This is a genomic window from Streptomyces sp. NPDC029122 (assembly GCF_055569445.1).
The window spans coordinates 270,446-326,865 of record NZ_JBVHWK010000005.1 but is presented as its reverse complement, the minus strand read 5'-3'; the positions used below and the strand labels follow the sequence as shown (position 1 = coordinate 326,865).

Annotated in this window: 47 protein-coding genes and 3 pseudogenes (1 of these 50 cut by a window edge); 17 read left to right on the top strand and 33 right to left on the bottom strand. The window is 70.9% G+C overall.

Going from position 1 to position 56,420, the window contains the following annotated elements; all coding sequences use genetic code 11:
• Positions 1–92 precede the first annotated feature (92 nt).
• From ACZ4WZ_RS09605 to ACZ4WZ_RS09595, 3 genes are all read left to right on the top strand, one after another.
• Positions 93–1,667 carry a class I tRNA ligase family protein gene (locus ACZ4WZ_RS09605; RefSeq protein WP_467887360.1) on the top strand — a complete coding sequence of 525 codons (1,575 nt, stop codon included), beginning with the start codon at positions 93–95 and terminating at the stop codon, positions 1,665–1,667.
• A 216-nt stretch (positions 1,668–1,883) separates the two neighbouring features.
• Positions 1,884–3,200 (top strand): D-inositol-3-phosphate glycosyltransferase, encoded by a 1,317-nt coding sequence (mshA, locus tag ACZ4WZ_RS09600; RefSeq protein ID WP_467887409.1) that lies wholly within the window; start codon positions 1,884–1,886, stop codon positions 3,198–3,200.
• A gap of 170 nt (positions 3,201–3,370) precedes the next feature.
• Positions 3,371–3,496: a hypothetical protein gene (locus ACZ4WZ_RS09595; protein ID WP_467887357.1), complete on the top strand. Its 126-nt coding sequence runs from the start codon at positions 3,371–3,373 to the stop codon at positions 3,494–3,496.
• A 182-nt stretch (positions 3,497–3,678) separates the two neighbouring features.
• Here the strand turns inward: ACZ4WZ_RS09595 and ACZ4WZ_RS09590 are convergent, their stop codons facing one another.
• The 8 genes from ACZ4WZ_RS09590 to ACZ4WZ_RS09555 all read right to left on the bottom strand — a co-directional run bounded on the left by ACZ4WZ_RS09590 (position 3,679) and on the right by ACZ4WZ_RS09555 (position 11,351).
• Complete coding sequence (locus ACZ4WZ_RS09590) at positions 3,679–4,731, bottom strand: helix-turn-helix transcriptional regulator (protein WP_467887354.1); 1,053 nt, start codon at positions 4,729–4,731, stop codon at positions 3,679–3,681.
• A gap of 221 nt (positions 4,732–4,952) precedes the next feature.
• Positions 4,953–5,393 (bottom strand): Fur family transcriptional regulator, encoded by a 441-nt coding sequence (locus tag ACZ4WZ_RS09585; RefSeq protein WP_467887352.1) that lies wholly within the window; start codon positions 5,391–5,393, stop codon positions 4,953–4,955.
• A 132-nt stretch (positions 5,394–5,525) separates the two neighbouring features.
• The gene (locus ACZ4WZ_RS09580; protein WP_467887350.1) at positions 5,526–6,437 is read right to left on the bottom strand and encodes a class I SAM-dependent methyltransferase; all 912 of its coding nucleotides are present in this window, start codon (positions 6,435–6,437) and stop codon (positions 5,526–5,528) included.
• Positions 6,438–6,608: 171 nt separating this feature from the next.
• Entirely contained in the window at positions 6,609–7,088 is a 480-nt protein-coding gene (locus tag ACZ4WZ_RS09575) for a GNAT family N-acetyltransferase (RefSeq protein WP_467887347.1), read from the bottom strand.
• A 172-nt stretch (positions 7,089–7,260) separates the two neighbouring features.
• The gene (locus ACZ4WZ_RS09570) at positions 7,261–8,169 is read right to left on the bottom strand and encodes a M56 family metallopeptidase (protein WP_467887344.1); all 909 of its coding nucleotides are present in this window, start codon (positions 8,167–8,169) and stop codon (positions 7,261–7,263) included.
• A complete protein-coding gene (locus ACZ4WZ_RS09565) occupies positions 8,166–8,555 on the bottom strand; it encodes a BlaI/MecI/CopY family transcriptional regulator (RefSeq protein WP_467887341.1) in 390 nt (129 codons plus the stop codon). Before ACZ4WZ_RS09565 ends, ACZ4WZ_RS09570 begins: the two co-directional genes overlap by 4 nt.
• 159 nt (positions 8,556–8,714) lie before the next feature.
• Positions 8,715–10,973 carry a heavy metal translocating P-type ATPase gene (locus ACZ4WZ_RS09560; RefSeq protein ID WP_467887338.1) on the bottom strand — a complete coding sequence of 753 codons (2,259 nt, stop codon included), beginning with the start codon at positions 10,971–10,973 and terminating at the stop codon, positions 8,715–8,717.
• Between the two features lie 90 nt (positions 10,974–11,063).
• Positions 11,064–11,351: a cation transporter gene (locus ACZ4WZ_RS09555; protein WP_388945164.1), complete on the bottom strand. Its 288-nt coding sequence runs from the start codon at positions 11,349–11,351 to the stop codon at positions 11,064–11,066.
• A 192-nt stretch (positions 11,352–11,543) separates the two neighbouring features.
• Between ACZ4WZ_RS09555 and ACZ4WZ_RS09550 the strand changes: the two genes are divergently transcribed.
• Complete coding sequence (locus ACZ4WZ_RS09550; protein WP_467887334.1) at positions 11,544–12,512, top strand: hypothetical protein; 969 nt, start codon at positions 11,544–11,546, stop codon at positions 12,510–12,512.
• An 80-nt stretch (positions 12,513–12,592) separates the two neighbouring features.
• On the top strand, positions 12,593–12,922 hold the full coding sequence (locus ACZ4WZ_RS09545) for a metal-sensitive transcriptional regulator (protein ID WP_467887331.1): 330 nt from the start codon (positions 12,593–12,595) through the stop codon (positions 12,920–12,922).
• Between the two features lie 188 nt (positions 12,923–13,110).
• Here ACZ4WZ_RS09545 and ACZ4WZ_RS09540 read toward each other — a convergent pair whose 3' ends face one another.
• A complete protein-coding gene (locus tag ACZ4WZ_RS09540) occupies positions 13,111–14,103 on the bottom strand; it encodes an alpha/beta hydrolase (protein WP_467887406.1) in 993 nt (330 codons plus the stop codon).
• Positions 14,104–14,303: 200 nt separating this feature from the next.
• Between ACZ4WZ_RS09540 and ACZ4WZ_RS09535 the strand changes: the two genes are divergently transcribed.
• On the top strand, positions 14,304–15,593 hold the full coding sequence (locus tag ACZ4WZ_RS09535; protein WP_467887328.1) for an NAD(P)/FAD-dependent oxidoreductase: 1,290 nt from the start codon (positions 14,304–14,306) through the stop codon (positions 15,591–15,593).
• A gap of 39 nt (positions 15,594–15,632) precedes the next feature.
• Here ACZ4WZ_RS09535 and ACZ4WZ_RS09530 read toward each other — a convergent pair whose 3' ends face one another.
• Together ACZ4WZ_RS09530 and ACZ4WZ_RS09525 are read right to left on the bottom strand one after the other, a co-directional pair.
• Positions 15,633–17,165: an amino acid permease gene (locus ACZ4WZ_RS09530; protein WP_467887325.1), complete on the bottom strand. Its 1,533-nt coding sequence runs from the start codon at positions 17,163–17,165 to the stop codon at positions 15,633–15,635.
• A 116-nt stretch (positions 17,166–17,281) separates the two neighbouring features.
• Positions 17,282–18,268: a hypothetical protein gene (locus ACZ4WZ_RS09525; RefSeq protein ID WP_467887322.1), complete on the bottom strand. Its 987-nt coding sequence runs from the start codon at positions 18,266–18,268 to the stop codon at positions 17,282–17,284.
• 432 nt (positions 18,269–18,700) lie between these two features.
• Between ACZ4WZ_RS09525 and ACZ4WZ_RS09520 the strand changes: the two genes are divergently transcribed.
• From ACZ4WZ_RS09520 to ACZ4WZ_RS09510, 3 genes are read left to right on the top strand one after another with little or no spacing between them, the layout of a single operon-like run.
• Positions 18,701–20,137 carry an FGGY family carbohydrate kinase gene (locus tag ACZ4WZ_RS09520; RefSeq protein WP_467887403.1) on the top strand — a complete coding sequence of 479 codons (1,437 nt, stop codon included), beginning with the start codon at positions 18,701–18,703 and terminating at the stop codon, positions 20,135–20,137.
• On the top strand, positions 20,134–21,531 hold the full coding sequence (locus tag ACZ4WZ_RS09515; protein ID WP_467887319.1) for an FAD-dependent oxidoreductase: 1,398 nt from the start codon (positions 20,134–20,136) through the stop codon (positions 21,529–21,531). Before ACZ4WZ_RS09520 ends, ACZ4WZ_RS09515 begins: the two co-directional genes overlap by 4 nt.
• Positions 21,528–22,736, top strand: a complete 1,209-nt coding sequence (locus ACZ4WZ_RS09510; RefSeq protein WP_467887316.1) for an NAD(P)/FAD-dependent oxidoreductase — start codon at positions 21,528–21,530, stop codon at positions 22,734–22,736. The genes ACZ4WZ_RS09515 and ACZ4WZ_RS09510 overlap by 4 nt, the downstream gene beginning before the upstream one ends.
• 14 nt (positions 22,737–22,750) lie before the next feature.
• Here ACZ4WZ_RS09510 and ACZ4WZ_RS09505 read toward each other — a convergent pair whose 3' ends face one another.
• Positions 22,751–23,125 (bottom strand): ArsR/SmtB family transcription factor, encoded by a 375-nt coding sequence (locus ACZ4WZ_RS09505; RefSeq protein WP_467887314.1) that lies wholly within the window; start codon positions 23,123–23,125, stop codon positions 22,751–22,753.
• Between the two features lie 248 nt (positions 23,126–23,373).
• Positions 23,374–23,589 (bottom strand): DUF6243 family protein, encoded by a 216-nt coding sequence (locus ACZ4WZ_RS09500; protein WP_467887311.1) that lies wholly within the window; start codon positions 23,587–23,589, stop codon positions 23,374–23,376.
• 501 nt (positions 23,590–24,090) lie between these two features.
• Between ACZ4WZ_RS09500 and ACZ4WZ_RS09495 the strand changes: the two genes are divergently transcribed.
• Positions 24,091–24,426: a hypothetical protein gene (locus ACZ4WZ_RS09495; RefSeq protein WP_467887309.1), complete on the top strand. Its 336-nt coding sequence runs from the start codon at positions 24,091–24,093 to the stop codon at positions 24,424–24,426.
• A 248-nt stretch (positions 24,427–24,674) separates the two neighbouring features.
• On the opposite strand, the gene ACZ4WZ_RS09490 is transcribed toward ACZ4WZ_RS09495, so the two are convergent.
• Together ACZ4WZ_RS09490 and ACZ4WZ_RS09485 are read right to left on the bottom strand one after the other, a co-directional pair.
• Positions 24,675–26,117 (bottom strand): non-reducing end alpha-L-arabinofuranosidase family hydrolase, encoded by a 1,443-nt coding sequence (locus tag ACZ4WZ_RS09490; protein ID WP_467887306.1) that lies wholly within the window; start codon positions 26,115–26,117, stop codon positions 24,675–24,677.
• Between the two features lie 1,479 nt (positions 26,118–27,596).
• Positions 27,597–27,779, bottom strand: a pseudogene (locus ACZ4WZ_RS09485) (CorA family divalent cation transporter); the annotation flags it as partial.
• Between the two features lie 1,058 nt (positions 27,780–28,837).
• On the opposite strand from ACZ4WZ_RS09485, the gene ACZ4WZ_RS09480 reads away from it, so the two are divergent.
• Together ACZ4WZ_RS09480 and ACZ4WZ_RS09475 are read left to right on the top strand one after the other, a co-directional pair.
• Entirely contained in the window at positions 28,838–29,749 is a 912-nt protein-coding gene (locus ACZ4WZ_RS09480) for a nucleotidyltransferase domain-containing protein (protein WP_052874284.1), read from the top strand.
• A 2-nt stretch (positions 29,750–29,751) separates the two neighbouring features.
• Positions 29,752–30,390, top strand: a complete 639-nt coding sequence (locus ACZ4WZ_RS09475) for a Cap15 family cyclic dinucleotide receptor domain-containing protein (RefSeq protein ID WP_052874283.1) — start codon at positions 29,752–29,754, stop codon at positions 30,388–30,390.
• 55 nt (positions 30,391–30,445) lie between these two features.
• On the opposite strand, the gene ACZ4WZ_RS09470 is transcribed toward ACZ4WZ_RS09475, so the two are convergent.
• The 7 genes from ACZ4WZ_RS09470 to ACZ4WZ_RS09440 form a co-directional block, all read right to left on the bottom strand.
• Entirely contained in the window at positions 30,446–31,492 is a 1,047-nt protein-coding gene (locus ACZ4WZ_RS09470) for a hypothetical protein (protein WP_052874282.1), read from the bottom strand.
• A 423-nt stretch (positions 31,493–31,915) separates the two neighbouring features.
• Positions 31,916–32,674 carry a hypothetical protein gene (locus tag ACZ4WZ_RS09465; protein WP_392897896.1) on the bottom strand — a complete coding sequence of 253 codons (759 nt, stop codon included), beginning with the start codon at positions 32,672–32,674 and terminating at the stop codon, positions 31,916–31,918.
• 160 nt (positions 32,675–32,834) lie between these two features.
• A complete protein-coding gene (locus ACZ4WZ_RS09460) occupies positions 32,835–33,491 on the bottom strand; it encodes a hypothetical protein (protein ID WP_052874281.1) in 657 nt (218 codons plus the stop codon).
• Positions 33,492–34,097 carry a hypothetical protein gene (locus tag ACZ4WZ_RS09455; RefSeq protein WP_467887300.1) on the bottom strand — a complete coding sequence of 202 codons (606 nt, stop codon included), beginning with the start codon at positions 34,095–34,097 and terminating at the stop codon, positions 33,492–33,494.
• A gap of 69 nt (positions 34,098–34,166) precedes the next feature.
• Complete coding sequence (locus tag ACZ4WZ_RS09450; protein WP_467887298.1) at positions 34,167–35,078, bottom strand: hypothetical protein; 912 nt, start codon at positions 35,076–35,078, stop codon at positions 34,167–34,169.
• Positions 35,075–39,733 (bottom strand): AAA domain-containing protein, encoded by a 4,659-nt coding sequence (locus ACZ4WZ_RS09445; RefSeq protein ID WP_467887295.1) that lies wholly within the window; start codon positions 39,731–39,733, stop codon positions 35,075–35,077. The genes ACZ4WZ_RS09450 and ACZ4WZ_RS09445 overlap by 4 nt, the downstream gene beginning before the upstream one ends.
• A gap of 455 nt (positions 39,734–40,188) precedes the next feature.
• Positions 40,189–41,547 carry a hypothetical protein gene (locus ACZ4WZ_RS09440; RefSeq protein ID WP_467887292.1) on the bottom strand — a complete coding sequence of 453 codons (1,359 nt, stop codon included), beginning with the start codon at positions 41,545–41,547 and terminating at the stop codon, positions 40,189–40,191.
• A gap of 268 nt (positions 41,548–41,815) precedes the next feature.
• Here ACZ4WZ_RS09440 and ACZ4WZ_RS09435 point away from each other — a divergent pair, with 268 nt between their 5' ends.
• Positions 41,816–42,457, top strand: coding sequence for a restriction endonuclease (locus ACZ4WZ_RS09435; protein ID WP_467887289.1), 642 nt, complete (start codon positions 41,816–41,818; stop codon positions 42,455–42,457).
• 113 nt (positions 42,458–42,570) lie between these two features.
• On the opposite strand, the gene ACZ4WZ_RS09430 is transcribed toward ACZ4WZ_RS09435, so the two are convergent.
• From ACZ4WZ_RS09430 to ACZ4WZ_RS09395, 8 genes and pseudogenes are all read right to left on the bottom strand, one after another.
• On the bottom strand, positions 42,571–43,596 hold the full coding sequence (locus tag ACZ4WZ_RS09430; RefSeq protein ID WP_467887286.1) for a hypothetical protein: 1,026 nt from the start codon (positions 43,594–43,596) through the stop codon (positions 42,571–42,573).
• Positions 43,597–43,647: 51 nt separating this feature from the next.
• A pseudogene (locus tag ACZ4WZ_RS09425) lies at positions 43,648–44,678 on the bottom strand (serine hydrolase domain-containing protein).
• A gap of 87 nt (positions 44,679–44,765) precedes the next feature.
• Positions 44,766–45,863 carry a glycosyltransferase family 4 protein gene (locus tag ACZ4WZ_RS09420; protein ID WP_467887283.1) on the bottom strand — a complete coding sequence of 366 codons (1,098 nt, stop codon included), beginning with the start codon at positions 45,861–45,863 and terminating at the stop codon, positions 44,766–44,768.
• Positions 45,860–46,396, bottom strand: a pseudogene (locus tag ACZ4WZ_RS09415) (dCTP deaminase). The gene ACZ4WZ_RS09420 and the pseudogene ACZ4WZ_RS09415 overlap by 4 nt, the downstream one beginning before the upstream one ends.
• Positions 46,393–46,929: a dCTP deaminase gene (gene dcd / locus ACZ4WZ_RS09410; RefSeq protein ID WP_467887280.1), complete on the bottom strand. Its 537-nt coding sequence runs from the start codon at positions 46,927–46,929 to the stop codon at positions 46,393–46,395. The pseudogene ACZ4WZ_RS09415 and the gene dcd overlap by 4 nt, the downstream one beginning before the upstream one ends.
• Entirely contained in the window at positions 46,926–47,282 is a 357-nt protein-coding gene (locus ACZ4WZ_RS09405) for a hypothetical protein (protein ID WP_467887278.1), read from the bottom strand. Before ACZ4WZ_RS09405 ends, dcd begins: the two co-directional genes overlap by 4 nt.
• A gap of 204 nt (positions 47,283–47,486) precedes the next feature.
• The gene (locus tag ACZ4WZ_RS09400) at positions 47,487–47,696 is read right to left on the bottom strand and encodes a hypothetical protein (RefSeq protein WP_467887276.1); all 210 of its coding nucleotides are present in this window, start codon (positions 47,694–47,696) and stop codon (positions 47,487–47,489) included.
• 317 nt (positions 47,697–48,013) lie between these two features.
• A complete protein-coding gene (locus tag ACZ4WZ_RS09395) occupies positions 48,014–49,153 on the bottom strand; it encodes a magnesium and cobalt transport protein CorA (protein WP_467887273.1) in 1,140 nt (379 codons plus the stop codon).
• Positions 49,154–49,216: 63 nt separating this feature from the next.
• Here ACZ4WZ_RS09395 and ACZ4WZ_RS09390 point away from each other — a divergent pair, with 63 nt between their 5' ends.
• The gene (locus tag ACZ4WZ_RS09390; protein WP_467887270.1) at positions 49,217–50,323 is read left to right on the top strand and encodes a winged helix DNA-binding domain-containing protein; all 1,107 of its coding nucleotides are present in this window, start codon (positions 49,217–49,219) and stop codon (positions 50,321–50,323) included.
• Between the two features lie 45 nt (positions 50,324–50,368).
• A complete protein-coding gene (locus ACZ4WZ_RS09385) occupies positions 50,369–52,048 on the top strand; it encodes an AMP-binding protein (protein WP_467887267.1) in 1,680 nt (559 codons plus the stop codon).
• 16 nt (positions 52,049–52,064) lie between these two features.
• Here ACZ4WZ_RS09385 and ACZ4WZ_RS09380 read toward each other — a convergent pair whose 3' ends face one another.
• Together ACZ4WZ_RS09380 and ACZ4WZ_RS09375 are read right to left on the bottom strand one after the other, a co-directional pair.
• Positions 52,065–52,553: a glutathione peroxidase gene (locus ACZ4WZ_RS09380; RefSeq protein WP_467887264.1), complete on the bottom strand. Its 489-nt coding sequence runs from the start codon at positions 52,551–52,553 to the stop codon at positions 52,065–52,067.
• A gap of 78 nt (positions 52,554–52,631) precedes the next feature.
• Positions 52,632–53,492: a hypothetical protein gene (locus ACZ4WZ_RS09375; protein ID WP_467887261.1), complete on the bottom strand. Its 861-nt coding sequence runs from the start codon at positions 53,490–53,492 to the stop codon at positions 52,632–52,634.
• Positions 53,493–53,763: 271 nt separating this feature from the next.
• On the opposite strand from ACZ4WZ_RS09375, the gene gcl reads away from it, so the two are divergent.
• Positions 53,764–55,551 carry a glyoxylate carboligase gene (gcl, locus tag ACZ4WZ_RS09370; protein ID WP_467887259.1) on the top strand — a complete coding sequence of 596 codons (1,788 nt, stop codon included), beginning with the start codon at positions 53,764–53,766 and terminating at the stop codon, positions 55,549–55,551.
• A 144-nt stretch (positions 55,552–55,695) separates the two neighbouring features.
• Here gcl and ACZ4WZ_RS09365 read toward each other — a convergent pair whose 3' ends face one another.
• Positions 55,696–56,136, bottom strand: a complete 441-nt coding sequence (locus tag ACZ4WZ_RS09365) for a YybH family protein (protein ID WP_467887257.1) — start codon at positions 56,134–56,136, stop codon at positions 55,696–55,698.
• 147 nt (positions 56,137–56,283) lie between these two features.
• Here ACZ4WZ_RS09365 and sigJ point away from each other — a divergent pair, with 147 nt between their 5' ends.
• Positions 56,284–56,420: the 5' portion of an RNA polymerase sigma factor SigJ gene (gene sigJ, locus ACZ4WZ_RS09360; protein WP_467887254.1), read on the top strand. It continues 799 nt past the right edge of the window; only the first 137 of its 936 coding nucleotides appear in the window; the start codon lies at positions 56,284–56,286; the stop codon falls past the right edge of the window.

Below are 56,420 nucleotides of genomic sequence, written 5' to 3'. Positions count from 1 at the left end.
GTTCGTTTCTCTGTCAGTGTTGGCTGGGCACCCCGCTTTCTTCCGTTCCGAGCCTCGCTGCGTCCTTCGCACCACAGCGTCAAGGAGGTCCCATGAGCACCCCCGTCTGGATCACCGCGACCCCGCCGGCCACCCACGGCGAACTGCACGTCGGCCACCTCGCGGGACCGTACGTCGCCGCCGACGTGCTCGCCCGCTACCTGAGGGCCGAGGGCGAACCCGTCCGGTTCACCACGGGCACCGCCGACCACGCCAGCTCCGTCCACGTCCGCGCGCTCCGCGCGGGACGCAAGCCGGAGGAGGTCGCCGAGGGATACCGCGCCGCGATCACGTCGGACTGGCTGCGCTCGGGCGTCGAGTTCGACCACATCGTGCGCCCCCGCCAGGACAAGGGCTACGGGAGCTGGCTGACGGCCCTCTTCCGGCAGCTGTACGCGGACGGGGTCATCGCGGCCCGCACCCGCCTGGCCCCGTACTGCGAACCCTGCGGACGCTGGCTCCACGGAGCACACGTCACCGGCACCTGCCCGCACTGCGCGGCGGTCAGCGACGGCGGCATGTGCCACGAGTGCGCCCGCCCCAACGACGGCGGCGACCTGCTGGAGCCGCGCTGCGCCCAGTGCGCCTCCCCGGCCCTGCCCCGGCGCTGCCGGCGCCTGTACGTCCCGCTGGAGCCGCACCGGGAGGCCCTCGCCGAGTACTGGGCCGGCACCGGCATGCCGCCGAGGCTGGCCGCGCTGTGCGAGTCGCTCGTCGAGGACGGGCTGCCGGACATCGCCGTGTCCCACCCCGCCGAGTGGGGTCTGCCCGTCCCCGTCGACGGCTTCCCCGAGCACCGGATCGACGGCTGCTTCGAGGCGGCGGCCATGCACCTCTTCGGCCACGGAGAGCGGCCGCTGCCCGAACGGGCCGTCCACTTCTGCGGTTTCGGCCACGCCTTCTGCCACGCGGTGCTGCTGCCGGTCCTGCTGTTCGCCCGGGGCGTGAAGCTGCCGCAGCACTTCTGCGTCAACGAGGCGTACGTCATCGAGGACGAAGCCCTCGTCTGGGGCTCCGGCCAGAAGGCCTGGGCGCTGGACCTGATCACCGAGTACGGCTCGGACACCCTGCGCCGGCACGTCCTCCAGGCCCGCCCGCTGGGCCGCCGCACGGCCTTCCACGCCGACCGGCTCGCCGCGGCCCGCCGGGAGCTGGACGAGAGCTGGAACAACTGGCTCGCCCGGCTCTTCGCCGCCGTCCGCGAGGAGTGCGCCGGGCTGGCGCCTGCGGCGCTGCCCGGCGGTACCGGCTGGGAGGTACTGGAGCGGCGGCTGCTGCGGGGGGTGGAGGACCTGCGCGAGGCCTACTCGCCCGAGGCGTTCGACCCGCGCAGGGCGGTCGCCCTGCTCGACGAGATGGTGCGCTCGGTGGCCGACTTCGGCCATGTCAACGCCCACGAGACGCACCGCCCCGCCTCCGGCGGCCGCCACCTGCCGGTGCTGGCCGCGCAGTTGGCCGTGGCCCGCGCGCTCGCGGCGTGGGCGCGGCCGGTGATGCCGGAGGGGGCGGACCGGCTGGCCGCCGCGCTCAAGGCGGCACCCGGCGGCCCCGTCTCGGCCGCGGCCCTCGTCCCGCCCGTACCGGGGACCCGGCTGGCCCCGCCCTCGGGCCCGGTGTTCGGCTTCTAGGCCGCGCGCGGACCACCCGTACGGCCCGCACGACGCGTGCCACACGCCGCACCCCATGTGCGACTCGCACCACGCGCACCACCACCGGCACCACCCGCACGACAGCAAGACGACAGAATCCCTTCTCCGCCGCGTGACCGCGCGCCGGTCGCCCCGCGGCGCGGAGCCGGACGCGGCCCCTCCCCGTAGGAGCTCCACGTGTCCCTGCGCGTCGCCATGCTCAGTGTCCACACCTCGCCGCTGCACCAGCCCGGCACCGGGGACGCGGGCGGCATGAACGTCTACATGGTCCAGCTCTCCCGCGCCCTCGCCGAACAGGGCATCGAAGTCGACCTGTTCACCCGCTGCCGGGGCGAGGCCCGTCCCTCCCCGGACGCGCTCGGCCCCGGCGTGCGGGTGCGCCACCTGGAGGCCGGCCCGCGCGCGGCCCTCGCCAAGGAGGACATGCCCGCCCTGGTCGTGCCGTTCTCGCTGGCACTGCTCAAGGAGCGGCGGCGCTACGACCTGGTCCACTCGCACTACTGGCTCTCCGGGCAGGCCGGCCGGATCGCCGCCGCCGGCTGGCGGATCCCGCTGGTGCACACCGCGCACACGCTGGCCCGGGTGAAGAACGAGGCCCTCGCCGACGGTGACACCCCCGAACCGGAGCTGCGGATCCGCGGCGAGCACCAGGTCGTCGGCTCCGCCGACCGCCTCATCGCCAACACCGGTGACGAGGCACGGGCGTTGCGGGAGCTGTACGGAGCCGAGGAACGGCGCACGGAGATCGTCCGGCCGGGCGTCGACCTGCGGACCTTCGGGCCCGGCCGGGGGCGGGCCTCGGCGCGGGCCCGCCTCGGGCTGCCGGCCGATGCCTTCATCCCCCTGTACGCGGGCCGCATCCAGCCCCTCAAGGGCCCGGACGTGATGGTCCGGGCGATCGCCGAACTGCTGCGGGAGGCCCCCGAGCTGCGCCGGCGGACCGTCGTCCCGGTGGTGGGCGGGAACTCGGGGGCCGGACCGCGCGGCGAGGCCTGGGAACTGGCGCGGGAGCTGGGGGTGTCGGACGTACTGCGCCACTTCCCGCCGGTGCCTCAGGCCGAGTTGGCCCAGTGGTACCGGGCGGCGGACGTCCTGATGGTGCCCTCGCGCAGCGAGTCCTTCGGCCTGGTCGCGCTGGAGGCGCAGGCGTGCGGGACCCCCGTGCTGGCCTCGGCCGTCGGGGGACTGCCGACCGCGGTGCGGGACCGGGTGACGGGGTTGCTCGTACGCGGCAACGATCCCGTGGAGTACGCCCGGCGGCTGCGCTGGTTCGCGCGACATCCCGGGGAGGCCGCCGGGATGGGGCGCGCGGCGGTGCGTCACGCCCGGAGCATGAGCTGGGGGGCGGCGGCCGCGCGGACCCTGGAGGTCTACCGGGACGTGCTGCGCGAGGAGCGGTGGGGCCCGGAGGCGAGTGAGGCAGGAGCGGCGGCACGCTCCTGCCTCGCCGACGCCTCTCCCCTGGAGGGTCGAGAAGGCCGGACGGCCACCCTAACAGCTCTTTTGAGCTGACCAAAGATGTGCAGGTGTCACATCTGTATGAACTCCAGATCCGCCCTAAACGCGCTACAGCCGCGTGGCCCGGTCGTGGAATTCATACGAGAATGGAGATGTCTTCGACGGAATGCCGGCGGCACGGATCCGCGGAGACGGAATCGATATCCCATTCCCTGGAGGAAATCATGTCCGCTGCGCACGCCACCGGAATCCGCGGGAACGCCCGTCACGCCGCCCCCGCCCGCCCGTCCTGTACCGCGGCCGGTGCCGGCCGTTCGTCGTTCCACTCCGACGACAACGGCTGGGACTGAACGGCCCGCCCCGTCAGCGCCGGTGAAGCCCCACGACCGCCTTCGGCGGTCGCGGGGCTTTTTTACGCCTCCAGCGGCGCATTGCGTGGGAGCGGAGTATTTCGGCGGTATTTCGACTTACCGTCCGGGTGGATCGGAAAAGCCGTCAAGAACCGGTGGAACCGGGTCGATGGCCTGTGAAATCAGTCCAGCCAGCCGAGCCGCTGGGCGCGTACCCCGGCCTCGAAACGGCTCGACGCCCCCATTTCCTGCATCAGCTCTGACAGCATGCGGCTCACCGTCCGCAGGGACACGCCGAGAGTGCGGGCGACCTTCTCGTCCTTCATGCCCGAGGCGAGCATTTTCAGTGCGGCCCGCTGCTGCTCGGACAGTCCGTCGCCGCCCAGTTCCGGCGCGACGTCGTCGCCGTACGGGGTGGCCGCGTGCCAGCAGTGCTCGTACAGCGCGAGATAGGAACGGACCAGGGCGGGACCGCGGGCGAGGATCGCGCCGGCCGCCCGGTCGTCGGGGTGCACGGGCAGCACGGCGAACTGCTGGTCCGCGATGATCATGTTCATCGGGACCGCGGGGGACAGGCGGATCTCCACCCCGGCCTCGACCCGGCGGCGGAGCATCTCCACCGCCTCCGGCGAGGTGGTGATGCGCTGGTGGTAGATGGCGCGGATCCGCACCCCGTTGTCGATCTGGCGGCGGTCACGGCTCAGCACCCGGTCGGCGACCTCCCGGACCAGGGCCGTCACGTGCATGGACGTCAGGTCGTGCCGGATGACGTCCGTGATGTCCTCCAGCACCTGCTGGATCCGGCCGTAGTCGTCGAGGATCTCGACCTCCACGTCGGAACCGTTCAGCGAACCGGGCCGCAGGAACCTCCCGACCAGGGTCTCGAGCGCGCTGTACGCCCGGTCGGACTCGTCCAGGTGCTCGCGCAGCCGCTCGCGTTCACGCTGGAGCATCCGCAGCAGGGCGATCTCGGGGTCGACCACGGTGACCGCGTCCGGCCCGGGCTCCCAGGCGCCGGACTGGAGGTCGGCCCGGGTGGCGTGGGTGGTACCGGTCGGCACGACGAGGCCGAGGGAGGTCAGCTCGGCGCGCCACTTCTCGTACTCCTCGGGCGTCAGCCCGAGCTCCTGGAAGACCTCGTTCGGGTCGGACACCCCGCGCAGGCGCAGCTCCTGATAGAAGGCCAGCACCCTGTCGGCGGACTGGATGCCGTCCCTGCCGTCGCCCGTTGCCATCGCGAAGCGACCCCCTCATCTTACGAATCGACAGTCACACTTTGGCACATACCTATGGCGGGGCTCCTGTTCCCCCGAACGGGATGTGACGGGCGTCACATGGCCTCTCCGGGGTGTGTGACTGTGCTTCAGGCCGGCCCGGCCGGGGCTCCAGCGGGGTGGCGCCGGGCCGGCGGGCGCCCGCGTCGCCATGCGCGCGGGCGGACGGCGGGCGCCGGAGGTCAGTCCCGCGGAGCGTCCAGGCAGTCGGGGCACAGCCCCTTGAAGGTGACCTCGGCGCCGGCCATCCGCCATGCGCCGATCGCCTCGCCGGCCGGCTCGGGCACCTCGGCCCCGACGTTCTCCACCCGGCCGCAGCGCACGCACAGCGCGTGCTGGTGGGGCGGGCCGGAGATCTCGAAGACGGCGGGCAGGCCCGGGCGGTCGAACTTGGACGCCAGTCCGGTCTCCAGGAAGTGCCGCAGCATCTCGTAGACGGCCTGGCTGGTCAGGGTCCCGAGCCGCTCACGGGCGGCGGCCGTGATGGACTCGACGTCCATGTGGCCGCCCGACGACAGCACTTGCAGCACCTCGAGCCGCGGCCCGGTGACGCGCAGCCCCACGTCGCGGAGGCGCTGGATCACCGCCTCGCGGCTCGTCGGCCCCTCCACGACAGCCATCATCCCGCCCGTCACCCTCCGCGATCTGGTCCACTCAAACCTTTGGGGGCATCGTACCTCTTGCCCGGCCTCGCGGAACGGGGACGGGAGCCGCCGGCGCTGACGGCCCGACCGCCGCCGCCGGCCCGCGCCGCGTCAGCCGTCGGCGCGGCAGACCAGCAGGACGCTCTCCGTCCGCTCGTCGAGGCGGTGGGCGCTGCGGCGCTCCACGCGCAGGCCCGCCCCGTGCAGTTCGGCGGCCAGGCGCTCCGGATCGACGATCCACTTCCGGGTGGTCAGGACCAGCCGCTCGGTGCTCAGCCGGCCCGTGCGGACGCAGTGGTAGGAGATGTGCTCGCTCATCGCGTCCAGGTCGAACACCTGGCGGGCGACCGTCCACTCCTCGACCCCGTCGAACCGGGGGACCTGGAACGCCCAGCTGCGCCGGGGGTCCTGCGACAGCCCGCGCAGCCCGTGGGCCGTGTAGTCCAGGGCGAGCGCGCCGCCCGGCTCCAGGTGCGCGGCGATCTCGCGCAGCAGTCCCGGACGGGCGTGGGGCGGCACGGCCGAGATCATCGTCCCCGCCATCAGGGCCAGCCGGTACGTGCCCCGCAGCCGCAGCTCCGCCAGATCCGCCCGGGTGGTGACCAGCGCCCCCGACACCTGCGGCCCGATCCGCCGGCCCCAGGCCCGCAGCCGCTCCAGACTGGCGGCGTCCCGGTCCACGGCCTCCACCCGGAAACCCTGGCGGGCGAAGGGCACCGCCAGCCGCCCCGCACCGCAGCCCAGGTCCAGGACCGGGCCGCGGCCGCAGCTCCGCGCGAGGCTCAGGTAGCGGACGATGTCCGCGCTGTGCGGGCCCAGCAGCGCGTCGTGCAGCCAGAGCGCCTCCTCGTCGGCGGGCGCGGCCGACTCCAGGCCGGGCAGGAAGCCGGCGGGCCGCAGTACGGCGCTCGCCCCGTGCGCCGCCGGGGCACCGGCCGCCGTGCGCGCGGACGGCGGGAGCGGTGTGAACGGGGCGGGCACGACCGGCGGGACGGACAGGGAAATGCCGCTCGGGGTGTGCATCGCTCCTCCAGGGGTCGCTCGGTCCAGCCGTCCGGGCGGGGCTCCCGTGCCGCCGGGACCGCGCCGCTGGAGAAATCCTGTCCCGTGGAGGAGGTCCGGGGCCAGAGCGGAGGGCTGCGTGAACACGCGATGGCGTGGATCTGCCACACCCCGCCGGAGGGCGGGCGGCCGTCAGAGCGCGCGGCCGAGCCTGACCGGTGTCAGCGCGGCGAAGCCGTGGTGGGCGAAGAAGGGGAGGGCCGGGGCCTGTTCGACGGGCAGGGTGATCCGCTGGGACGTCGCCCCGTGCGCCCGCATCCGGCCGGTGGCGGCCTCCAGCAGCGCCGTCCCGACGCCCTGCCGCTGCCGGTCCGGGGTCACGCACAGGGCGTAGATCTCCCCCTCGGCGGCGACCGGCACACCGCCCGAGACCGCCCCCACGACGGTTCCGTCGGTGTCGGACGCGACCAGCCAGCCGAGCCAGGCGGGAGCTCCGCCTGGAATTTCAATTTCCGCTCTTATGCGGGGGAGAGCGCAATGATCCGACACCAGGCGGCCCACCCGGATTTCCCCGAGGACCTCGCCGTAGCCGTCGCGAATCGCTTCGGCGAGGAGCCGGGAAATCGCCGTCGCGTCACCGGGCGCTGCCGTCCGCACCTCAGCCAGCAGCATTCTTCCCGCACCTCTCGCCGTACCGGTCCTGCGCCCGCACGCGCTCAGAATAGCGGGCAATTCGAGTGGCGGGGCGCGGCGGGAAATCTACGAATTGGCTTAGTAAATAGCCGGGTTGGCGGAGTCGGGCGGCGAGACGGGAGCGAGAGGAGGGGAAGGGGACGATCCGCTATCAGGAGGTCCAACAGCACGCGATCATCAGCGGAACGACCGTCGACACCGCCGCGGCCACCGCCAGCACCCCGCGCAGCACCGGGCGACCCGCCCGGCGCGGCCCCAGGATGCGCCGCATCCGCACCGCCGCCGAGGGCCCGCCCGCCGCGAACGCCCTGCGGGGCGCCCGCCCCGAGGCCAGCGCGTACAGCGCCGTGGCCAGCGCGTCGCTGGAACAGCCGCGCAGCGCCCGGTCGTCGGCCGCCATCTCCAGCAGCAGCGGCACGGTCCGCCCGCCGATCCGGGCCAGCGGCAGCCGGCGGAAGACCGCGCTGTACGCGCCCGCCGCCGCGACCAGCAGGTGGTGGCGGCCGCCGATGTGGGCCCGCTCATGCGCGAGCGCGGCGGCCAGCTCCTGTTCCGTCAGGACCTCCAGGGCCCCCGAGGACACCACCACCCGCCGCGAGCGCCCGGGCAGGCAGTACACCGCCGGGCGCGCGTCCTCCAGTACGGTCGCCCCCAGCCCGGCGTCGTACCGGCCGACGAGGCGCAGCAGTTCGGCGTGCCGGCCGCGGGCCCGGCGCGCCCGCACGAGTTCCCGTACGAAACCGGTGACCGGTACCGTCAGCACCGCCAGCGACGCCGCCGCGGCGAGGGCCTCCCGCCCGGTCGCCGCCGCCAGCCGGGCGCCGGAGGGCGGGGCCAGGGTCATGACCGCGTCGATGAGCCGGTGGCTCGTCTCCGGCGGGAGCAGTAACTGCGCCGGCACGATGGCCGATGACAGGGCGAAGACGGCACCGCACACGATCCAGGCGGCCAGCCCCATCCGGGGCACCTGCTGCGCCCAGCGGGCGCGCACCAGCAGCCACGGGATCACCAGGCCGGTGATCAGGGCGAGTCCGAGGGGCGGCAGGACGTGGTGGTTCACCGGTCGCCCCCCTCGGCCGGACGGTCGGGGCGGGCGGCGCGCAGGGCCTCGTCCAGGGCCTCCACGTCCTCGTGGGACATGCGCTCCACGAACCGCAGCAGGGCGGCCCTGCGGTCCTGGCTGTCGCCGAGCGCGTCCTGCATCAGCGCCGCGGTGTACTCCTCGCGGCTGCGGACCGCCTCGTACATCCAGGCGCGGCCCGATTTCTCGCGGGTCAGCCAGCCCTTGCGGTACAGGATGTCGGCCACGGTCATCACCGTGGTGTAGGCGACCTTGCGCCGCCGGTTTATGTCGTCGACGATCTCGCGGACCGAGGCGGGGCGTTCCCACTGCCACACCCGGTCCATGATCTCGGCCTCCAGCTCTCCCAGCCGGCGTACGCGCATCCTCTCGGCCCTCCCCCTCGCGAGCGGCTCATCGTACGGCCCGTCACCTCGCCCGGGTCATACCCCGGCCCGGTACACGTGCGCCGGGCCGCCCGCCGCGACGCCCGCCGCCCCTCCACCGGACCGTACGGGTGGAGGGGCGGCGGGCGCGGGGGCCGCTCAGCCGGCGGAGGCCCGGAAGCCGCGCAGACGCAGGCTGTTGCCGACGACGAAGACCGAGGAGAAGGCCATGGCCGCACCGGCGATCATCGGGTTGAGCAGTCCGGCCGCGGCGAGCGGCAGGGCGGCCACGTTGTAGGCGAAGGCCCAGAACAGGTTCGAGCGGATGGTGCCGAGCGTCCTGCGGGCGAGCCGGATGGCGTCCGCCGCGGCCCGCAGGTCGCCGCGTACGAGGGTCAGGTCGCCGGCCTCGATGGCCGCGTCGGTGCCGGTGCCCATGGCCAGGCCCAGGTCGGCCTGGGCGAGGGCGGCCGCGTCGTTGACGCCGTCGCCGACCATCGCGACGCTGCGGCCCTCGGACTGCAGCCGCTTGACGACGTCGACCTTGTCCTGCGGCATGACCTCGGCGATGACCTCGTCGATGCCGACCTCGGCGGCGACGGACTCGGCGACGGCCTCGTTGTCGCCCGTCAGCAGGATCGGGGTGAGGCCGAGGGCGCGCAGCCGGCGGATGGCCTCGGCGCTGGTGTCCTTGACCGCGTCCGCGACCTCCAGGACCGCGCGGGCCTCACCGTCCCAGGCCACCGCGATCGCGGTACGGCCGGAGGCCTCCGCCTCGGACTTGGCGCGCTCCAGGTGCGGGGGCAGCTCCATCGCCCACTCGGCGAGCAGCTTGCCGCGGCCGACGAGCACGGCGTGGCCGTCGACGACGCCCTGCACGCCGAGGCCGGGGATGTTGGCGAAGTCCTCGGGGGCGGGGAGGGCGCCGACCCTCGCGGTGGCGCCGGCGGCGACCGCCTGCGCGATGGGGTGCTCGGAGGCGTGCTCCAGCGCTCCGGCGAGGCGCAGCACCTCGGTCTCGTCGGTGCCCTCGGCGGTGTGCACGTGGAGCAGGGTCATCCGGCCGGTGGTGACGGTGCCGGTCTTGTCCAGGACGATGGTGTCGACCTTGCGGGTGCTCTCCAGGACCTCCGGGCCCTTGATCAGGATGCCGAGCTGGGCGCCGCGGCCGGTGCCGACCATGAGGGCGGTGGGAGTGGCCAGGCCCAGGGCGCAGGGGCAGGCGATGATGAGGACGGCGACCGCCGCGGTGAAGGCGGACGCGAGGCCCGACCCGGTGCCGAGCCAGAACCCGAGGGTGGCCAGGGCCAGTCCGATGACGACGGGGACGAACACCGCGGAGATCTTGTCGGCGAGCCGCTGGGCGGCGGCCTTGCCGTTCTGGGCGTCCTCGACCAGCCTGGCCATCCGGGCGAGCTGGGTGTCGGAGCCGACCCGGGTGGCCTCGACGACGAGGCGGCCGCCCGCGTTGAGGGTGGCGCCGGTGACGGAGTCGCCGACGGAGACCTCGACGGGCACGGATTCGCCGGTGAGCATGGAGGCGTCGACGGCGGAGGAGCCCTCGACGACGGTGCCGTCGGTGGCGATCTTCTCGCCGGGGCGGACCAGGAAGCGGTCCCCGGGCTGGAGTTCGGCGGTCGGCACGGTGACCTCGCGGCCGCCGCGCACCACCGTGACCTCCTTGGCGCCCAGTTCCAGCAGCGCCTTGAGGGCGGCGCCGGCCTTGCGCTTGGACTTGGCCTCGAAGTACCGGCCGGCCAGGATGAAGGCGGTGACGCCGGCGGCCGCCTCCAGGTAGATGTTCCCCGCGCCGTCGGTGCGGGCGATGGTGAACTCGAAGGCGTGGGTCATGCCGGGGGTGCCGGCCGTGCCGAAGAACAGCGCCCACAGCGACCACAGGAACGCGGCGATCGTGCCGACCGAGATCAGGGTGTCCATGGTGGCCGCGCCGTGCTTGGCGTTCGTCCAGGCGGCGCGGTGGAAGGGCCAGGCCGCGTACGTGACGACGGGCGCGGTCAGGGTCAGCGAGAGCCACTGCCAGTAGTCGATCTGGAGGGCCGGGACCATGGCCATCGCGATCACGGGCACGGCGAGGGAGACGGCGGTGACGAGCCGCTGGCGCAGCGGACCGAGCCCGTCGTGCTCCTCCTGCTCCGTCCCGGCGCCCGGCGCGCCGCCCGTGCTCGGCGGCGCCGGCTCCTGCGCGGTGTAGCCGGTGGCCTCGACGGTGGCGATCAGGTCCGCGACGGAGATGTCGGCGTCGAAGGTGACCTTGGCCTTCTCGGTGGCGTAGTTGACGGTGGCCTCGACGCCGTCCATGCGGTTGAGCTTCTTCTCGATGCGTGCCGCGCACGAGGCGCAGGTCATGCCGCCGATGGCGAGCTCGACCTGGGCGGCGCCGGGAGTGATGGTGGTCATGAGTGCTGCTCCTCGTTCGAGCGCGGGGTGGGGGCCGGGGCCCGTGGACGGACGGGCCCCGGCGGCCGGGCGTGTGGGACGGGCCGGGTGTCAGGCGCGGCCGGTCAGCTCGTAGCCGGCGTCGTCCACCGCCGCGGTGATCGCGGCGTCGTCGGGCTCGCCGGTGGTGGTCACGGTCACCACGCCGCCGTCGACGTCCACGTCGACGGAGAGGACCCCGTCGAGCGCACCGACGGACGCGGTGATGGCGGTCCGGCAGTGTCCGCAGGACATGCCGGACACGCGGTACACGGTGGCGGTGGCTTCGGCCACGGCCACGGCGGTGGTACCGCCGGCGTTCGTACCGCAGCTGCCTTCGGGGGTGCAGCAGGAAGACATGTGTTTCTCCTTGATCGGACCTCAGTCGTGCCGGTACCCGCCGGGGGTACCCGCCTGACTCCAGATATACCCCCCGGAGGTATCCATCGCAAGTGTTGTCCCGGCTTGACTTGATACCCCTGGGGGGTATCGTGAAGTCTATGAAACCGCTGGATGCGGCAGTGGTACGTACGTCGTAGGGGAGATCGGCCAATGAACACCGGAGTGAAGATCACCGTTTTCGCCGCCGCGCTGGCGGCGACCTTCGGCACCGCCTACGGCGTCGGCGCGGGCGTGGGCCCCGTGGGCGCGCCGGCCAAGCCGGAACACGGCGGTCACGCGGCGCGGACCCCCGAGGGCCCGGAGGGGTCCACCGGACACGGGGCCCACGACGGGGCGGCGGCAGCGGGTCCCGCGGCCGGCGGGCTCCAGGTCTCCGAGGGCGGGTACTCGCTCAGCCTGGACACCCCCCGGATCGCGGCGGGCCAGGGCGAGCTGCGGTTCTCGGTCAAGGACAGGGAGGGCCGCAAGGTCACCTCGTACAAGACCGAGCACGGCAAGGAGCTGCACTTCATCGTGGCCTCGCGCGACCTCACGGTCTACCGCCACCTGCACCCCGTGCGCGCCGCGGACGGGACCTGGTCGGCGCCGGTCGACCTGCCCGCGGCCGGCGCGTACAAGGCGTTCGCCGACTTCGCGCCCGCCGCGCCCGGCGCGAAGAACGTCACCCTCGGCGCGGACCTCCTCGTCCCCGGGGCGTACGCGCCGGAACCGATGCCGCCGGCCGTGAACGCGGCGGAGGTGGACGGCTACCGGGTGGCCCTGGGCGGAACCCTCGACCCCGGCAAGCCGGGCGAACTCAGGCTCACCGTCAGCAAGGACGGCAAGCCCGTCACCGACCTCGAGCCCTACCTGGGCGCTTACGGCCACCTGGTCGCCCTGCGCGACGGAGACCTCGCCTACCTGCACGTCCACCCCAACGAGGGCGGCCCCGGCCCGGACGTCTCCTTCACCGCCACCGCCCCCAGCGCGGGCACGTACCGGCTCTTCCTGGACTTCCAGCACCAGGGCACGGTGCGCACGGCGGCCTTCACGGTCAACGCGGGCGGCGGCGCGGCCCCGGCGGCAGCCCCGGCCGCGCCCCCGGCGGCGCCGGAGGAGCCGGGTAGCCACTCCCACTGAGAGGCATACCGCATACCCCCCGGGGGGTCTGGCAAGGTCCGCGACGAGAGGGACGAACGAACGGGAAGGGATCGATCGCCGTGCCCGCTTACACCGCACATCCCGCACACCCCGGTGGCACCGCCACCGCCCCCGCCTACAGCGCGCACAAGGACGACGTCCTCAAGCGGCTGCGCCGCATCGAGGGCCAGGTGCGCGGCCTCCAGCGCATGGTGGAGGAGGGGACGTACTGCATCGACGTGCTCACCCAGGTCGGCGCCGCCACCAAGGCCCTGCAGTCCTTCGCCCTCACCATGCTGGAGGACCACCTGCACTCCTGCGTCGCCGACGCGGTCGCCGAGGGCGGTGACAAGGCGCGCGAGAAGGTCGAGGAAGCCTCCCGGGCCGTCGCCCGCATGGTCCGCGCCTAGGTCGTCTCTTTCGGATCTTGCCGGTTAAGCCCGCGTCGTCCGGTGCCGTGCATCGCAAGGCGGAGCGGCTCCCGATTACTGGACGTCCTCGGGTGCCGCGACAACGCGGCGAGGTGCGGTACCGGGCGGCGCGGGTGTGGGGGCACCTCCCAGCGGTAGCTGGGGGAGCAAGATCCGGAAGAGACGGCCTAAGTCCTCCTGGGGCCGGCGGGCCGTGCGAGCAGGCGGCGCAGCCAGCGGGTGCGGGCCTCGCGGGCGTCGAGGGTGAGGGCGGCGTGCGGGGCCAGGCCGTCGAAGCCGTGGCAGGCGCCGGGCCACACGTGCAGTTCCGCCCGTCCGCCCGCCCGCCAGAGCGCGTTCGCGTACGCCACGTCCTCGTCGCGGAAGATCTCGGCGGAACCGACCTCGACATAGGCCGCCGGGAGCCCCGAGAGGTCCGTGGCGCGCGCGGGGGCCGCGTACGGGGGCAGGTCCGCGGCGCCGTGCCGCTCGCCCAGCAGCGACTGCCAGGCGGTCGCGTTGGAGACCGGGTCCCATACCCCGGCCCCGCTCATCTGCCGGCCGGAGAAGGTGGCGCCGCGGTCGTCGAGCATCGGGCTCAGCAGCAGCTGCCCCAGGACGCTCGGGCCGCCCCGGTCGCGGGCCAGCAGGGCCAGGGCCGCGGCGAGCCCGCCGCCCGCGCTCTTGCCGCCGATGACGACGCGGTCCGGATCGACGCCCAGCTCGTCCGCGTGCGCGACGGCCCACGCGAGCCCGGCGTAGCAGTCCTCCAGCGGCTCGGGGTAGCGCGCCCGGGGCGCCAGCCGGTACTCGACGGAGACGACGGCCAGCCGCAGCGGGAGCGCCCACTCGCGCAGGATCCGCGGCAGTACGGACCGGGCGTTGCCCGAGATCATCCCGCCGCCGTGCATGTAGTACAGCAGTGGCAGCGTCCCGCCCGCACCGGCCGGCCGCGCGCTCACCAGCGTGACCTCCGGAGCGCCCCCGGGGCCCGGCACGGACAGCTCCGCCACCTCGAACCGCCCGCCGTCGCGCAGCGCTTCGAGCGTCGGCCGGGGCCGGGACGCGGCGTCCCGGGCCTGCCACGCGGCGAGGTTGCCCGGCGTGACCGGCTCCCGCACGCGCGCACCCATGTCCCCGAGCACGGCCCGCAGTTCGGGATCGAAGGGCGGCACCGGCATCGGCGCCCGCGGCCCGTCGGCCCCCGCCGCGCCGTCCTCGGGGCGGCCTGTCCGCTCTCCCCGGGAACCCATGCGGCCCAGCCAATCACATGACCGGTGACGGGCGGCGGGCACCCCTGCTGAATTGACCATGCTCCTGACAGCATTGGCGCCGCGTCACTCCCATGGCCGCACCACACCCCGAAGGGGGCGATCAGCGCATGACCAAGCCTGAGAGCGCGGGAGACGACTACGACGTCGTCATCAGCGGAGCCGGCCTCGCCGGCAGCGCCGCGGCGATCCTGCTCGCCCGGCGCGGTGTCCGCGTCGCACTGCTGGAACGCCGCTCGGACCCCGAGGCGTACAAGGTGCTGTGCACCCACTCCATCACGGCCAACGCCTACCCGGTGCTGGACGAACTCGGCCTCCTGCCCGCGCTCGAGAAGGCCGGGGCCGTCCGCAACGAGGCCCGCTGGTACACCCGCTGGGGGTGGATCGAGCCGAGGGCCGCGCCCGCCGGTCCCGCGCTGCCGTACGCGTACAACATCCGGCGCAGCACCCTCGACCCGCTGATCCGGTCCCGTGCCGCGCGGACCCCGGGCGTCGATCTGCTGCTCGGCCACCAGGTGGCCGGGCTGGTCCGGGAGGCCGGGCGGACCGTGGGAGCGCGGGTCAGGACCCCCGGGGGCGAGCGGGAGATCCGGGCCCGGCTCGTCGTCGGCGCCGACGGCAAGGACTCGGCCGTGGCGAAGTCCGCCGAGGTGCCCACCCGGCGGTACGAGAACGGGCGGTTCGGCTACCTCGCGCACTTCCGCGACCTGCCGCTGCACGGCGGGATCGGCCAGGCCTGGTTCCTGGAGCCCGACATGGCGTACGCGTTCCCCAACGACGACGGGGTGACGGTCCTCGCCGTGCTCCCCGGCAAGAAGCGGCTGCCGGCCTTCCGCGAAGACCTGGAGGGCAGCTTCCTCTCCTTCGTGCGGGCCCTGCCCGATGCGCCGCCCGTCGACTCCGCCGAGCGCATCAGCAAGATCATCGGCACGGTCGACTACCCGCTCGTCACGCGCGAGCCGACCGCACCCGGCATCGCGCTCGTCGGCGACGCCGCCCTGACCGGCGATCCGCTGTGGGGAGTGGGGTGCGGTTGGGCCCTGCAGTCCGCCGCCTGGCTGGCCGCGGCCGTCGCCCCCGCCGCGGCCGGCCGGGGCGACCTCGACCGGGCGCTCGCGCGGTACGCCCGCACCCACCGGCGCCGGCTGCGCGGCCACCAGTCCCTGGCCGTCGACTACGCCAGGGCCCGCCCGTTCAATCCGGGGGAGCGGCTCATGTTCGCGGCGGCGGCGCGCGACGAGGCGATGGCGCGGCACATGCACCTGTTCGCATCCCGCCTGATCGGTCCGCTGCGCTTCCTGAACCCCGTGGCACTGGCCAGGGCGTCGGCCGTCAACCTCCGCTACCGCGGGGCGGGTGCGCCGCGCCGTTCCCCCGGAGGGCGGGCGGACACCCGCTGAGGCACCCACGCCGCCGCCCGGCGGACGGAGGACACCGGATCAGACGATGTCCTCCGCGATGTCCGCCTGTTCGCGGGCGTTGCCGTAGGGGGCCGGGGTCCCGTACGAGCGCCGGGCGGCGTACCACCACACACTGGCGAGGGCCAGTACGACCACCAGGGCGATCACCGCGTAGTTCATCGAGTCGACGGTCACCGGGGACTTCTGCGGCAGGCAGAACAGGACGGTGACCAGGCCCACCCAGACGACCGCGATCCAGCCGACCGGCTTGCTCCAGCGGCCCAGGTTCCACGGGCCGGGCCGGAACCGCTTGCCGGCGCGCAGCCGCAGGTAGACCGGGATGGCGTAGGCCGGGGTGATGCCGATGACGTTGATGGCGGTCACGGCCCCGTACGCGGTGGCCGAGTAGAGGGAGGGCAGCGCGAGGACGCCGGCGGCGGCGACGGAGAGCCAGACGGCCGGGACCGGGGTCTGGCTGCGGCTGCTGACCCTGCGCCACAGGGAGGAGCCGGGGAGCGCGTTGTCACGGCTGAAGGCGAAGACCATCCGGCTCGCGGCGGCGACTTCGGCGTTGCCGCAGAACAGCTGCGCGACGATGACGACGAGCAGCAGGGCGGTGGCGCCGCCGGAACCGAGGGCGTCGAGGAAGATCTGGGCGGGCGGGACACCGGTGGCGGTGCCCTGGACGGCGGCGTAGTCCTGGATGGCGAAGGTCAGGCCCGCGAGCAGCGCGAACCCGGCGAGCCAGGAGACCCAGATGGCCCGGACGATTCCCTTGGCCGCGGAGACGGAGGCGTTCGAGGTCTCCTCCGAGAGGTGCGCGGAGGCGTCGTAGCCGGAGAAGGTGTACTGCGCGAGCAGGAGGCCGATGGCCGCCACGTAGAACGGGTTGGCCCAGCCGGTGTCGTTGACGAACTCGGTGAAGACGAACGAGGCCGACTGGTGGTGGTCCGGGACCAGGGCCAGGGCGCCGACGATCGCGGCGACGCCGGCCAGGTGCCACCAGACGCTGATCGAGTTGAGCACGCTGACGAGGCGGACGCCGAAGAGGTTGAGCACGGCGTGCAGCAGCAGGATCGCCAGGAAGATCAGGAAGGTCGAGCCCGGGGTGGGCACGAAGCCGAACTGGAGGTTCAGGAAGGCCCCGGTGAACAGGGCGGCGCCGTAGTCGATGCCGGCGATGGCGCCGAGGAGGCCGAGCAGGTTGAGCCAGCCCGTGTACCAGCCCCAGCGGCGTCCGCCGAGCCGGTCGGCCATGTAGTAGAGCGCCCCGGAGGTGGGGTAGGCGCTGGTCACCTCGGCCAGGGCGAGGCCCACGCAGAGGACGAAGAGCCCGACGCCGGCCCAGCCCCACAGCATCACGGCCGGGCCGCCGGTGCCCAGGCCGAAGCCGTACAGGGTCATGCAGCCGGACAGCACGGATATGACCGAGAAGCTGATGGCGAAGTTGCCGAAGCCGCCCATCCGGCGGGCCAGGACGGGCTGGTAGCCGAGCTCTCTGAGCCGCTCCTCCTCGTCCTGGCGGGGTGGCAGCTTGTGGTCCGGGCGGGCTGCCGGCGTGGTGCGCGACATGGCGGTACCTCCGAAGTGGTGGAGCAGGGGGGACGGGGTGGAGAGCGGGAGCGGCGGGGGCGGTGGCGGGGGAGCCGGTGCCGCGGAACGTGGGCGGGAGGAGGGCCGGGGGAGGGTCAGTCCCGGCCGGCCAGGCTCCGGGACCTGGCGCGCAGGAACACCTCCTCGGCCAGCGCCGGGTCGGCCGGGTCGCGGGTCCGCCGGGCCCACGGCAAGGTGGTCCAGTACCCGCCCATCGCCTCGAAGACCCGGGCCGCCCCGTCGAACTGGTGGGCTCCCCACAGGGCGTGGGCGAGATGGTTCAGGTCGAGCGGGGAGGCGTGCGCCGGGTCGGCGTACGGGAACCAGGCCTCCAGGGCGTGGACGGCGTCGCGGATGGAGTCGTCCGTGAGCCAGTGCAGGTCGAGGGCCCGCTCCTGCCCGCCCTCACGGCGGTAGCGCTCGACGTGGACGTAGAGCGGCAGGAGGTGGACGGCGGACCCCGGCGGAGCCGTGCCCACCGCCCAGCGGGCGAAGTTGACGGCCTCGGAGTGCGGCCGCGGTCCGGCCGGGCCCGCGTACATGAACTGGAGCATCCGGTGGTACGCCTCGCGGTTGTACGGGTCCCGCTCGTCGGCCTGCGCGAGGATGCCCCAAGGCCCGGGGGGCAGCATCGGGCCGGGCGGCGGCAGCCGGTGCTCGTCCATCCGGCGGTCTTCGTCGAGGAGGGCCAGGGCGAGCAGGCAGACCCAGGGCACCGGGTCGGCGGGGCTGATACCGGTGGCGGTCCGGCAGGCCTGCCAGGCCTCCTGCCACAGCTCGTGCGTGCGGGGGTGGCCCGCGCGGTGGGCGCGGACGGCGCGTTCGACGGCGACCCGGGTGTGCATCACGGTCGCGGCGACGCTGGTGGGCTGCTCGGCCCTCCAGGCCTGGACCACGTCGGAGCCGGCCGCGACCGCGGCGAGGACCTGGGTGCGCTGGGTCCACAGGCCCCAGCCGTCCGTACGTTCCAGCAGCCGCGCCATGGACAGCCAGCGGCCGGTGCGCAGGTCCTGCACGGCGGCGCGGAGGTCGTCGTCGAGGCCGGCGGGGTGGTAGACGGGCCGGAAATCGCCGCCGGCCATCACCTCGCCCCGGGCGACGTGCGGCCGGAGCCGGCTCGTACTGCGGTCATCGTGGTCATCGGTCCTCGGATCGCCTGGAGGGACGGGTCGGGTCCGTCCGGCGTCCGGTGGCCGCACTGCGGCCGGGCCAGCACCAGGGATGCGTGAACCATGCGCGAACTGCCCGGCGAACCCCCGCCGTAGAGCCACGGGCGGCGCGGTTACCGCCCGTTGACCGGCGATCACTATAGAGCGGTACGGCCGATCGCACACGCATTCCCTTTCAGACACAAGTTTCAGGCCACATGCGGGAGATGACTGAGCATCAGTGCATCCGGCATGCGCTCGGGAGGATCTTGACGGGGGACCGCCCCTGGTGAAGGCTTCCGACCGGCGATGGCTGACGTGATCGCTGACGTGATGATGACCTGCCGGAACACGGACGGAGTGGTGATGACGGGCCCGGTGCTCGCTGTGGACCAAGGCACCTCGGGAACCAAGGCCCTTGTCCTGTGCCCGGAGCGCGGGATCATCGGCTCCGCCTCCGCTCCCGTACGGCCCCGGTACCTGCCCGACGGCCGGGTGGAGGTGGACCCGGGCGAGCTGCTGGGCTCGGTCGTCGACGCCGGGCGGGCCGCGCTGGCGGCGGCCGGTGAACCGGTGGCGGCGGTGGGCCTGGCCAACCAGGGCGAGACCGTGCTCGCCTGGGACCCGGCGAGCGGCGAACCGCTGACCGACGCGATCGTCTGGCAGGACCGGCGCGCCGCACCGCTGTGCACCGAACTGTCCCCGCACGCCGAGCTGCTGCGCGAACGCACCGGACTGCCGCTCGACCCGTACTTCGCCGCGCCCAAGATGGCCTGGATACGCCGCCACCTGACGCGGAGGGGCGTCGTCACCACCAGCGACGCGTGGCTGGTGCACCGCCTCACCGGCGCGTTCGTCACCGACGCGGCGACCGCGGGCCGTACGCAGCTGCTCGACCTCGACACCGTCGGCTGGTCGGAGACCGCCCTCGACGTCTTCGGCCTCGCCGGCGAGCCACTGCCGCGGATCGTCGACGCGGACTCCCGCGTCGGCACCACCACCGCCTTCGGTCCCGAACTGCCGCTGACGGGACTGCTCGTCGACCAACAGGCCGCCCTGCTCGCCCAGAGCGTCACCGCCCCCGGCACCGCCAAGTGCACCTACGGCACCGGCGCGTTCCTGCTCGCGCAGACCGGACCGCACCCCCGCCGCAGCTCCTCCGGACTGGTCGGCTGCGTGGCCTGGCGGATCGCCGGGCGGACCAGCTACTGCCTCGACGGCCAGGTGTACACGGCCGCTTCCGCCGTACGCTGGCTCACCGATCTCGGCGTGATCTCCGGCGCCGCGGACATCGACGCCGTGGGCGGCAGCGTCCCCGACTCCGGCGGCGTCACCTTCGTCCCCGCGCTCGCCGGGCTGGCCGCCCCCTGGTGGCGGGGCGATCTGCGCGGCTCGGTCACCGGACTCGGCCTCGGCACCACCGCCGGACACCTGGTGCACGCCCTGTGCGACGGCATCGCCGCCCAGGTCGCCGAGCTCGCGGACGCGGCCGCCGCCGACCTGGGCGCGCCGCTGACCTCCCTCCGCGTCGACGGAGGGCTCACCCGGTCCGCCCTGCTCATGCAGGCCCAGGCCGATCTGCTCCGGATCCCCGTCGAGGTGTCGGCGCTGCCGGACGCCACCGCCCTCGGCGTCGGCGCGGTCGCCCGGCTCGGCCTCGACCCCTCCCTCACGGTCCGCGACGCCGTCCCCGAGTGGAAGCCGTCCGCCGTCTACGAGCCGCGGGCCGGGGCGGGCGAGGCCGCCGAGCGCCGCGCACGGTTCCGTACCGCGGTCGCCGCCCTGCTCGACGGCCCCGCATGAGCGTCACCACCCGCGGTGCCCTGCCGGGCGCGGAGTACGACGTGACGGTCATCGGCGCCGGCGTGGTGGGCTGCGCCATCGCCCGCGAACTGGCCCGGCTGCCCCTGCGGACCGCCCTGGTCGAGGCGTCCGACGACGTCGGGGACGGCACCTCCAAGGCCAACACGGCCATCCTCCACACCGGGTTCGACGCGGTGCCCGGGTCCCTGGAGTCCCGGCTGGTCCGGGACGGCGGGCGGCGGCTCGCCGCGTACGCCGCCGAGAGCGGCATCCCGGTGGAGCCGCTCGGGGCCCTCCTCGTGGCCTGGGACGAAGAGCAGCGCGCCGCGCTGCCCGGCCTCGCCGGCAAGGCCGTGCGCAACGGCTACCACGAGGCCCGGATCCTGCCGGCCGAAGAGGTGCGGGCCCGCGAGCCGGAGCTCGGACCCGGAGTGCTCGGGGCGCTCGACGTACCCGGCGAGTCCGTCATCTGCCCCTGGTCCACCACGCTGGCGTACGCGACGCAGGCCGTCCGCGCGGGCGTCGACCTCCACCTCGACTGCCCGGTCCGGGCCGTCACCCCCGGAGACCCGCACCTGCTGGACACCGGCCGCGGCGTACTGCGCACCCGCCACCTGGTCAACGCGGCCGGCCTGCACGCCGACGCGGTCGACCGGCTGCTCGGGCACGCGGACCTCACGGTGACCCCCCGGCGCGGCCAGCTGATCGTCTTCGACGAGCTCGCCCGCGGCCTGGTCCGGCACATCCTGCTGCCGGTGCCGGGCGCGCTCGGCAAGGGCGTCCTGGTCACGCCGACGGTCCACGGGAAGGTGCTGCTCGGGCCGACCGCCGAGGACCTGGACGACAAGGCCGCCACCGGGTCCACCGCCGAAGGGATCGCACTGCTGCGGGAGAGGGGCCGGCGGATCCTGCCCGCGCTCCTGGAGGAGGAGGTCACGGCCGTGTACGCGGGACTGCGGGCCGCCACCGGGTCCGAGGACTACGCGATCCGCGCCCACCCCGCGCAGCGGTACGTCACCGTGGGCGGGATCCGCTCGACGGGCCTGACCGCGTCCATGGCGATCGCGTCCCACGTGGTGGAGCTCCTCGCCGAGGGCGGTCTGCCGGTGACCGGGCCACGGGAACTGGAGCCCGTGCGCATGCCGAACCTGGGCGAGGCGTTCCGCCGTCCCTACCGCGACGCCGAGCTGATCGCGGCGGACCCCGAGTACGGCCGGATCGTCTGCCACTGCGAGCGCGTGACCCGCGGGGAGATCCGCGACGCGCTCGCCGGTACCGTCCCGCCCGGTTCCCTGGACGGACTCCGGCGCCGTACGCGCGCCCGTGGCGGCCGCTGCCAGGGCTTCCACTGCGGCGCCGCCGTCCGCGCGCTGTTCGAGGAGGCCCGACGGTGAACCGTACGGACCGTACGGACCGCACGGTCGACGTGCTGGTCGTCGGAGCGGGCCCGGCCGGGCTGGCCCTGGCCGCCCGCGTCGCGGCCGCGGGCGCGGGCCGGGTCGAGGTACTGGAACGCGAGGAGGAGGCGGGCGGCGCACCGCGCCACTGCCACCACGGCGGCTTCGGACGGCCGCCGCTGCCCTGGCTGTCCGGACCCGCGTACGCACGCCGCGCGGTGGCCGCGGCGCTGGACGCCGGTGCCGTCGTCCGTACCGGCGTCACCGCCACCGGCTGGGCGGGACCGCTGGCCCTGGAGACCACCGGCCCGGCGGGGCTGGAACGGATCACGGCCCGGGCCGTCGTCCTCGCCACGGGCGCCCGGGAACGCCCCCGCAGCGCCCGGCTGGTGCCCGGCACCCGCCCGGCCGGAGTGCTCACCACCGGGGAGCTCCAGCGGTCGGTCCACCTCCACGGCCGCCCCGTCGGCCGCCGGGCCGTGGTGGTGGGCGCCGAGCCGGTGGCCCGCCACGCGGTACGCACCCTGCGGCGGTCGGGCACGGAGGTGGTGGCGGTCCTCACCGAGCACGCGCGCGGCACCGCCGTACCGGGGGTTCCGCTGCTCACGGCGACCACGGTGAGCGAGCTGCGCGGCCGGGGCCGGCTCTCGGGAGTGGCGGTCCGCCACCGGGACGGCCGGTCGGCGGTCATCGCCTGCGACACGGTGGTCTTCACCGGCGACTGGATCCCCGAGCACGAACTGGCCCGCCGGGGCGGCGTGCCCGTGGACCCGGGCACCCTCGGACCCCGCGTGGACACCGCCTTCCGTACGGGGGCGCCCGGGGTCTTCGCCGTCGGCAACGCCCTGCACGGTGTGGAGCGCGCCGCCACCGCGGCCGCAGAGGGCCGGGCCGCCGCCGCCCCGGTCCTGGCCCGCCTCGCGGGAGCCCCCTGGCCCGACGCCGGCCCGCCGCTGCTCGTACGGGCCCCGCTCGCGTGGGTGACGCCGAACCGCGTCACGGCCCCCGCGCGGCGCCCGCTGCTGCTGCGCTCCGCGGTGCCGCTGACCGCCCCGGTGGTGGAGGTGTCGCAGGACGGCCGCCTGCTGTGGCGCCGCCGCTTCCCGGGCCGCGTGCCGGCGTCGCGCTCACTGCGTTTGCCGCCGGGGTGGACGGCGCGGGTCGACCCGGCGGGCGGCCCGGTGGTGGTGGGCACCGCCTGACGGCCGGCGCTCCCTCAGCCGGAGCGGTCGGCGGCCGGGGCGAGGAGGCGGCCCATGGCGGCCACCACCGACGGCTCGACGCGGTAGTAGACCCAGGTGCCGCGGCGCTCGGAGCTGAGCAGGCCGGCTTCCCTGAGCTTCTTCAGGTGGTGGGAGACGGTCGGCTGGGAGACCCCGACGTCGGAGATGTCGCACACGCACGCCTCGCCGTCCGGGTGGGAGGCGACGGCGGAGAACAGGCGCAGGCGCACCGGATCGCCGAGGGCCTTGAACATCCTGGCGGTGCGCTCCGCCTCCTCGGCGCTGAAGGGGCGCTCGGCCAGCGGCGGGCAGCAGGCCGGGGCAGCCGGATCCGGCTCCAGCAGCGGCGGCGCCTCAGTGTTCGACATACGTCTATGTTGACACGCGTCGAATCGGAAGGGGACCCGGGCGTCGCGACCGCCTCACCGAGCAGCGGGGCGCCGTCACGTAACCACCCCGAGCCGCACCAGAAGCGTGACCCCGGGCGTCCCCGTACCCCGCTGAGGGGAACCGGCCGCGCCCGGTTACGGCAGCGGAGCCGGATACGGCGGCAGGGCCGGACCGCGCGTGCTGGTCCCGGCCCCGCCTCGTGCGGTGCCGCCCTGCGGCGGGTGCGTCAGCCCGCTGCGGTGTCGTCGCCCGCCTGCCCGGCATCCCCAGCCGCGCGTGCCTTCTCGCGCATCTTGCGCACCAGCTCCGCCTTCCGGTCGGCGGCACCCTGGCGGTCGAGATTGCGATGCGGACCGTTGTTCTGCCGTTCGGCGCGGGACAGCTTCTTGCGCTGGCCGCCGCCCTGGCCCACGGGGTTGTTGATGTTTTTGCTGTCGGTCACGGGTTCTCCCGGTGGTGAGGTGAAGTGATCTGCGGATCCATCGGTGGGGACGGGGCGCGGCGACGTCGGAGGACGTCAGCGGAGGCCCGTCACGCACTCACCCGTGAATCGGCGTCTGGAAGAACATGACAAAGACGTTACCCGGTTCCGCCGACCCCGCGCGCCATGTTCTTCGCCGCCCCGGCGCCGACCGGGCCGACGGCGGGCGCTCGGGGCCGGTTGCCCCCGGTCGGGAGCGCGTGGGTCACGCTGCCGAAATGCGGGGTGTACCGAATGACCGGTTCCTGCGGGGCACCGCCCCCCCGTTCGCTGACCGCTGCGTGGCGCCGCAGGTGGGTCTCCCGGTCGCGGACGGGACGCCGGCCGGCACCGTCCTCGTGCCGGAGCGGCTGTCCGACCGACAGCACTGTGGTTGGCCGGCCGGGGACCTGCCGGGGACAGGGGCGCAGTGCGTAGCCGCAGGCGAGGGTCGCCGCGCTGGTCGAATGCGGCACCCACGCCGTGTTCGCGGTCCGGGTCGCACCACGTGCGGTCCACGAGACCGCGCTCGCCAAAGAGTTCCGCGCATCCATGACGCGCGGGATGCTCCTGCTGGGCGACCGCGGCTTCCGCGGCTTCGACCTGTGGCGGTCGGCGGCCGCGACCGGCGCCGACCTGCTGTGGCGTGCCAAGAGCGATGCCGTCCTCCCGGTGCTGGTCGCATGGGAGGACGGTTCCCATCTCTCACAGATCTTGCGGCCCGGGACAAGAACCGCCACGCCGACCCGACCCGGGTCCGTGTCATCGAGTACACCCTCGGCTCAGCCGATAGCGGCACCACCGTCTATCGACTGGTGACGAGCATCCTCGACCCGCGGACCGCGCCAGCCGCGGAACTGGCCTCGCTCCATGCCCAGCGGTGGGAGATCGGGACCACGCTGGATGAGATCAAGACCCGCCAGGGCGGGCCCGGCCTGGTCCTGCGATCCCAGCACCCGCGCGGCACCGACCAGGCGGCGCCAGCAGGTGGAGTCGCCCCCGCCGTGAACCGCTCGTCTACGCGTCGGCGGACCGCACCACATCGCGATCCCCGTGGATCAGGCGGGTCAGCGTTGCAGGGTGAGCAGGCCCGGCCGGTACGGCAGGTTCGCGTAGGAGGTGTTCGGCGGTATGTCTTTGAGGAGGCCCTGGTAGAGGAACTGCAGGTTGCAGGGATCGATGGTCATGGTCTGGTCGGGGTTGTCGCGGACCAGGTCACCGTGGCTGACGCCCTGGGCCCAGTCGGAACCACTGTTGGCCTGGCCCGCGAAGGGGCTGCTCTCGCTGCCGGCCTGGACGGTCCACGGACCGTTCAGGCTGGAGGCGGTGAACGAGCGGAAGTAGCGGTTCGAACCCTGCGCCTCAACGATCATGAGGTACTGGTTCTGGCCCTTGACCTTGTAGACCTCCGGCGCCTCGAACAGAAGGTTCGTCGTGTCGCTCATGACCGTCGTGTACGACGAGCCGAAGCTGCTGGGGAAGTTCCCGATCGGCATGCTCGCCCGGTAGATCTTGCCGTTGTCACCGGCGAAGAACAGGTACATGTTCTGGTCGTCGGCGATCATGGTCGGGTCGATCGGGCCGCCTTCTTCGCCGGCGGGGAGGCTGCCGGTGAACAGCGGCTGCCGGGCGGACCAGCCGTTGGGGTTGGTGGGGTCGCTGGAGGTGCGGTAGTAGAACGGCCATTGACCCCACTGGTCCACCATCACCCAGATGTTCTTGGGCGCGAAGTAGAACAGTTCGGGCGCCACCGCGGTGTCGTTCATCTGGGTCTGGGTGGCCTTCGCCATGTCCGACCAGTTCGTGAAGGGACTGAACCCCGTCGAGCCCCACGACGTTCCGTTGGAGGTGGTCCCGTAGACCAGGTGCTTGCCGTTGTACTTCACGGTGGTGAAGTCCTTCAGCGCGACCTGCCCGTTCGCCGGCTGCGCCAGCGGAGCCGACGAGGTCCACCGGTAGGTCGACGGAAGAGCGCACGTGCCGGTGCCCGCGCCCGTGTCGGCGACGGGGACGAGCTGCCACTGCTGGTTGGCGCCGCCCCAGTCGGCGTACTGGACGATCTTGCCGCCGTCGGCGGTGGAGGCGCTCTGCACCTCGAGGGCCTTGTTGCTGTGGCGGTTCAGGAGGCGGACGTAGCCGTCGGCGGAGTCCGCGAGGCGGAACTGCTGGTTGGTCGCGTTGAGGTCGCTCCACTGGAGGACGTCGGTGCCGTCGGCCGAGGACCAGTTGTAGTTGTCCAGGACCTTGCCGGAGTTACGGTTCTGCAGGCGGTAGTAGCCGCTGCCGGAGTCCAGGAAGCGCCACTGCTGGGCTTCGTTGCCGGTCCGGGTCCACTGGACGACGGGCGAACCGTTGGCGGTGGCGAAGTTGTAGTCGTCCAGGGCCTTGCCGCTGTTGCGGTTGACCAGGACGTACCACGTGCCGGTGTCGACCGAAGCCGCCGAGGCCGACGACGGGTTCACCATGGCGAGGAAGCCGGCCACGAAGGCCATCGAGAGCAGGGCGGCCATCCGCGGCCGCCATCCTCGCCGTGAGGTACGAGGAGCTGTACCGAGAGCGTTCATCTGCACCCTCCTAGGCGTGACTCGGCAGGGGCCGGTCCTTCTCGGTGCGTGCGGACCGGACACGGCACGTCCGAGGCGGCCGCAAGACGTGACCCCTGCGGGGTGGGGGGCACCGGGTCTCCGGCGCGTTGTTAGCGCTAACAATTTGAAAGTCGAACATCCGGCGTGTTGCAGGGAGAAAACCACGGGACATGAGGGACCGTCAAGCACTCGCGTCGCAACCTGCCTGTTACCGAGACGTCATCAGAATCTCGTCCTTTCAGAGTTGTTGACGAGACCCACGTGAACGCTCACACTCTTCGGCGCAGGCGACAGTTGGGCTTGACCCTGTCGGTGATCTTGATAGTCGCGGTCAGGTGCCGAGGGTTCGCCAGGACCGCGACCGGGGCCCCTGCTGGTCCAGGAAGGTCTGGAAGGCGGTCGGTTGTCGATGTGGAGGTTTCCTCGGCCGCTGTTCGGCTGCTGAGCCGTTCGATGTTGACGGCGACAGCCGTGAGTGCGTGTTGCGGTTGGGCTGTCCTCGGTAGCGGGAGCGGCGCATGCCGTGTCGGTGAGCGAACTCATTGATGGTGCTCTCCACCCCGGAGCCGATCGCGTAGCGGGCCTTCCCGCGAGCGCGGCGGGTACTCGTCCGGTGCGCACCGGGCGGCCCGAGACGGTGATGGTCCCGGTCTGCGGGCGGCGCAGGCCGGCGATGGCCTCGCCGAGCTGGACGTTCCCGCTGACGGCCGCTCCCGCCAGGCCGACGACCTCGCCGGGCCGGGCGGCTAGTGAAGTCCTGGTAGGCACCAGCCAGGCTGAGCCCGGAGACATCCAGCAGGGCGGCGCCGACCGGGGCGGTGAGATGTGCCGGGCGGCCCGGTGGTGCAGAGGTCGTTGACCTCGTGCAGGTGGTGCGAGATGAACAGGAATGCCATGTTCTGGCGCTGGAGTGCGCGCAGCTGGTCGAAGAGACGCTCGATGCCCCGCGCGTCGCTACGGGTCGGGGGCGGCGAGGCGTCACCAGGTTGCTCGACCACGTGACCAGCCTCTGGGGCGTCGTGATTGTCCTCGTGCTGTCCCGCTCTACCCAGCGTGGAGGCGAGCTTCGCACCGTGTCCACGGCGTCAGCGACAGGACACTCGTCCGGAGTCGCCTGTTCGAGACCGACGGCTTGGTCGACCACTCCTTACCCTTGAGGTCCCGCCGTATCGCCACCCACGCTGATGATGTCGTCGCCGGATCAGCTACTCAGCGTGGTGGGGCTCACTCTCGTGATGTTCCACGAAGGTGGGGTGCCCGAGGTCGGGATGCATCAGGCGTGCGGAACGACAGGTGAGGGTGAAGTGGCTTGCTCCCCAGCGGAGTGGATTCCCACAGGCCCTCGGAAGTGACCTTTTAGATCATTCGCGAATGTGGAGTTGATCAACGGAGTGGGGCCACTGGCTACAGCCAGTCGCGCTTCTTGAAGATGACGTACAGGCTCACGCAAACCACCGCCATCAGCACGATCGCGAAGGGGTATCCGGCCGTCCACTTTAGTTCCGGCATGGTCTCGAAGTTCATGCCGTAGATCGTGCCGACCAGGGTGGGGGCGAAGAGGATGGCCGCCCACGAGGAGATCGTCTTGAAGTCGTCACCCTCACACGTCTGACCTGCGGGAATCGGTAGTGCGGGCGGTCTCACCTGCAGCAATCGACCTTTCAGAGTCTTTCACCCTGCTCCGCGTTTGTGCAGCCGGTTCCCCCCACCCGCCCCCCAATGAGGCCTCATTCCCCCCAGATTCCCCCCCAGCGGGACTGTCTGGCCAAGAGGGCACCGCAGGTTCGGGGGCCGTCCTCCGTCGCTCACGACCGGCTACTCAGGGGAGTGGCGGCGGGGCGGGGCAAGAGGCGCAGCGGGGCTGGAGGAGCTCGGCGAGGCTGCTGTTGCCCTGGGGCGCCGTCGCACGCTGGCAGAGCTCCACCACTTCAGCTGTCGGCTGGGAGCGCCTCGTGACGGAGCCGCAGGGCAAGTCCTTTTGATCGGTGGGGAGATCCTCCACTACCGGCTCATGGCTGAGGACCAGTCCGCCGCGGCGGACCCGCTGGTGCCCCTTCCGAAGGAGAGCAGCAGGACCGTGACTGGTGACCGCGCGGAGGCGCAGGACGTCGTCTCGTTCGTGCTGTCCGATCCCGGGGGCAGGAGGCGAGGGCGAGGGGCGAGGCGGCGGAGACTGAGCTCGGCATGGAGCTGTGCGCCCAGCTCCAGCCGTTCCAGGACCGCCACGACCAGGCCGTGCGCGACGGCGACGCGGCCCGGCTCACCGGGATCTGTCCCGGCAGCACCGGCCGCTGGGGGCGGATCTGCGTCCTGTCCGACGATCACGCGACCTTGATGGAGGAACCGCACTGGGGCCGCTATAGCGAGGGCCGGCCGCGTGGGTGGTCAACGCCGATGACTGGTGACGCTGCGACGTTGGCAGGCGGAACCCCGGGCGCGCTGGGCGGCCCGGGGCCTTTCGCTGACCCTGGTCGGGGCACTGCGCCCTGGGATGCCGAGCCGCTCCCCCTGTCTACGCCGTGGTGGCAAGCCCCGCCTTGGTCGCCTCTGACTTGGGCGGCCATGTGGATTCATAGGTGTGCCGCTGTCGGTGCCCGCTCGTACGCTGTTGGCCGGCGCAGGCGCGCCGGAGCCTGGAGGCGTTCATGGCACGACAGCTGACGTATGAACAGCGGATCGCTTTGATCAACAAATGGAAGAACCCCCCGGGTGCTTCCGAACAGCTCCGGCTGGAGCGCGCCGAGCGCATGGTGAAACAGGCGGTGCTCCGACACGAGCCGTTCCAGGGGCTCGACATCACGGTGGCGTCGAAGGGCTCGTACCCCAACAACACCAACGTTCGCGGTGACAGCGATGTCGACATCATGGTGAAACTGAACGACCCCTTCCATACGGAGGGACTGGCGGCTTGGTGGTTTGGGCAGCAGGCCAGTTACGCGGGGCCGTGGACCCGGCAGAAGCTCCGCCGGGAGGTCGAGGACGCGCTCACTAACCAGTTCGGCTCGGTGGACACGGACCATAACCTCGCCTTGTACGTTCCGGAGGTTGTGGGCAGCCGTCCCAGCATCGACGTGGTGCCGTGCTTCAAGTGGGTGGCCTACGACAGCACGGTGCCCGGCGGCGAGTACGTGGGCAGCGTCGTCTACGGGCGCAACGGGAAGCGAGTCATCAACTGGCCCGAGCTCCAGCTGGCCAACGGCAAGGCGAAAAACAACGCCACCAAGTACCGGTACAAGTTCGTGGTGCGGGTGCTGAAGAACGTGGAAAACGTCCTCGCCTCCGACGGCGTGATCACGGCCCTGCCGTCGTACTTCTCCGAGTGCCTGATCTACAACGTCCCGGACGACGTCTTGGGTCTCGACGGCAGCCTGGACGCTGTGGTCCGCGAGAGTCTGCGGGAGGTCTACCGGCAGCTCACGGGGGCCTGGTTCAGCTCCCAGCGCATGGTGGAGCCGAACGGGATCAAGAAGGTGTTCGGCGAGGGTCAGAAGTGGACGGAGAAGGACGCCCGCGAGCTGGTCGAGGGCGCGTGGCACTACCTCAACTACGAAGGCTGACGATGAACACCGCGACCACCATCCGCACCGGCGCCACCATCGCCGCCACCCTCTACACCGTCGTCCTGCTCGTCCTGGGCCTGTACCCGTCCGAGTTCCGGTACCTCTTCGCGTACATCCCGGCCCTCGTGGGCTACGGCACCGTCGTCTTCGACAAGTGGGCCTGGCGCTGGCCCGTGGTCCACCGCTTCACCGGCCGTGCCTGGGTCACGGGCACTTGGCGGGTCGTGCTTGTCCCGAGCCCGGAGAGCCACATACCGGAGGGAGGGAACCGGGGCCCGATCACCACGTACATGACCATCGAGCAGACCTTTTGGAGCCTGCACGCCACGCTCCGCACGAAGGAGAGCACCTCGCGGTCGAGCAACGCCACCATCGGCGCCCCCGAGAACTCGGGAACCGCCGAGATCGGGTTCCTGTACGACAACACGCCCCGCGTGGAACACCAGCCTCGAAGCCCGCGGCACGAAGGGGCCTGCCGGATCGCGGTCACCGGCCTCCAACCCAAGGCCGCGACCGGGCACTACTTCACTAGCCGGTTTACTGCCGGCGATATGGACTTCACCCTGCTCGGCCGATCGACCGACTACGGCACATTCGCCGAAGCTCAGGCCGCCGACCCGGCGCATACCAGCCGCTGAAGATCAAGCGGCCCCGGGGGCTGGTACCCCGGGGCCCGTAGTGTTGCTGGACGAGCTACTGCATGAGCCCGCCGAGGGCCTGCTCAGCCATCTGGATGCCCTGCGTTGCCGCCATGGTCGAGGCGCCCTCCAGCAGCTTGTCTCTGAGCTGGGTGGCGAATTGGCGCAGGCGGCCCGGCTCAGGGTTCCCCGAGGTCGCCTCGGCGTGGAGGTCTTCGGCGACGCGCTCCAGTTCTACGCGGTCCTCATCGGGCATGCCCAGGATGGGACTGACCTGGCCGATGTACCCGGCAAGCTGGACGAACAGCGTCGGGTCGATGCCTTCGGTGACGTTCTGGGCGAAGTGCTGCTGCTCGCCGATGATGACGCCCTTGGCGTTCGGCATGTAGTTGTTGTACGTGGTGCCGGGGCGGGGCTGGCTGACGTGATCCTGCACGCTTCCTCCAGTCAGGGCGCAGCTGACGCCCTGGGGTGTGATGGCGACGGTGGGGGGCTCGGTGTCGATGTGCTCGATCAACTGGTGCTGTGCCAGGTGGGCGAGTGCCTCGAACAGCTCGGTGCCGGTGATCTCGGATCCGGCGAAGTAGGCGGCGGGCGTGGCGAGGAACAGCACCGGGTTAATGGGCTTCTGGTCGCCGGCGGTGTCGAATAGCCACCGGTGGAAGGCGTCCATGGTGTAGCGGAGGCGGGCGGCGCGGTCCAGGCGTAGCTTCTTCAGCCGGTGGATCGCGGCGCGGCCAGCGTCCGCGAGGTGGACTTGGGGAAGCTCGCCCATGCCGCGCACGACGGTGACCAGATCCCGCTGCTCCAGCTCGAACGCGAGCACGGCCGGGTCCTCGTCCGGCAGCTGCTGTTCTTCGACGAACCGGGTCAGGTCGATGTAGTGAGAGGGGTTCTGCTGGGCTTGCTCGTCGAGCCACACCAGGAGCCGTGCCAAGGTCGGGTCGCCTTCCGCGGTGTCGCGGCCAGGCATGGTGCCTCCTGTTCCAGTCGCCTCGGTCTGAATCGGTACCCGGATGGGGTTCCGCTTGGCTGCGCGCTCATAGCCCTTGACGATGTCCTTGAGGTGCTTGTCGATCGCGCGCTGGTTGATGCGGGCCACGTTGGCCTCCTGTCTCAGGTACCTCAGCCAAGGGTACGGAGCGGGTCCGACATTGGGCCTTCCGTTTACCGGTCCGCGATGGTGGCGACGAGTTCGTGGTGCTGCCGAGTGGTTGGGATCTGCGGCGAGAAGGCAACACCCTGTGTCAGAGGCGGCAGCGGTGAACTGGAGTGTGTGTAGGCCCTGGGGTCCTGGGCTGCTGCTCTTGAAGGGCTAGGTGCGGCTGGGAGGGTGTCGGTGAGGAGGTCCAGTCGCGTGTAGAGGGGTCGTACGAGCCGGCCGACGAGTGTCGGTTCCCCCGGCTCCGAGCAGGGGCCGTGGGAGGACATCGGATCGCGCTACGACCTGCGCCAGCGGCTGTTTCGCCGGGCAGTCCAAGCCCGGCCATGGACCGTGCGCTCAAGGTCTGTGGCGGGGCGTGATCTATTCGCCGAGCCCGAGGGCCATGCTGCCCATGAGCTGACGAGCGAAGTCCTCCAGGATCGAGGGGTTGGCAGCGAGGAATTCCATGGCCCGCTCGGTTCGCTGTTCAGGCGAAAGCTCTTTCAGTTCCTGCTGCCATGCCAGGGTGGCAGCACCGCCATCCTCGACCTCGGCATTCACGATGAGGCTCCAGAGCGCCTGTTGGGCGTCCTCACGAGCGAGCCAAGTCATGAACATCTGCTGGAACTGCTCGCTTGTCACAGTGACCTTCGGGTCGCTGGGCGCGGTGGCCGCATCTTGGGAAGGCGCGTCAGCCTCGACCCCCGGAACAGCAACAGGAGGTGTCGTCGTGACCCCAGCCCGCAAGGCCTTCTTCTGGGCTCTGCGGGCCTGCTGCTTCAGCACGAAGGCTTCGCGTTTGGCAGCGAGGGCCGGCACGGCCTGGGTGTGCCACAAGTGGACAACCACAGACTTCGTGGCTTCTACGAGACCTTCGGTGATCTGGCCCGCGATGTCAGCCACGATCTGTTGGGCGGGGGTGAGCTGAGGACCTTGCTCCTTCACGTACTTGGTGACGTAGACGATCTTGGGCTTGGCTTCGGTCTTCAGGAGAATCTCGACGTGCTTCGGTCCCTTGTCACTCGTCTTGGGAGTGAACCCACGCTTCCAGCCTTCGTTCTCCCGCGAGTCGGCGAGACTCTCGCCCTTGGGGATGCGAATAAGTGCGTTGAACAGGTCGTACTCCGGGTCCTCGGCCATGCGTCCTCGTCAGTGCTCGGGGCTTCCTCGGCGCTCGGTCGACGAGGAAGTCGCGGTAGTGGAACCGAACCTCACCCGCCACCGTAGCTTTGGCGTCCGACAAGTCGGCAGGTTCGGCGAGCGTCGCATCAGGCGCCACAGAGCCTCAGGGCCAAGGTTGTCACCAGTCCCCTCGCCGGATCCGCTCGTCGGACACGATCCCGTAGACGTACCGCCCAGAACGTTCGGGGCATCGTGGAATCTCCGACGGCCCCCCGATCGGCCATTCCTCCAGTGCTGACCTGATCTCGTGCCACTGCACGTTGCGCCGGCTCTCGACGATGACCAGCGTGTAGCGGTCGGTCCGGTAGGTGAAGGGCTTGCCGGTCTTCGTGTAGAAGACCTCTCCCTGGTGCTCCTCGATCCGAGGCCTCGCCGTCTCCATGTTGGGACCGACCGGCACCGGCTCGGGCGGAAGCGGCGGTGGAACCGGATGCCCTGCCCACCGGAGGCGTTCCTCCGGCGTTGGCTCCCTGCTGATCCGATGCCAGGATGCGCTCCCTCGCACGGTGGTCGACGTGACCGCCAGCTCTGTGCCGTCCGGCAGCACCCCCCGGCCGGGCTCTCGGTAAGGCTCCGCGACCCTGATGTCACGCCGCTCGTAGCCGAGTCTGCTGACAACTGACTCCAGGGTCCCCATCTGAGTGTTCCCGACGTACGACCACTGGTCCTCGCTCGCATCGTCGGAGAACTCCACCACGCCGACGAGGTAGACCCCGTCCTCGTTCGGGTCACCGAAGAGCTGCCGCAAGCGGTCCGGTCCGAAGTCGCCCGTCATCTATCCGTCCACCCCTGCATCGCCGCTGCCATGAGATTCTCCGTCGATCAGCGCGATCACAGCCTCCTTGGCTTGCGGCTGCGTCGCGTGCTGTGCCATCCGGGACCCGATCACGGCCACCCTACTGAGCACCTCGGCGGCCTCCTTGAGTTCGGTTGAAGGCGGCAGCACGAAGCGCGCGCCGAACTCGACCTCACCGCTGAGCTTGGCCTGCCCCTCGCCGTAGCCATAGCCGAGGAACACCGGAGCGCCGAGTTCCTTGAGCCGAGCCACGCCATCCTTCTCCCACTGCAACCTCTTGCGCGGCGGATGGAGTCGCCACGGAATCCAGCCCTCGTAGGCGAGGTACTCCTGCCAGAGCAGCGCCAGGTGATCCCAGTCGTAGGCCTTGGAGGAGGTGACGTGCTGCTGCACGAGGAAGAAGCGGACTTCGACCCCACCAAGCCCGCTGCCATCGACGAGCTTGCCGACGTCCTGGGTCGGCAAGCTCTCGGTGGCTTCCCAGCGGACGGTGTAACCGCTGCCCGGAATCGGGGCGTCCACGATCGCGACGTACAGGCCACCGGAGCCGATTTCCTGGATGGACTTCGATGAGCCGCCGGGCAAGGCGTTGGTTCGGCAACTGCGCCCTGCTCTTGAGCGCAGGGCGGTGGTCGAACCAACCGCGCCCTGGTGTCAGGGCCGGCGTGCTGGTCGCGCTGGCGATGGCCGGGGCACGGGTCGGACAGGCGCGGCGGTTGGCTTTGGCGTGGCCGTCTTCGGCTGGGAGGCGGCGAGGTCGTTCAAGACGGCGTTGACCACGGGCCAGCACATGTCCAGCGTGTCGCGATCCGGGGTGTGGGCCTCGCGGATCTCTGCTCGCGGATGGACGAAGTTACGGTACTTGCGCAGCTCGTGACAGAAGCGCTCCACGTCGGCACCGATCCATCCTGGGTCGTGGCAGGTCTTGATCAAAGTGTCGAGGGTCACCCTGTCTGCAGACGTACTGCCGAGTCGCGAGGCGTCGCGTTCGCGCACCACATGGACCATGACGCCTTCCAGCAGGCTGCCGAGCATGATGATGGCGGCCACGTGAGCGCCATTGGCGTAGCAGGTGCGTGCCTCGTCCAAGCGGTGTTGGAGCAGGGCGGCCATCTTCCGGTCACTGATGAGATCGGTCATGGCTGCGCTGAGTTCGGCAGGACCCTGGCTACCCGGGTGGGCAAGGGAGGGGTCGCAGGCGACGAGACGGGGGCGGCCGCCAGGATTCTCCAGGCGTGCTCCCTCGTAGACCAGGAACGCGTTGACCGCGGAGACGACAGCGGGGAGCTGGTCCGGCTCGTCAAGGTATTCGCGAGGGTCGGCCAGGCGAAGCAGGACCCGTTCCAGCTCGGTGGGCTCTTCTCGGCGTTCGTTGAGCCGGGCGAGCGTCCATTCCATCCTGTACTCGCCGTTGTACTCAGGCACCCGCTGCCAGCCGGCGTGTTCCAGGAAGCGCGCGATCTCGAAGCCCTTGCGGTAGTAGAGGTGGTCGTCGCCGCAGATGACGCGCGCGAGCTCCTCCAGGGTGTTGGCATCGAGGATGCCGAGTGGGGACTGCGCAGTCATGCCGAGCCTTCCGTGCTGTCGTCGGTTTCGTCGTCTACTTCGTTGTCTTCTGCCTTGTGGAGCGTGTTGGCCAGATCGTCCGTACCCGGGTCCTCGGGTGCCTCCGCCATGTCGTCGGCCAGGCCCTCGTCGGAGGAGAGGTCGAAGGGGGTCCACTGCACGGTGGTGGGTGTGGCGGACGAACGGGTCCGGTCACTGGTCCCCTCGAATGTGGCCGGATGGATGCCAAGTCGTTCGAGCTCATCCCATAGGCCGGACAATGCCTCCTCAGGGTCGAATCGGAACTCGCTCTCGCGAATCCGCCAGAACGTCCAGCCGACGCGTTGGAGTTCACGGTCGCGCCGTTGGTCATGCCGGATCTGCTCGGGTGTCGAGTGATACCGGTCGCCGTCGCACTCCACGGCCAGGCGCCCACGTGCCCCTACGACGACGAGGTCGAGGCGCTTGTTCCCTGCCGGATACTGCGGGACGACGTGATATCCGCGGGCCTTCAGGTGCAGGTAGACCTGCTGCTCGAAGAGCGATTCGAAGGGCTTCTGCGGCACATCGCCCACCACCTCTCCGATGTCTTCGGAGCCGGCAAGTGCCGATGGCGGGTTCTCCATATAGGACAGGAGGTTGAGTCGCATGTCCTCCCTCTTCAATCGGTCCGGCGGTACCGAGTAGAAGAGCCACATCTGGTCCTGTGCCCGGGACGCGGCGACGTTGTATGCCTGTCGTTCGCTGCGGGCACCTCCCGTGATGCGCGGCGGATCGGTGACGACCATCGACAGCAGGATGACGTGCCGTTCGTCTCCCTGGAACGACGCCGGGCTGCCCACACGAATCTGGTGGCGCTCAAGCATCGGCGCCGGGATACGTTCCTGGATGAGCTTTTCCAGGAGCTTGACCTGACCGATCGACCCCTGAAGGGTGATGACGCCCATGGTCCGGTCGCGGTAGTCAGGGTCCGCTACGAGCCTGGCCAGGCAGTCGACGATGGCCTCGGCCTCCTTCGGGTTGCGGATCCTGCTGTCGCGCCCCTGGGTAACGGCCCCTTCGACGAAGTGGGTCACGAGGGGGTCGAGGCGCTCACCGCCGTACTGGCGCAGAGGCTGCAGCTTGTTGTTGTAGAAGGTCTGCGAAGACCAGCCGATGATCTCCGGCATGCAACGGAAGTGCTCCTCCAACCGGATCACCTTCGGGAAGAAGGTGGACAGGAGCTGGTAGAGGTTGGTGGAAGGTCCGTACAGCGTGCGCAGCCTCGGCGGCATGTCCGGCAGGTGCGAGACGAGCCGGTCATGGATCGCCTGGTGCCGGCCCATGCCACTGAGTGGGGGCGCGCACTGTTTGTCGTCCCCCACGACGATGACGCGGGGCGCCAGCCACAGCAGGAACAAGGCGTCCATGCCGGCCTGACTAGCCTCGTCGACGATGACGACATCGAACGCGTCCCGCCTCGGTTGCACCATCTCGGCGACCTGGGAGATGGGCATGACCCACGCGGGAACCGCTTCCTGCGCCGTCTTCATGGCGTCGTATGCCGCGGCACGGTAGCGGCCCGCACCGCGCCCTTTGCCCTTGCCGTACGAGGACATGTGGTTGCGGTACGCCTGGAGCGCTGACCGCTGCTCTTGCGTCATGCGGTGCAGACAGTGCCACCTTCCCCAGGTGGCAGCGAGTTCACCGGTGATGTCCTCCAGATGACGTTCACACTGAGCCAGTTCGCCTTCGATCTGACGTTCGCGTCCCGGTGTGCGCTGACGGTGGACGAAGGCCGAGGCCACGGCCCAGGCCCACGCCTCCGCCAGAGACTCCAGGCGAGCTTCCCATGCCCGGTCGCCAGGGTCGTGCGTCAGCTGGTCCGCGAGCAGCGGGTGGGCCCGGCGGACGCTTTCGAGTAGCACGGCGCACCGACGCCGGCGGTGTTCACGCCGGTGAGCCTCGCGCAGCGCCTCAAGTTCCTTGGCGTATCGGTCGACGTCCTGCTCCCGAACGGCTTGGGCGGCGGCCACAGCTTCGGTGGTGGGGTGGGAGCCATCTACCGGTGTGCGCAGTTGCTCCTCCCAAGCAAGCAACTGGGCGATAGCCTCGTCCGCCGCTCGTCGGTCGGAGACCGCAGAGAGGGCGCCGGCGAAGTCCTGCCATGCCGACTTAGAAGTGAGAGCGATGTGCATCCCGTGATGTACGAGCAGCTCGTCGATGCGCTCGCGGCCGGCGCCGAACGTGTCGACATGTTCCAGGCGTGCGTACGCCTCCGTCAGCGACGCCAGCCGAACTTCCAGCGGCCCTTCGGATACGGGTACCTGCACTTGGCCCCACCGCTCCGCAAGCGTGGCAACGGCGGAGCGGGCGCGGAGGTGAGCAAGGGCGGCGTCGAGATCCTCCAGGGTTTCGGGTGAGTGACCGTTCACAGTGCACGAGTCGAGGAGGTCCTGCGCGGCCTTCTGCGCCCGCGAGGCACGGAAGCTGCCGCGGACTCGCAGCTTGCCACCCGAGACGAGGTGCTCGCGCAGCGCAGAACCCGCCGTGAGCATCGCATCCCCTTGTTCCGTGGAGAGCTGCCCGGGCACGGTGACGCGCGTCATCCCCTGTTCGTTCAGCCGTTCTGAGATGTCGACGAGTTGATCGGCAAGTCCGGACACGCGACGCCACAGTGCGAGGTTCTCACGGGAGAGTCGGTCGGTGAGGGCCTTGGTGGCCCACTTGCCCTCATCCCATTGTGTGGCCTGCGGAGACAGACCCAGGTGGTGCAGAGCCGTACGGCAGGAATCCACGAGAGAGGTCAGCTCATCGGTGACAGAGCTGTCGAGCCTGGCGAGATCGCCGCGGATGCGGACCGCCCCAGAGGACAGTCCCTCGTTGGTGACGCGGCTGGCTGAGAGTGCCTGGGCCAAGGCTTCGGGGGAGGGGAGGCCGTCGGGGTCTGGCAGAGTGCCACCGGCGCGTGGCTCAGCCGCACCGTCGCGCAGCAGGCTCAGCAGTTCCACCGCTTGCGTGGGGGACAGCGGAGGGACAGACGGGGTCGGGCCGTCAGCCGGCAAAAGACCGATCCAGGAGTGATGTCCGGCGCTTTCTTGCACACGCTGCACAATTGCGGCGAGAGTGCCGGCGTATCCCGGTGCGATCTCCGGGTGCCGGTAGACCTCGGCCTCCCGCAGTGCGATCACCTGCTCGGTGAGCGTGCTGATCCTTCCCCGCACCTCCTCCCGGCGGGCGGAGAGTCGATGGATCTCGTCCTGCAGCTGCTCAGGGTCACTCGCGGCGACCTGATCGGTGAGAGCGTTGACCGTGCGTTCCAGCTCGTCCGCCCCGTCCTGCCGTGCCGAGCTCAGCAGGAGGACGCACAGGTCCCGTACGGCGGGAGGAAGCTTGTCCCGCAGGACCGTCAGGGCCTGGTCGCGGGCGCTGGTCACCAAGACCCTCTGCCCCTGCGCCAGCAGCGCGGAGACCAGGTTGGCGATCGTGTGGGTCTTGCCGGTGCCCGGTGGGCCTTGAACCACCACGCCCGTGTCGTGCTCCAGCCTCCGCAGGACACTGCGTTGACGTTCGTTGGTCTTTCCTGGGAAGAGCGGGTCGTCCCCGAATAGGGGCGGAATCTCGCGGCCGTCCCAGTTCACGCGCTCTTCGGAGTTCAGCGGCAGTACCAGCTGGGCGAGGCCCAGAGGCGCGTGTCCCTCGGAGGACACGCTGTCCGCGATCCGGTCGTAGAAGCCCAGCAGAGCATTGCGGTCCCGTGGACGCAGCACAAGTGCGGGAGCGTACGTGAGACGCGCGCCTGCTTCGGGCTCGCGGGGCGGCTGCCACTCGGCACTGAAGGACACGGGCCGTTGCAGTACCTGCTCCTGCCACTGGGCCAACTGCTCCAAGGCCTCAGATCCAAGCAGGTGCAGTGACTGGGCCGCGATCTCCTCGGTGAGCGCGGCCGAGCGTTCGGGCGCCCAGCCGTCATCGGTGTCGAGGAATGATTGATCCTCTAGCCGCACGGCTCCCTCGGCCATGAGCCGCACTGTGAGCCTGGCGGTCTTCCGGTCTACCAAGGTCTCCACGCGGTGGGTGAGCAGGTGACGGTGAATGGCGTCACCACGCGGATCGCTCCAAGTCAAGAGCCCTGTGGCGAGCACGAGTTCTAGCTGATCATCCTGCTGGGTCAGCTTCTGGTGCCACCCGTAGACCTGGTCGTACAGCTCCCGAAGGGCTCGCTCCGCGCGCTCCCTCTCCGCCCACTTCCGCCAGCGCGTCAGCCAGGGACCGTAGGCTCGGAGTACCTCGTGCGCATCCTCTCGGCGGACGGTCTGCTCCGCTGCCTGTTCCCAGGATTGGCTGCCGTCCGCTGCGGGCACGAGTTCCTGCCCCGGTCCTTCATCTTCAAGCGGCGGGTCACCGCCGTCCGCGTCCTGGCAGCGTTCCGTGGACACCCATCCATCCAGCAGATCTGGGAGTGGGGGCGGCGATGTCTGCGGAACGTGGTCAAGCGTGAACAGCAGCCCGTCGAGTCGGTCGGACGGGCGTCGTACCGAGGGGGGCATGGCGACCAGCCATAACCGCTCCCTTGAGCGGCGGTCATCACGAAGTCGTTGGTTGCTGCTCTGCACGACCTCCTTGAGGAAGCCGATCAGACTGGCAGTCTGGCCGATGACGTCGGGGTTCTTCGCGTGACGTCGCGGTACGTTCACTTTTCTCCTCCCGGCTGGTGGCGAACGTTCCAGGATCGGGATGAGCAGTGGCAGGGGCAACCTGTCTCTGGAAAATGGCGAAATACGAGCTTCATCTGGGCTGAATCACCTTGATCCCAGCGAGTTCCTCGTGGAGATCCGTCGACCTTCGGTAGCGGTGCCCCGACGCTCTACGTATCTGGGGGCAATCAAGCCGGGAGCTCGGGAGAGTTAGTTGCGCGAGCGAGTTCCAGGCAGCCCCGATGGCTTAGTCCATCTAAAGGCGCATGGGTGGGGAGGACAGGGCATAAGGCGGCTCGGTTGACGGAGTAGGGCCTTCTGGGTGCTTACCAAGGCGGCGGGCGGCACTCTGAACAGTCGAGGGCTGGTAGCAGGACGCGAAGCGTCGTCGGCGTCATCCCCTCCCTCGGTGTCGCCCCCTTGCTTCTAGGGAGCGACACCGGCCATGCGGGCCCTCAGGCCTGTGGCAACACCCGCATGGCGAGCACAGAGCCGTCCTGGTGGACGGATACGGGGCCGTCCCACTCCGAATCCCAGGCTAGGAGGGGCCAGCTCTTCCGCTGGGCGTGGATTTCCGTGCGGTACTGCTCGACGCGGCCTTTCGCGAGGTGGCGGAAGAGGTCGTTCGCGACCCCGGAGAAGGCCTCGACCCGGGTCCTGTTGAGGCGGAACACGTGGTCGGTGCCAACGAAGTCGATGTCGAGGAGTCGTTGGTTCGCGTCCTGGACGCTGTCGGTGGCGGCGTGGGTGGGGTCGGTGAAGTGGCGCTGGCCTTGCCGTTTGGTCAGGTACTGGGCCGTAGCGGCGCCATCGCCAGCGAAGGCGGTCAGTCCGGCCGCCGCGGTTCGGGCGAGGACCTGCCGGAACCAGGCATAGTGCTCGGGCTGTACGTGGAAGCCGAGCTGCGACTCCGGTTTCCGCTCGCCCTCGGCCGGCGGTTGGATGCCCGGGAAGTTGTTCGCGTCCTCAAGACGGTGGTCAAGACAGGTATCGGGGGCATCCATCGAGCCGGTCAGTCGGCCACCAGTTCCCTGGGCCTGCAAGGCGTGCACCGTGAGCACGCCTTCGGTGGGGAGTTCCGTACTGAACACGAGGGCCGGTGTCTCGTTCCACGGGCCGATGTGCACCGCCTCGACGTGCGCAGAAGCGGACGCGAGCTGGATGTGAGAGGCGGCGGCGTTGCTGTGGTTGCCCTTGCAGGCGATCGGAAGGACCCTCGGCGCCTCTCCGGGCTTCCATATCTCGGCGAAGAACTGTGGCCGGTAGCGGTAGCCAGATCGATGGCCCGCGTCGCGACTGGTCAAAGCCCAGCCGGCCCGCAGCGCAGTGTCCGCGGGGACGATCGAGACCGAGTGGTCCGGGTAGCGGCGGCTCAGGAGCTGCCGGGCAAGGGTCAGGGCGAAGCCGGTCCCGAGTTCCCCGGACTGGATCGCCTTGTAGTAGTCGGCCGTTTCCCGGCCCTCCGCGGAGAGCGTCATGAACGAGTTGATGCTGCCGGCCAGAGCCTGGCTGTACTTCAGGGAACCCCAGTGCTCGGCGAGTCCACGGCTGGCGCCCCGCCGTGAGAGGGCGTTGCCTTGGCCGAGGATGTGTAGCACATCCCAGGGCGTCAGCTGAACGGTCCGGTCCAGCTCCTTCGCGGGGATGGGCCTGAGTTCGGGCTTTCGCCGGAGCTGGTCGAGTTCCTTCTGCTCGCGCGCCTTGTCATCCTCGGCTGCGGCGTCGTCGACGCTGCCGACCAGAGCCGAACTGGAGTGGATCGAGATGTTCGACGGCTGGACGAGATCCTTGAGTACGTCAGCGGCTGGCTTCAACCTGTTCCCCCTACGGCTTCCACGGGTCAGACCGACGTCGCAAGCTACGTGCTGCAAGAGGGGCGCACACAGGGCGTATGCGGGCACATGGCGATGCAGGTCCCCATCGCCGGGCGTGGCGCGCTGGCAACCGTCTCCCCCAGGGCTGCCTCGCTGGCCGCAGGGCTGCATCGCGGGAGATCGCGGGGAACGAGCCATGGCCGACGGGCGCCCTTACTGACACGCGTCGTCTTGCCGAGACTGCTACTCGGAGGCGGGGAGGAATTGGGTGGCAGCACGCAAGAAGCGTCGGTCGGCATCGCGGAAGCGCCGGGAAGCCTGGCTCAAGGCGGGTGCCTGGAGTGGCGTCATCGCATTGGCGCTGCTCGTGACGTTTTGGTCGACGATCTGGCCCTATGCAGTGGGATTGTTGGTCCTCGGCGCGGTCGGCGGTGGAGGCCGGTGGTTGTGGAAGACGGACCGCATGGTCCGGGGCGACGATCGGCGGTGGCGCCACGAGGACGCCGTCAGGGCGGGCCATCGGACGCTCGCCGAGGTCGACGTGATGGACGGCACGCAGTTCGAGGACTTCGTGGCCGACCTCTGCAGGCGGGACGGCTGTACGGATGTCCGCCGCGTCGGCGGCACAGGGGATAACGGTGCCGACGTGCGCGGACGGCTGCCCGATGGCCGCACGATGGTGATCCAGTGCAAGCGGTACGACCCAAAACGGAAGATCTCCAATGGAGAGGTCCGTAACCTCCTTGGCTCGCAGGTGCACTTCAAGGCCGAAGTTGCCGTCTTCGTCACCACCGCGTACTTCAGCGGACCTGCCGAACGCTGTGCCCTGCAGAACGATGTCGTGGCCGTCCACCGTGATCATCTGGACTGTGGAACAACGGTGCGGCGCTCCCGTCTCTTAACGCGGTGAACGGCGCTGGTCAGGGCGACCGGCGTCATCGCGCCCTGCGCAAAGAGACGTACGAGTAACTCCCCCTGGTAGCCGGGCGCTGAAGCCAGTCCCCACGAAGAGTGGCCATGGTTTCACGATGTCAGCTCGGTCAGCGCTGTGCACAACAAGGTCGTGTCCTCGATCGCGCGGCGGCATGTCGGGTCGTCGAGGGTGAGGCGCTGTCCGACACGGAGGGGTGTGCGGGGGACGCGGGTCAGGTACTCCGGGTCGACCACGCCATCGTTGTGCGTGAAGACGTGACGCGCTGCCCAGGTCGAGAGGAGGCGGTCCCAGGTGTCCGATGCGAGCGCGGCCCGTACATCCGGAAAGCCGGCGTCGGTGAAGAGCACGGCCATGTCCTCCAACCGCTGGAAGACGTTGCCTTTTCCGCGGAGCCGGGCATCTGCGTCATGCACGGAAGCTTTGAACAGGGAGGACGCCAGGATTTCGACGACTCCCACCACGTTCTCGATGGTGTCCACCCAGTTGCGTGAGAACACTCCCTGCTCACGAAGGGCAGCCTTGACATCTGAGGGAATCGCTTCGAGTGCGTCTAGGCGAGCGGTATCGGCCTGTAGAGCATCGAACGCGACCGACGCCGCTGGCAATTCGCCGCAGACAGGACAGTAGCGGTGCTCGCTGAAGACGGCGTACTTGACCCGGCAGCCGGGACAGGTTCGGATCCGTACCAGGCGCTCCTCGTCGATACCCGGAAGAGGCCTGGGGTAGAAGGGCTTCCCGGGCTTGTAGGAGAAGGTCACCGGGCTTCCTCGCGAGCTCTTGCGGGCGAGGCCGCCGAGAATGTCGTGAAGTGACCGGCTGACGATCTGGGTGCCCAGGTCCTCGGCAACACGCAGCAGACGTTCCCGCTGCTGCGTAGTCATGAAGTCTGAATGGCCGCTGTGGTGGCCGCAGTAGACGCACCACAGCGTCAGATTGTCTGGAAGCCGTTCGTAATCGTCTGCGTCGATACGGAAGGCCATCGTGCAGTGCGGGCACTCGCGGCCGAGAAACCCGTCGTCGTCGGTGGGGACGGTGACCTGGATCTCGAAGGAATCGCCTTGGTGTCCGACTACGTGGGCACCCTCTGCCATACGGAACTCTTCGTTGTCCCACATGGCTGAATTGTGCCACTGGCCGCCGACAGTTGGGGTTTTCGTACACCTCGTCTATGAGAAGGCGGAGGCACAGTAGGTGTTGCGGATCCCAGCCAAGGGCTCGCGGTCGCGGTTGAAGCGGAGCTTATTGGTTAGGAGGACAGCCCAGCGGCCCCGGGTGTGGCTGATCCACATGCCGGTGCCGGTGAAGCCGTAGTGGACCCAGATGTCCTCGGTGGGGTCGGAGCCGGGGGCGGGGTGCCAGAAGAGGCCGCGGGCGGGGGTTAGGTCGCCAGTTTCGATGCGGAGGGATCCCTTGATCCAGGTGGGCCGAAGGCTGCGTGGGTGGGGATGAGCATGTGGCGGAGGAAGCGGGCCAGGTCGTCGAGCACCGAGAAGGTGCCGGCGATGCCGCAGACGCCGTTGAGGAGGCGGGCGGAGAAGTCGTGGGCAGTGCCCTTGAGGTGGGTGCCGGTGGTCTCGTCGTACTCGGTGGGGGCGCAGCGGGCCGCCTCGGCATCGGGGAGGGGGCCGAAGCGGGTCTGCGTCATGCCCAGGGGGTGCCAGATGCGGTCGGTGGCGAGCTGGTCCAGGGGCTGGCCCGAGAGGTGTTCGGCGAGGTAGCCGAGGACGAGGGCGGCGCGGTCGGTGTATTCGACGGCTTCGCCCGGTGGGCGGTGGAGGGCCTCGTGGAGGACGCCGTCGCGGATGTCCTGGGGGGCGGTGCCGTAGAGGTTCTTCAGGTTGGCGCGCAGCGGCAGGCCGGCGGTGTGGGTGAGCAGGTGGTGGGCCGTGGCCCGGGCTAGGGGGTGGCCGGCGACTTCCTCCCAGAAGGTGCCCAGCGGGGTGTGGAGCTGGAGCTTGCCCTCTTCGACCAGGGTGCCGATCGTGGACCAGACGGCGAGGATCTTGGTGAGGCTGGCCACGTCGAAGACGGTGTCCAGCCGCATCGGCTCGTCCGGGTGGTCGGGGTCGAGGAGGCCGACGGCTCCGCTGGCCTGGATGCCGTCGGCGTTCCCGACGGCCCACACCGCGCCGGGGTAGACCTCGTCGCGTACGCCGGTCTGGAGGAGGTCTTCGATCCGGTCGGTGGGGTGGGTCATGGTCTCCCGATCGTCGTGGGCCGCGGGTGGTCCGCTGGCCAGGTTAGTGACGCGGCCGGGGCGGTGCCTGCTGCGCCACGGGTGGTGTCAGGCGAGTCGCCGGCCGAGGTCGGCGATGGCCGTGGCGGTGGTGCTGAGGGGGAAACGGGCGGCATTGGTGCGGCCGGATGCCCGGAGCATCTCCAGGAGGCCGGGGGTGGTGCGCAGGCGGTGGAGGTCGTGGGCGGCGGTGGTGGGGTTGGTGAAGTCGGTGGCCAGGCCGGTGCCTGAGAGGGCCTCGCTGAGTCCGGGGACGGGTTGGTAGAGGACGGGGAGTCCGCAGGCCTGGGCTTCGAGGACGACGAGGCCCATGGCTTCCAAGGTGGTGGAGGGCACGGCGAGTACGTCGTGGTCGGCGAAGGCCTTCCAGAGTTGGGGGCGGCGGAACCAGCCGAGGTAGCGGACGTGGACGCCGAGCTGGCGGATGACCGGGGCAAGGTCGAGGAACTGGGTGCGCGGGGCAGCGATGCTCAGCTCGACCGAGCGGGTGGCCGCGACGGCTTGGAGGAGGGGTTCGAGGCCCTTCTCGGAACTGAGACGGCCTGCGAAGAGGATCCGTAGGTGGCTGGTGGGACGTCGGGCGGGCCGGGGCGGTGGGCTTGTCAGTAGGCGGTTGGGGATGCCCCAGGGGATCTTCTCGATCTTGCGCCTGTCCGTCTTGGGGGCGAGCTTGAGCAGGCGGTCGGCCATGGCGCCGGTGGGGACGACGATCGCGTCGGCAGCGGAGGCGGTCTCGCGGAGAACGCGTAGCTGCGTGGTGTGGTTCTCGGCGTGCAGGAGGTCGGTGCCGTGGACGAAGGCGATCCGGGGGTGGGCGGGCAGGGCCCGCAGGAGAGCGGGGGTGGCGCCGAAGGCCAGGTGGTGCAGGTGCAGCACGCTGATCCGGCGCGGGTCGATGGCGGCTGTCATAGCGAGGCGCAGGTTCGTGACGTACCGGCTGAAGGCATGGCCGTCGAGGCACTTGCCGGACGCGTGCAGCAGGTCGATGCCGACCGGGGTGCGAGGCTGGGGGCCGTCGGGGGCGAGCATGAAGGCGTGGGCGGGGATTGCGGGATGGGTGCCGGCGTAGAGGTCGAGGAAGAGTTCGACGCTTCCGCCGGGGCTGGGGAACGGCAGGTCGAGAGCGGTGGCGACGACGCGGTTCACCGGCGGCCTCCGGGGTTCTCCTCGTAGAGGCGGGACGTCTCGATGCCCTCGCTGGTGCGGTACTTGAGGCCGTGCTGCTGGTAGCTGGCCGGGGAGCCGTGCGTGCGGAGGAAGACGAGCTTGCCGAAGGTCATGCCGGGCCGGACGCGTACGGGCCGGGTGGCGCGGATCTCCAGGGTCCAGCGGATCGCATGGCCCTGGTGCCCGAGCGGCGCGGAGACGTGGACCCAGATGCCGAGGGAGCCGGTGGTCCGGTCGCCGTTGAGGAGCTGGGTGTACGTCTCGGAGCCGGTCCGCTCCAGGGTGTGGCCGAGGTAGAGGTGGCCGGGCTCCAGGACGTACCCGTCGTCGGGGAGGGTGAGCTCGGAGAAGGCGGTGGGACTGGCGGCGTCGAGGTCGCCCTCGCAGACGCGGAGCGTGCTGCCCAGGCGCTAGTCGTACGCGTTGGGGGACAGGCGGTCTGCGTTATACGGGTCGATGGTGATGCGGCCCGCCTCGCGGGCGGCGGCGATGGCCGGTCCAGTGAGGATCATGAGGTCACCGTCGTGCCGTCGAGGTCGCGCCAGTACGAGGAGGGCTGAGGCCCGGAGAACGCCTGGTACTTGCCCTCGTACAGGTCGATGGCGCCCTCGGAGACGAAGAACATGATCTGCCCGATCTTCATCCCGGCGTAGACGCGCACGGGGCGGGTCGGGGTGAGCATCAGCGTCCACTGGCCGTGGAAGCCGATGTCACCGATGGGTGCGGTGATCTCGACGAAGAGCCCCAGTCGGCCGACGGAGGACCGGCCGAAGAGCAGGGGAACGAAGAGGTCGGATCCCACCGCCTCCAAGGTGTGGCCGAGGTACAGCTCGCCGGGCTGCAGGACGTGGCCGTCGTCGCCGATCTCTGTACGGCGGGTGGGGTTCGGGCGGTGGGCGTCGAGTACCTGGTCGGTGTAGGTGAGCAGGGTCCCGCCTAGGCGGACGTTGTAACTGTTCGGGTTGACCTGGGTCGGCACGAAGGGGGAGATCCGCAGCCGTCCGTCCATTGAGGCGGAAGTGATCTCGGGTCCGGTGAGGATCACTGGTCGTCTCCGTTGGTCAGGATGCTCCTGATCGCCGGGCCGAGGCTGAGGCCGGCGGGGCGGGAGCGGCTACCGAGACAGGTGTCGGCCAGGTAGTCGGTGGTCAGCACGCTCGTCAGACCGGCGGGGAGCGGATCGGGGGAGGTGATCAGAGGTCCTGCCGGCTCGGTGAGGTGAGTGAGCAGGGCAGTGGGGTCGTTGCGGAAGATCGGCGCGACCTGAGCCTCGACCAGGCTGTTGTCGAACGGCTCGATGGCCAGCAGGTCCCTCACGGTGAGGACTTCGCCCAGTAGCGTCGTGCGCACGGCGGTCTCGTTGAGGACGACCGCCTCGCTGCCCAGCCCGCTGCGCAACCGGTCGGCCAGTTCGCGGAGCAGGGCGTGGCGGTCGAGCGGCTTGTTCCGATAGGGCGCGACGAGACGGCCCAGCGGCTCGGCCAGCTGTGCGTCGATGGAGGCGATCTGTTCGCGGACGGAGGCCAGCTCGGTTGGCAGGACGGATTCCGAGCTGTCGGGGAAACGGGCGGTCCGTCCGACCCAGCCCTCGGGGGAGCATCCTTAGATCCACGTCTCCTCCCAGCCCTCCACCTTCCGGACGAGCCACGCGATCAGGTACTCCACGCTCTCCCAATCGAGATCGTGCGTGTTGAGCAGGTGGGGTGACGACACCACCAGTGGGGGCGCAGTCAACGCGGGTCGGCGGAACAGGGCGTGTTCCGCGCCCATCTGGCACCACGCCTGACGGTCTGCGGTCCTCTCGGGAGTCATGAAGGCAACTTAGGGGGAGGGTCGGACACCCGTCCCCTGAACGGGCAGGACGAGGACCTGTCGCCAAGACCGGCGGTCTGCCATCCACGGTGAGGCCCACACCACAAGGGCATGGACAAAACGGCCTCAGACACTGACCGACGGATTACCGCACTCTCTGTGGCGGGCTGCGCTGGCATGGCAGTGCTGGTCTGGGGCCGATGGCACGCTCCCCCCCCCAGCGCCGCGCATTCTCCCCAGATTCTCCCCAGAGCTCGCGAAGTGGTGGCCCAGTACATTTGTTGCTGGGAAGTCGACGACCTAGTCCGCCTTGCCAGCTACAGCCAGTCGCGCTTCTTGAAGATGACGTACAGGCTGACGCAGACCACTGCCATCAGCAGGATCGCGAAGGGGTAGCCGGCGGCCCACTTCAGTTCCGGCATGGACTCAAAGTTCATGCCGTAAATAGTTCCGACGAGTGTGGGTGCAAACAAAATGGCGGCCCAGGAGGAGATCTTCTTGATCTCCTCGTTCTGTTCGAAGCCCGCTTCCGCCAACGCTCGCATTTCGGCGTTCTGCTGTTGGGAGACCAGCGTGGCGTTCACCGTGAGGATGTCGGTCAGGGCCTGGCGGAAGCCGTCCACGCGTTCGCTCGTGTGCGTCACGTGGTCGGCCACGTCGCGGAGGTAGCGCTGGAGTTCCTCGTCCGTGCCGTACTTGGCGAAGCCCGCCATCAGGCCGTGGAGCATGCCGACCAGGGGGCGGGTCGCGCGTTGGAACTCGACCATTTCGCGGGAGAGTTCGTAGATGCGGCGGGAGACCTCCGGGTCGCCGCGGAAGACCTCCGTCTCGATCTCGTCCATGTCGGTCTGGACGCCCGCCACCACCGGGGCGTAGCCGTCCACCACCGCGTCGAGGATCGCGTACAGGACGGCCTCCGGGCCGAGGGAGAGGAGGTCCGGGGTTTCCTCCATGCGGCGGCGGACGGTCGAGAGGTCGGGGGCGGCGCCGTGGCGGACCGTGATCAGGAAGTCCGGGCCGACGAAGACGTGGAGCTCGCCGAAGTCGACCTCCTCCAGGGCGTCCAGGTAGCGGGCCGCGCGCAGGACCACGAAGAGGGTGTCGCCGTAGCGCTCCAGCTTGGGGCGCTGGTGGGCCTCCAGGGCGTCCTCGATCGCGAGCGGGTGCAGGTTGAACTCGGTCGCCACCGAGTGCAGTTCGGACTCCGACGGGCGGTGCAGGCCGATCCAGGCCATGCCGTCGGGCTGTTCGCGCAGCTGCCGGAAGGTGTCGGCGAGGGTGGTGGGGGAGGCGACGCGGCGGCCGTCCCGGTAGACCGCGGAGTCGATCACGCTGTCGTGGTCCGGGGGTGGTGGGCCGGGGGCCGTCGGCGGGGGCGGGGCGGCGGGGCCGGGCGGGCGGAGCCAGCCCGAGCGCTTCGCGGACGAGGGGGGACGGCGGTTCGGGCGCTCCGGCATCGCAGTCAGCCTCCGTGTGAGTTGCGGACAGGGGGTGTCCGCGAGGGGGGTTAGTTTGCTGTCATGGCCTCCAGGACGAACCCCGTACTCGGCACCCGCGCTCTGAACCGTGCCACGCTCGCCCGCCAGCTGCTGCTGAGCCGCGCCGAGATGTCCCCGGAGGAAGCCGTCGGGCACCTCCTCGGGCTCCAGGCGCAGAACGTCACGCCCCCGTACTACCAGCTGCACGCCCGGCTCGCCGGGTTCCGGCCCGAAGGGCTGGCCCGGCTGATGGAGGAGCGGAAGGTGGTCCGGATGGTCACCGTGCGGTCCACCATCCACACCCACACCGCCCAGGACGCGCTCACCCTCCGCCCGCTCGTCCAGGCAGCCCGCGACCGGGAGCTGACCTCCTTCCGCAAGGGGCTGGCAGGGGTCGACCTGGACCGGCTCGCCGCCCGCGCCCGGGCGTTCGTCGAGGACGAGCCGCGCACCATGGGGGAGATCCGCGAGGAGCTGCTGCGGGAGTGGCCCGCCGCCGACCCGCAGTCGCTGTCCGTCGCCGCCCGCTGCCTGCTCCCGCTCGTGCAGGTCACCCCGCGCGGGGTGTGGGGGCGCAGCGGGCAGGTGCGGCTGACCACCGTCGAGGCGTGGCTGGGTGAGCCCGCCGGCGAGGCGCAGGCGATCGACGGCCTCGTGCTGCGCTACCTGGGCGCCTTCGGCCCGGCCTCCGTCAAGGACATGCAGACCTGGGCGGGGCTCACCCGGCTGCGCGAGGCCTTCGAGCGGCTGCGCCCGCGGCTGACCGCCTTCCGTGACGAGAACGGCGTCGAGCTCTTCGACCTGCCCGACGGCCCCCGCCCCGATGCCGGCACCCCCGCCCCGCCCCGCTTCCTGCCCGAGTTCGACAACCTGCTGCTCTCGCACGCCGACCGCTCCCGCGTGGTGCCCCCGGAGGCCAAGGGCCGTACCTGGAGCGGCAACCAGGCCCACCGCACCCTGCTCGTCGACGGGTTCCTCGCCGGCCTGTGGCGGATGGCGGAGGGGAGCGGCGGACCGGCCCTGACCGTCGAGCTCTTCGGTACGCATTCCCGTGCCCGCATGGACGAGATCGCCGCCGAGGGCGAAGCCCTGCTCGCCGGGATGGCCGGCGCGCCCGGATCCGTGCGCTTCGGGTCAATCCGAGGCTGACGCCGCCCTGGTGGAGGCGCCGTCCGGCGCGGCACGATGCCTGTCATGACGGAGAACAGCGCCACCGACAGCTTCCGGGCCGCGCGGGACTTCCTGCTCGAACACCGCGGGAAGTACGAAGCCGCCCACGCGGGGTTCACCTGGCCCCGCCCCGAGCGCTTCAACTGGGCCCTCGACTGGTTCGACCACATCGCGCACGGGAACGGGGCCGACGCCCTGCGCATCGTGGAGGAGGACGGCACCAGCCGGAGCGTCTCCTTCGGCGAGATGGCCGTACGGTCGGGCTCCGCCGCCAACTGGCTCCGCGCCCAGGGCGTCGCCGCCGGCGACCGGATCCTGGTCATGCTCGGCAACCAGCGCGAGCTGTGGGAGGTGATGCTCGGCGCGATGAAGCTCCGCGCCGTCGTCATCCCCGCCACCCCGCTGCTCGGCCCGGCCGACCTGCGCGACCGCGTCGACCGCGGCCACGTACGCCACGTCATCGCGCGCGCCGAGGACACCGCGAAGTTCGACGGGGTCCCCGGTACCTACACCCGGATCGCCGCCGGGACGGAGGTGCCCACCGGGTGGCGGCGGCTGGAGGACATGTACGGGGCCGACGCGGCCTTCACCCCGGACGGGGACACCCTCGCCACCGACCCCCTGATGCTGTACTTCACCTCGGGCACCACCGCCAGTCCCAAGCTGGTCGAGCACACCCACGCCTCCTATCCCATCGGGCACCTCTCCACCATGTACTGGCTCGGGCTGCGCCCCGGGGACGTCCACCTCAACATCGCCTCGCCCGGCTGGGCCAAGCACGCCTGGTCCAACCTCTTCGCCCCCTGGAACGCGGGCGCGACCGTCTTCGTCCACAACTACGCGCGCTTCGACGCCGAACGCCTCCTGGCGGAGATGGACCGCGGCGGCGTCACCACCTTCTGCGCCCCGCCCACCGTCTGGCGGATGCTGATCCAGTCCGACCTCACCACGCTGCGCACGCCCCCGCGCGAGGCCGTCGCCGCGGGGGAGCCGCTGAACCCCGAGGTCATCGAGCGGGTCCGGGAGGCGTGGGGCGTCACCATCCGCGACGGCTTCGGCCAGACCGAGACCACCCTCCAGGTCGGCAACTTCCCCGGCGTCCCGGTCAAGCCCGGCTCCATGGGCCGCCCCGCGCCCGGCTACGGGATCGTGCTGCTGGACCCGGTCACCGGCAAGGAGTCCCCGGACGAGGGCGAGCTGTGCGTGGACCTGCGCCCGGCCCCCGCCGGGGTGATGACCGGCTACCGGGACGACCCCGGGCGCACCGCCGAGGCCATGGCCGGCGGGCTCTACCGCACCGGGGACATCGCCTCCCGCGACGCCGACGGCTACCTCACCTACGTGGGCCGGGCCGACGACGTCTTCAAGGCCTCCGACTACAAGATCAGCCCCTTCGAGCTGGAGAGCGCCCTGCTGGAGCACGAGGCCGTGGCCGAGGCGGCCGTCGTCCCGGCCCCGGACACGCTGCGCCTCGCGGTTCCCAAGGCGTACATCAGCCTCGCGGCCGGCTGGGAGCCCGGGAAGGAGACCGCCCGGGCGCTCTTCGCGCACTCCCGGGCGGTCCTGTCCCCGTACAAGCGGATCCGGCGCATCGAGTTCGCCGAGCTCCCCAAGACCGTCTCCGGCAAGATCCGCCGGGTCGAGCTGCGGGAGCTCACCGCGGCCGGCTCGGGCCAGGAGTACGACGAGGCCGACCTGGGCTGAGCGGGCCGTACGGGGCTCAGCCGGGCAGCTGGGCCTCGATCGCGGCGATGACCTCGGGCGCCTCGGGCTCGGTGCGCGGGCGGAAGCGCGCCACGACCTCGCCGGCGGGGGAGATCAGGAACTTCTCGAAGTTCCACTGGATGTCCCCCGCCTCGCCCTCGGCGTCCGGGGTCTTCACCAGCTCCTGGTACAGCGGATGCCGGTTCTCGCCGTTCACCTCGGACTTCTCCAGCATCGGGAAGGTCACGCCGAAGCCGGCCGCGCAGAAGGTCTGGATGTCCTCCGCGGTGCCGGGCTCCTGGCCGCCGAACTGGTTGCAGGGCACGCCGATGACGGTGAAGCCCTTCTTCTCGTACGCGAACTGGAGGCGGGCCAGTCCCGAGTACTGCGGAGTGAGCCCGCACTGGGAGGCGGTGTTCACCAGCAGGATGGCCTTGCCGCGGTGGGCCGCCAGGCTGGTGGGCTCGTCGTCCAGGGTGGTCAGCGGGATGTCGTACAGGCTCATCGAGCTCTCCTCGGCAGGAAGGGGCGTCAGGAAGGGGCGTTGGACTGAAAGTCATACCAATACCAAGAGCCCCTGAGCCTAGGCCCCCTTCCCCACCAGCCGGTCCGCCGGGTCGTTGACCGGCTGCGGCATGCCGGTGAGGTCCATGACGAACAGCGGTATCCCCAGCTCGTCCGCCCGGCTCCGGGCGTCCTCGGTGTATCCGGCCAGGGAGAAGTACACACTGGTCGCCGAGGCCGTGAGGCCGTTCAGCCACACGCACTCCACCGCCCGCAGCCCGGCCGGCGCGGTCGTCGGGTCCACCTGGGCCACCACCCCGGGGGCCCGCAGGTCCACCGCGGCCGAGGGGATCGGTACCCCGTCCGGCTGGCGGACGTCCTGGAAGCCGAGCCAGCGCAGGTACAGCGCGGCCGTGACCACCGCGTCCCGGGCGGTACGGATGGTCACGGGCCGGAAGGCCGGCCGTGAGAGCGGGGGCCCGGCGGCCGGGCCGGTACGCGGCCGGGCCGCCGCGGCGCCCGCCGCCGGCCGGTCCGCCCGGCCACCGGACCCCGCCGTGCCCTGACCCGCCGCGCCCTGTTCCGCCGCCTGCGGACCGGCCGGCTCGGCCCGCGCCGGATCCTCCCCTACGCCGTCCCCCGCGCCCGCGCCCCCGACGGGCCCGACCGGCCCCTCCGGCGGGTGCACGGGCACCCGTACGACCAGACCGCAGGAGCCGCAGCCCACCTCCGGGTGCGGCCACTCGCTCTCGCGCCCGCAGGCCGCGCAGCGCACCGTCACCCAGACCTCCGACCAGTTCCGGTGCGTGAGGGGAACGGGCGGGGCCGTCAGGTCGAGGGGCGGTGCGACCGGGCTCCCGCAGGCGCAGGGATAGACCGGGACGCTGTAGCCGTTCTCGCGCCGGCACGAGGGGCAGCGCACCGGTACCGCTTCCGCCATGAGACCTGGACCCCCTCCGTCGTCGCTGTCCGTGGGTCCATGCTCCACCACCGGCGACCGTGCGGGGAGGGAGACCGGCCGATTCACGCCGATCCCGTTCCGCGCCCCGGCCATTTGTGCAACTCGCCGAACGCGATGCGGCTTTTGGTGCGTTCCGGGGTGCCCCACCGCCTTGACGTGCGCGAAGTGGCGCCTTAGCTTGTTCCGTATAGCAGAACAAAAATTCCGGATGACGGAAAAAGTCTGACCGCCAGACCCGCAGGAGAACCAGATGCCTCGTATGACAGCCGCCGCTGCCGCAGTTGAGATCCTCAAGCTCGAGGGTGTCGAACAAGCGTTCGGCGTGCCCGGTGCTGCGATCAACCCGTTCTACCGCGAGCTCAAGAACGTGGGCGGCATCGCGCACACGCTGGCCCGCCACGTCGAGGGCGCCTCGCACATGGCCGAGGGGTACACCCGTGCCAAGGCGGGCAACATCGGCGTCTGCATCGGTACCTCGGGCCCGGCCGGCACCGACATGATCACCGGCCTGTACTCCGCCATCGCGGACTCGATCCCGATCCTGTGCATCACCGGTCAGGCTCCGGTCTCGAAGCTCCACAAGGAGGACTTCCAGGCCGTCGACATCGCCTCCATCGCCAAGCCCGTCACCAAGGCCGCCACCACGGTCCTGGAGGCCGCGCAGGTCCCCGGCGTCTTCCAGCAGGCCTTCCACCTGATGCGCTCCGGCCGTCCGGGCCCGGTCCTGATCGACCTGCCGATCGACGTCCAGCTGACCGAGATCGAGTTCGACCCCGCGACCTACCAGCCGCTGCCGGTCTACAAGCCGCAGGCGAGCCGCGCCCAGGCCGAGAAGGCCATCCGGTTCCTGCTGGAGTCCGAGCGCCCGCTGATCGTCGCCGGCGGCGGCATCATCAACGCCGACGCCTCCGACCTGCTGGTCGAGTTCGCCGAGCTGGTCAACGTCCCCGTCATCTCCACCCTGATGGGCTGGGGCACCATCCCGGACGACCACGAGCTGGCCGCCGGCATGGTCGGCGTCCAGACCGCGCACCGCTACGGCAACGCGACGTTCCTCGAGTCGGACTTCGTCCTCGGCATCGGCAACCGCTGGGCCAACCGTCACACCGGCTACAACATGGACGCCTACACCAAGGGCCGCAAGTTCGTCCACGTCGACATCGAGCCCACCCAGATCGGCAAGATCTTCGCCCCGGACTTCGGCATCGCCTCCGACGCCAAGGTCGCGCTGGAGCTCTTCATCGAGGTCGCCAAGGAGCTCAAGGCCGAGGGCAAGCTGCCCGACTTCTCCGCCTGGACCGCCTCCGCGCAGGAGCGCAAGGCCACCCTCCAGCGCCGTACGCACTTCGACAACATCCCCCTGAAGCCGCAGCGCGTCTACGAGGAGATGAACAAGGCCTTCGGCCCGGAGACCCGCTACGTCACCACCATCGGCCTCTCCCAGATCGCGGCCGCGCAGTTCCTGCACGTCTACAAGCCGCGCCACTGGATCAACTGCGGCCAGGCCGGCCCGCTCGGCTGGACCATCCCGGCCGCCATCGGTGCCGCCACCGCGGACCCGCAGACCCCGATCGTCGCGCTCTCCGGCGACTACGACTTCCAGTTCATGATCGAGGAGCTGGCGGTCGCCGCCCAGCACAAGGTCCCCTACGTCCACGTCCTCGTGAACAACGCCTACCTGGGCCTGATCCGCCAGGCGCAGGGCAACCTGGGCATCAACTTCGAGGTCAACCTCGAGTTCGAGAACATCAACACCCCGGAGATCGGCGTCTACGGCGTCGACCACGTCAAGGTCGCCGAGGGCCTGGGCGTCAAGGCGATCCGCGTCACCGACCCGGACAAGCTGGGCGAGGCCTTCGAGGAGGCCAAGAAGCTGGCGCAGGAGTTCCAGGTCCCGGTCGTCGTCGAGGCCATCCTGGAGCGCATCACCAACATCGCGATGAGCAAGACGGTCGACATGAGCGACGTCACCGAGTTCGAGGAGCTCGCGACCGAGCCGGGCCACGCCCCGACCGCCATCAAGGCCCTGAAGGTCTGACCCCGACCGGTCTGCCCAGGAACCGCAGGACGAGCAGCACGAACTGTCCGGCCTGCACCGAGCGGCCCCCGTCCCTCCGTGAGGAGGGCGGGGGCCGCCGCCATGTCCCCCCCGGTACAAGGCCCCGGCACGTCCCTCCGGGCGTCAGGCGGGCTGGTCCTTGTCGGACGGGAGCCAGACCGTCATGGTCGCCGGGTCGATCGGGATCGAGACGTGCTCGTGCGTGATCGACCACCTGCCGTCCGTCCGCCGGAGGCCGACGCTCTCCCGTACCCAGACCGATGCCTGCAGCCCGCCCTTGCGCTCTCCCGAGTCCAGGTGAAGCATGTGCGCGAACGCGGTGTCCCCGCTGGTCACGAGGGTGAGGTCGTGCGTCTCCAGGCTGATGGGGCCGAGGTACCCGTCGAACCAGCGCAGGAAGTTGCGGCGGATCTCCCCGGCTCCCTCGAACCGCAGCGGGGGGACGACGTCGTAGTAGACGGCGTCGGCCGCGTAGAACGACATGAGCCGGTCGATGTCCTTGCTCTGCTGGGCCTCGGCGCGGTTCGCCAGGAGCGCCCGTACCGCGGACTCGTGGGTGGTCATCGCGTACTCCTTCGGTCGTGGTGTGTTCCGCTGCCGGTATGACGGGACAGGGCCCCGGAATGTGAGGCCGGCGGCCCCGCGTCACATTCCGGGGCCCTGTCCCGTCATAGGGGTGGGGAAAGATCCGACCGAGGGAGCCGCGAGACCATGACGACCAGTCCGACCGCGCCGCAGGACGGCCGACTCGACCCGGTGCCGAGCGCGGTCACCGGTGAGCGCCGCAGGCTGACCGACCTCGCCTACCGGATGCTGGGCTCCGTGGCCGAAGCCGAGGACGCCGTCCA

Excerpts from the sequence above, each read along its gene's own strand:
- ACZ4WZ_RS09605 (WP_467887360.1), top strand. The coding sequence starts at position 93 with ATGAGCACCCCCGTCTGGATCACCGCGACCCCGCCGGCCACCCACGGC.
- mshA (WP_467887409.1), top strand. The coding sequence starts at position 1,884 with ATGCTCAGTGTCCACACCTCGCCGCTGCACCAGCCCGGCACCGGGGAC.
- ACZ4WZ_RS09595 (WP_467887357.1), top strand. The coding sequence starts at position 3,371 with ATGTCCGCTGCGCACGCCACCGGAATCCGCGGGAACGCCCGTCACGCC.
- ACZ4WZ_RS09590 (WP_467887354.1), bottom strand. The coding sequence starts at position 4,731 with ATGGCAACGGGCGACGGCAGGGACGGCATCCAGTCCGCCGACAGGGTG.
- ACZ4WZ_RS09585 (WP_467887352.1), bottom strand. The coding sequence starts at position 5,393 with ATGATGGCTGTCGTGGAGGGGCCGACGAGCCGCGAGGCGGTGATCCAG.
- ACZ4WZ_RS09580 (WP_467887350.1), bottom strand. The coding sequence starts at position 6,437 with ATGCACACCCCGAGCGGCATTTCCCTGTCCGTCCCGCCGGTCGTGCCC.
- ACZ4WZ_RS09575 (WP_467887347.1), bottom strand. The coding sequence starts at position 7,088 with ATGCTGCTGGCTGAGGTGCGGACGGCAGCGCCCGGTGACGCGACGGCG.
- ACZ4WZ_RS09565 (WP_467887341.1), bottom strand. The coding sequence starts at position 8,555 with ATGCGCGTACGCCGGCTGGGAGAGCTGGAGGCCGAGATCATGGACCGG.
- ACZ4WZ_RS09560 (WP_467887338.1), bottom strand. The coding sequence starts at position 10,973 with ATGACCACCATCACTCCCGGCGCCGCCCAGGTCGAGCTCGCCATCGGC.
- ACZ4WZ_RS09555 (WP_388945164.1), bottom strand. The coding sequence starts at position 11,351 with ATGTCTTCCTGCTGCACCCCCGAAGGCAGCTGCGGTACGAACGCCGGC.
- ACZ4WZ_RS09550 (WP_467887334.1), top strand. The coding sequence starts at position 11,544 with ATGAACACCGGAGTGAAGATCACCGTTTTCGCCGCCGCGCTGGCGGCG.
- ACZ4WZ_RS09540 (WP_467887406.1), bottom strand. The coding sequence starts at position 14,103 with ATGCCGGTGCCGCCCTTCGATCCCGAACTGCGGGCCGTGCTCGGGGAC.
- ACZ4WZ_RS09535 (WP_467887328.1), top strand. The coding sequence starts at position 14,304 with ATGACCAAGCCTGAGAGCGCGGGAGACGACTACGACGTCGTCATCAGC.
- ACZ4WZ_RS09530 (WP_467887325.1), bottom strand. The coding sequence starts at position 17,165 with ATGTCGCGCACCACGCCGGCAGCCCGCCCGGACCACAAGCTGCCACCC.
- ACZ4WZ_RS09525 (WP_467887322.1), bottom strand. The coding sequence starts at position 18,268 with ATGGCCGGCGGCGATTTCCGGCCCGTCTACCACCCCGCCGGCCTCGAC.
- ACZ4WZ_RS09520 (WP_467887403.1), top strand. The coding sequence starts at position 18,701 with ATGACGGGCCCGGTGCTCGCTGTGGACCAAGGCACCTCGGGAACCAAG.
- ACZ4WZ_RS09515 (WP_467887319.1), top strand. The coding sequence starts at position 20,134 with ATGAGCGTCACCACCCGCGGTGCCCTGCCGGGCGCGGAGTACGACGTG.
- ACZ4WZ_RS09505 (WP_467887314.1), bottom strand. The coding sequence starts at position 23,125 with ATGTCGAACACTGAGGCGCCGCCGCTGCTGGAGCCGGATCCGGCTGCC.
- ACZ4WZ_RS09490 (WP_467887306.1), bottom strand. The coding sequence starts at position 26,117 with ATGGCCGCCCTGCTCTCGATGGCCTTCGTGGCCGGCTTCCTCGCCATG.
- ACZ4WZ_RS09480 (WP_052874284.1), top strand. The coding sequence starts at position 28,838 with ATGGCACGACAGCTGACGTATGAACAGCGGATCGCTTTGATCAACAAA.
- ACZ4WZ_RS09475 (WP_052874283.1), top strand. The coding sequence starts at position 29,752 with ATGAACACCGCGACCACCATCCGCACCGGCGCCACCATCGCCGCCACC.
- ACZ4WZ_RS09465 (WP_392897896.1), bottom strand. The coding sequence starts at position 32,674 with ATGGCCGAGGACCCGGAGTACGACCTGTTCAACGCACTTATTCGCATC.
- ACZ4WZ_RS09460 (WP_052874281.1), bottom strand. The coding sequence starts at position 33,491 with ATGACGGGCGACTTCGGACCGGACCGCTTGCGGCAGCTCTTCGGTGAC.
- ACZ4WZ_RS09450 (WP_467887298.1), bottom strand. The coding sequence starts at position 35,078 with ATGACTGCGCAGTCCCCACTCGGCATCCTCGATGCCAACACCCTGGAG.
- ACZ4WZ_RS09430 (WP_467887286.1), bottom strand. The coding sequence starts at position 43,596 with ATGTGGGACAACGAAGAGTTCCGTATGGCAGAGGGTGCCCACGTAGTC.
- ACZ4WZ_RS09400 (WP_467887276.1), bottom strand. The coding sequence starts at position 47,696 with ATGACTCCCGAGAGGACCGCAGACCGTCAGGCGTGGTGCCAGATGGGC.
- ACZ4WZ_RS09395 (WP_467887273.1), bottom strand. The coding sequence starts at position 49,153 with ATGCCGGAGCGCCCGAACCGCCGTCCCCCCTCGTCCGCGAAGCGCTCG.
- ACZ4WZ_RS09390 (WP_467887270.1), top strand. The coding sequence starts at position 49,217 with ATGGCCTCCAGGACGAACCCCGTACTCGGCACCCGCGCTCTGAACCGT.
- ACZ4WZ_RS09385 (WP_467887267.1), top strand. The coding sequence starts at position 50,369 with ATGACGGAGAACAGCGCCACCGACAGCTTCCGGGCCGCGCGGGACTTC.
- ACZ4WZ_RS09380 (WP_467887264.1), bottom strand. The coding sequence starts at position 52,553 with ATGAGCCTGTACGACATCCCGCTGACCACCCTGGACGACGAGCCCACC.
- ACZ4WZ_RS09375 (WP_467887261.1), bottom strand. The coding sequence starts at position 53,492 with ATGGCGGAAGCGGTACCGGTGCGCTGCCCCTCGTGCCGGCGCGAGAAC.
- gcl (WP_467887259.1), top strand. The coding sequence starts at position 53,764 with ATGCCTCGTATGACAGCCGCCGCTGCCGCAGTTGAGATCCTCAAGCTC.
- ACZ4WZ_RS09365 (WP_467887257.1), bottom strand. The coding sequence starts at position 56,136 with ATGACCACCCACGAGTCCGCGGTACGGGCGCTCCTGGCGAACCGCGCC.